This is a genomic window from Xanthomonas arboricola pv. juglandis, from assembly GCF_001013475.1.
Lineage (GTDB): Bacteria > Pseudomonadota > Gammaproteobacteria > Xanthomonadales > Xanthomonadaceae > Xanthomonas > Xanthomonas arboricola.
Genome location: NZ_JZEF01000001.1, coordinates 1 through 57671, shown reverse-complemented (window position 1 = coordinate 57671; position 57671 = coordinate 1). Strand labels below are relative to the sequence as shown.

Annotated in this window: 46 protein-coding genes and 2 pseudogenes (1 of these 48 running past the window's edge); 18 read left to right on the top strand and 30 right to left on the bottom strand. The window is 64.1% G+C overall.

The genetic code is table 11. The features are described 5' to 3' along the window. On the bottom strand, positions 1–738 hold the 5' portion of the coding sequence (locus tag XARJCFBP2528_RS00225; RefSeq protein WP_047124158.1) for a FadR/GntR family transcriptional regulator. It extends 6 nt beyond the left edge of the window; the window shows 738 of its 744 coding nt (coding positions 1–738); the start codon lies at positions 736–738; the stop codon falls past the left edge of the window. 84 nt (positions 739–822) lie between these two features. After that, positions 823–3699 (bottom strand): TonB-dependent receptor, encoded by a 2877-nt coding sequence (locus tag XARJCFBP2528_RS00220; protein WP_080959803.1) that lies wholly within the window; start codon positions 3697–3699, stop codon positions 823–825. A 271-nt stretch (positions 3700–3970) separates the two neighbouring features. Here XARJCFBP2528_RS00220 and XARJCFBP2528_RS00215 point away from each other — a divergent pair, with 271 nt between their 5' ends. From XARJCFBP2528_RS00215 to XARJCFBP2528_RS00195, 5 genes are read left to right on the top strand one after another with little or no spacing between them, the layout of a single operon-like run. Continuing rightward, positions 3971–6163 carry a polysaccharide lyase 6 family protein gene (locus XARJCFBP2528_RS00215; protein ID WP_047124157.1) on the top strand — a complete coding sequence of 731 codons (2193 nt, stop codon included), beginning with the start codon at positions 3971–3973 and terminating at the stop codon, positions 6161–6163. Next, complete coding sequence (locus XARJCFBP2528_RS00210; protein ID WP_047124156.1) at positions 6160–8403, top strand: oligoalginate lyase; 2244 nt, start codon at positions 6160–6162, stop codon at positions 8401–8403. The genes XARJCFBP2528_RS00215 and XARJCFBP2528_RS00210 overlap by 4 nt, the downstream gene beginning before the upstream one ends. Then, a complete protein-coding gene (locus XARJCFBP2528_RS00205; protein ID WP_016904662.1) occupies positions 8400–9701 on the top strand; it encodes an MFS transporter in 1302 nt (433 codons plus the stop codon). Before XARJCFBP2528_RS00210 ends, XARJCFBP2528_RS00205 begins: the two co-directional genes overlap by 4 nt. Positions 9702–9751: 50 nt before the next feature. Further along, entirely contained in the window at positions 9752–10504 is a 753-nt protein-coding gene (locus XARJCFBP2528_RS00200; RefSeq protein WP_047124155.1) for an SDR family NAD(P)-dependent oxidoreductase, read from the top strand. 35 nt (positions 10505–10539) lie between these two features. Next, on the top strand, positions 10540–11700 hold the full coding sequence (locus XARJCFBP2528_RS00195; RefSeq protein WP_080959802.1) for an SGNH/GDSL hydrolase family protein: 1161 nt from the start codon (positions 10540–10542) through the stop codon (positions 11698–11700). A gap of 94 nt (positions 11701–11794) precedes the next feature. On the opposite strand, the gene XARJCFBP2528_RS00190 is transcribed toward XARJCFBP2528_RS00195, so the two are convergent. Next, positions 11795–12295 carry a DUF421 domain-containing protein gene (locus tag XARJCFBP2528_RS00190; RefSeq protein WP_047124153.1) on the bottom strand — a complete coding sequence of 167 codons (501 nt, stop codon included), beginning with the start codon at positions 12293–12295 and terminating at the stop codon, positions 11795–11797. A gap of 173 nt (positions 12296–12468) precedes the next feature. On the opposite strand from XARJCFBP2528_RS00190, the gene XARJCFBP2528_RS00185 reads away from it, so the two are divergent. Continuing rightward, positions 12469–14751 (top strand): glycoside hydrolase family 3 N-terminal domain-containing protein, encoded by a 2283-nt coding sequence (locus XARJCFBP2528_RS00185; RefSeq protein ID WP_047124434.1) that lies wholly within the window; start codon positions 12469–12471, stop codon positions 14749–14751. A 524-nt stretch (positions 14752–15275) separates the two neighbouring features. On the opposite strand, the gene XARJCFBP2528_RS00180 is transcribed toward XARJCFBP2528_RS00185, so the two are convergent. After that, positions 15276–17813: an excinuclease ABC subunit UvrA gene (locus XARJCFBP2528_RS00180; protein ID WP_016904209.1), complete on the bottom strand. Its 2538-nt coding sequence runs from the start codon at positions 17811–17813 to the stop codon at positions 15276–15278. A 645-nt stretch (positions 17814–18458) separates the two neighbouring features. Beyond that, positions 18459–19097: an HD domain-containing protein gene (locus XARJCFBP2528_RS00175; protein WP_016904210.1), complete on the bottom strand. Its 639-nt coding sequence runs from the start codon at positions 19095–19097 to the stop codon at positions 18459–18461. A gap of 148 nt (positions 19098–19245) precedes the next feature. Between XARJCFBP2528_RS00175 and XARJCFBP2528_RS00170 the strand changes: the two genes are divergently transcribed. Further along, positions 19246–19992, top strand: coding sequence for an EAL domain-containing protein (locus tag XARJCFBP2528_RS00170; RefSeq protein WP_047124152.1), 747 nt, complete (start codon positions 19246–19248; stop codon positions 19990–19992). Positions 19993–20153: 161 nt separating this feature from the next. On the opposite strand, the gene XARJCFBP2528_RS00165 is transcribed toward XARJCFBP2528_RS00170, so the two are convergent. Beyond that, positions 20154–21848 carry an FAD-dependent oxidoreductase gene (locus XARJCFBP2528_RS00165; RefSeq protein ID WP_047124151.1) on the bottom strand — a complete coding sequence of 565 codons (1695 nt, stop codon included), beginning with the start codon at positions 21846–21848 and terminating at the stop codon, positions 20154–20156. Positions 21849–22232: 384 nt separating this feature from the next. Beyond that, positions 22233–22862 carry an alpha-ketoglutarate-dependent dioxygenase AlkB family protein gene (locus tag XARJCFBP2528_RS00160; protein ID WP_016904214.1) on the bottom strand — a complete coding sequence of 210 codons (630 nt, stop codon included), beginning with the start codon at positions 22860–22862 and terminating at the stop codon, positions 22233–22235. Positions 22863–23172: 310 nt separating this feature from the next. Here XARJCFBP2528_RS00160 and XARJCFBP2528_RS00155 point away from each other — a divergent pair, with 310 nt between their 5' ends. Then, the gene (locus XARJCFBP2528_RS00155; protein ID WP_016904215.1) at positions 23173–25527 is read left to right on the top strand and encodes a GH92 family glycosyl hydrolase; all 2355 of its coding nucleotides are present in this window, start codon (positions 23173–23175) and stop codon (positions 25525–25527) included. A 1-nt stretch (position 25528) separates the two neighbouring features. Here XARJCFBP2528_RS00155 and XARJCFBP2528_RS00150 read toward each other — a convergent pair whose 3' ends face one another. Beyond that, positions 25529–26236 (bottom strand): DUF429 domain-containing protein, encoded by a 708-nt coding sequence (locus tag XARJCFBP2528_RS00150; RefSeq protein WP_047124150.1) that lies wholly within the window; start codon positions 26234–26236, stop codon positions 25529–25531. Positions 26237–26419: 183 nt separating this feature from the next. Between XARJCFBP2528_RS00150 and XARJCFBP2528_RS00145 the strand changes: the two genes are divergently transcribed. Then, positions 26420–27322, top strand: coding sequence for an SDR family oxidoreductase (locus XARJCFBP2528_RS00145; RefSeq protein WP_016903338.1), 903 nt, complete (start codon positions 26420–26422; stop codon positions 27320–27322). A 318-nt stretch (positions 27323–27640) separates the two neighbouring features. On the opposite strand, the gene XARJCFBP2528_RS00140 is transcribed toward XARJCFBP2528_RS00145, so the two are convergent. The 3 genes from XARJCFBP2528_RS00140 to XARJCFBP2528_RS00130 form a co-directional block, all read right to left on the bottom strand. Continuing rightward, the gene (locus tag XARJCFBP2528_RS00140) at positions 27641–28957 is read right to left on the bottom strand and encodes a glycoside hydrolase family 30 protein (protein ID WP_016903339.1); all 1317 of its coding nucleotides are present in this window, start codon (positions 28955–28957) and stop codon (positions 27641–27643) included. Positions 28958–29550: 593 nt separating this feature from the next. Next, the gene (locus tag XARJCFBP2528_RS00135) at positions 29551–30420 is read right to left on the bottom strand and encodes an NAD(P)H-hydrate dehydratase (RefSeq protein WP_026064524.1); all 870 of its coding nucleotides are present in this window, start codon (positions 30418–30420) and stop codon (positions 29551–29553) included. Next, complete coding sequence (locus tag XARJCFBP2528_RS00130; protein ID WP_026064525.1) at positions 30420–31208, bottom strand: histidine phosphatase family protein; 789 nt, start codon at positions 31206–31208, stop codon at positions 30420–30422. The genes XARJCFBP2528_RS00135 and XARJCFBP2528_RS00130 overlap by 1 nt, the downstream gene beginning before the upstream one ends. A 172-nt stretch (positions 31209–31380) precedes the next feature. On the opposite strand from XARJCFBP2528_RS00130, the gene XARJCFBP2528_RS00125 reads away from it, so the two are divergent. Continuing rightward, positions 31381–32010, top strand: coding sequence for a TetR/AcrR family transcriptional regulator (locus XARJCFBP2528_RS00125; protein ID WP_016903342.1), 630 nt, complete (start codon positions 31381–31383; stop codon positions 32008–32010). Between the two features lie 64 nt (positions 32011–32074). Here the strand turns inward: XARJCFBP2528_RS00125 and xopAV (XARJCFBP2528_RS00120) are convergent, their stop codons facing one another. After that, complete coding sequence (gene xopAV, locus XARJCFBP2528_RS00120) at positions 32075–32812, bottom strand: type III secretion system effector XopAV (protein WP_026064526.1); 738 nt, start codon at positions 32810–32812, stop codon at positions 32075–32077. 124 nt (positions 32813–32936) lie between these two features. After that, positions 32937–33686: a type III secretion system effector XopAV gene (gene xopAV, locus XARJCFBP2528_RS21730; RefSeq protein ID WP_080591365.1), complete on the bottom strand. Its 750-nt coding sequence runs from the start codon at positions 33684–33686 to the stop codon at positions 32937–32939. A 427-nt stretch (positions 33687–34113) separates the two neighbouring features. On the opposite strand from xopAV (XARJCFBP2528_RS21730), the gene xopQ reads away from it, so the two are divergent. From xopQ to xopG, 4 genes and pseudogenes are all read left to right on the top strand, one after another. Further along, the gene (gene xopQ, locus XARJCFBP2528_RS00115; protein WP_064506504.1) at positions 34114–35493 is read left to right on the top strand and encodes a type III secretion system effector XopQ; all 1380 of its coding nucleotides are present in this window, start codon (positions 34114–34116) and stop codon (positions 35491–35493) included. A 56-nt stretch (positions 35494–35549) separates the two neighbouring features. Beyond that, positions 35550–35921, top strand: a pseudogene (locus XARJCFBP2528_RS00110) (transposase); the annotation flags it as partial. Positions 35922–36232: 311 nt separating this feature from the next. Next, the gene (locus XARJCFBP2528_RS00105; protein WP_016903346.1) at positions 36233–37006 is read left to right on the top strand and encodes a C1 family peptidase; all 774 of its coding nucleotides are present in this window, start codon (positions 36233–36235) and stop codon (positions 37004–37006) included. Positions 37007–37560: 554 nt separating this feature from the next. Next, entirely contained in the window at positions 37561–38259 is a 699-nt protein-coding gene (xopG, locus tag XARJCFBP2528_RS21725) for a XopG/HopH/AvrPtoH family type III secretion system effector (RefSeq protein WP_308633145.1), read from the top strand. 193 nt (positions 38260–38452) lie between these two features. Here xopG and XARJCFBP2528_RS00100 read toward each other — a convergent pair whose 3' ends face one another. The 14 genes from XARJCFBP2528_RS00100 to XARJCFBP2528_RS24390 all read right to left on the bottom strand — a co-directional run bounded on the left by XARJCFBP2528_RS00100 (position 38453) and on the right by XARJCFBP2528_RS24390 (position 51037). Further along, positions 38453–38668, bottom strand: a complete 216-nt coding sequence (locus XARJCFBP2528_RS00100; protein ID WP_016903347.1) for a hypothetical protein — start codon at positions 38666–38668, stop codon at positions 38453–38455. A 50-nt stretch (positions 38669–38718) separates the two neighbouring features. Continuing rightward, a complete protein-coding gene (locus XARJCFBP2528_RS00095; protein WP_016903348.1) occupies positions 38719–39015 on the bottom strand; it encodes an XAC0095 family protein in 297 nt (98 codons plus the stop codon). 276 nt (positions 39016–39291) lie between these two features. Continuing rightward, positions 39292–42471: a type I restriction endonuclease subunit R gene (locus XARJCFBP2528_RS00090; protein WP_026064530.1), complete on the bottom strand. Its 3180-nt coding sequence runs from the start codon at positions 42469–42471 to the stop codon at positions 39292–39294. After that, positions 42471–43145 carry a hypothetical protein gene (locus XARJCFBP2528_RS00085; RefSeq protein ID WP_016903350.1) on the bottom strand — a complete coding sequence of 225 codons (675 nt, stop codon included), beginning with the start codon at positions 43143–43145 and terminating at the stop codon, positions 42471–42473. Before XARJCFBP2528_RS00085 ends, XARJCFBP2528_RS00090 begins: the two co-directional genes overlap by 1 nt. Then, positions 43145–43891, bottom strand: a complete 747-nt coding sequence (locus XARJCFBP2528_RS00080) for an abortive infection family protein (RefSeq protein WP_016903351.1) — start codon at positions 43889–43891, stop codon at positions 43145–43147. The genes XARJCFBP2528_RS00085 and XARJCFBP2528_RS00080 overlap by 1 nt, the downstream gene beginning before the upstream one ends. Next, positions 43888–45375, bottom strand: coding sequence for a restriction endonuclease subunit S (locus XARJCFBP2528_RS00075; protein ID WP_016903352.1), 1488 nt, complete (start codon positions 45373–45375; stop codon positions 43888–43890). Before XARJCFBP2528_RS00075 ends, XARJCFBP2528_RS00080 begins: the two co-directional genes overlap by 4 nt. Further along, positions 45368–45799, bottom strand: coding sequence for a nucleotidyltransferase substrate binding protein (locus XARJCFBP2528_RS00070; RefSeq protein ID WP_016903353.1), 432 nt, complete (start codon positions 45797–45799; stop codon positions 45368–45370). Before XARJCFBP2528_RS00070 ends, XARJCFBP2528_RS00075 begins: the two co-directional genes overlap by 8 nt. A 13-nt stretch (positions 45800–45812) precedes the next feature. After that, positions 45813–47342, bottom strand: a complete 1530-nt coding sequence (locus XARJCFBP2528_RS00065; protein WP_016903354.1) for a class I SAM-dependent DNA methyltransferase — start codon at positions 47340–47342, stop codon at positions 45813–45815. Positions 47343–47641: 299 nt separating this feature from the next. Beyond that, on the bottom strand, positions 47642–48634 hold the full coding sequence (locus XARJCFBP2528_RS00060) for a restriction endonuclease (RefSeq protein ID WP_026064532.1): 993 nt from the start codon (positions 48632–48634) through the stop codon (positions 47642–47644). A gap of 53 nt (positions 48635–48687) precedes the next feature. Then, positions 48688–48996: a type II toxin-antitoxin system RelE/ParE family toxin gene (locus tag XARJCFBP2528_RS00055; protein ID WP_016903357.1), complete on the bottom strand. Its 309-nt coding sequence runs from the start codon at positions 48994–48996 to the stop codon at positions 48688–48690. A 6-nt stretch (positions 48997–49002) separates the two neighbouring features. Continuing rightward, positions 49003–49266: a YlcI/YnfO family protein gene (locus XARJCFBP2528_RS00050; RefSeq protein WP_026064533.1), complete on the bottom strand. Its 264-nt coding sequence runs from the start codon at positions 49264–49266 to the stop codon at positions 49003–49005. A 95-nt stretch (positions 49267–49361) separates the two neighbouring features. Beyond that, positions 49362–50048 (bottom strand): hypothetical protein, encoded by a 687-nt coding sequence (locus XARJCFBP2528_RS00045; protein ID WP_039814535.1) that lies wholly within the window; start codon positions 50046–50048, stop codon positions 49362–49364. Continuing rightward, positions 50038–50568, bottom strand: coding sequence for a hypothetical protein (locus XARJCFBP2528_RS00040; protein ID WP_016904660.1), 531 nt, complete (start codon positions 50566–50568; stop codon positions 50038–50040). The genes XARJCFBP2528_RS00045 and XARJCFBP2528_RS00040 overlap by 11 nt, the downstream gene beginning before the upstream one ends. 130 nt (positions 50569–50698) lie before the next feature. Further along, positions 50699–51037: an XVIPCD domain-containing protein gene (locus tag XARJCFBP2528_RS24390; protein ID WP_369920264.1), complete on the bottom strand. Its 339-nt coding sequence runs from the start codon at positions 51035–51037 to the stop codon at positions 50699–50701. A 1092-nt stretch (positions 51038–52129) separates the two neighbouring features. Here XARJCFBP2528_RS24390 and XARJCFBP2528_RS21585 point away from each other — a divergent pair. Continuing rightward, the gene (locus tag XARJCFBP2528_RS21585; protein WP_026064851.1) at positions 52130–52348 is read left to right on the top strand and encodes a hypothetical protein; all 219 of its coding nucleotides are present in this window, start codon (positions 52130–52132) and stop codon (positions 52346–52348) included. A 41-nt stretch (positions 52349–52389) separates the two neighbouring features. Here XARJCFBP2528_RS21585 and XARJCFBP2528_RS23650 read toward each other — a convergent pair whose 3' ends face one another. Both XARJCFBP2528_RS23650 and XARJCFBP2528_RS00025 read right to left on the bottom strand, forming a co-directional pair. After that, positions 52390–53025, bottom strand: coding sequence for a hypothetical protein (locus tag XARJCFBP2528_RS23650; protein ID WP_016904658.1), 636 nt, complete (start codon positions 53023–53025; stop codon positions 52390–52392). Positions 53026–53799: 774 nt separating this feature from the next. After that, positions 53800–54396 (bottom strand): TetR/AcrR family transcriptional regulator, encoded by a 597-nt coding sequence (locus XARJCFBP2528_RS00025; RefSeq protein WP_026064850.1) that lies wholly within the window; start codon positions 54394–54396, stop codon positions 53800–53802. Here XARJCFBP2528_RS00025 and XARJCFBP2528_RS00020 point away from each other — a divergent pair. The 3 genes and pseudogenes from XARJCFBP2528_RS00020 to XARJCFBP2528_RS00010 all read left to right on the top strand — a co-directional run. Continuing rightward, positions 54383–54697, top strand: a pseudogene (locus tag XARJCFBP2528_RS00020) (SDR family oxidoreductase); the annotation flags it as partial. The gene XARJCFBP2528_RS00025 and the pseudogene XARJCFBP2528_RS00020 overlap by 14 nt on opposite strands. Before the next feature lie 258 nt (positions 54698–54955). Beyond that, the gene (locus tag XARJCFBP2528_RS00015) at positions 54956–55819 is read left to right on the top strand and encodes a Smlt3025 familytype IV secretion system inhibitor (RefSeq protein WP_039814540.1); all 864 of its coding nucleotides are present in this window, start codon (positions 54956–54958) and stop codon (positions 55817–55819) included. Positions 55820–55844: 25 nt separating this feature from the next. Then, positions 55845–57170, top strand: a complete 1326-nt coding sequence (locus tag XARJCFBP2528_RS00010; protein WP_026064849.1) for a Smlt3024 family type IV secretion system effector — start codon at positions 55845–55847, stop codon at positions 57168–57170. 177 nt (positions 57171–57347) lie between these two features. On the opposite strand, the gene XARJCFBP2528_RS00005 is transcribed toward XARJCFBP2528_RS00010, so the two are convergent. After that, positions 57348–57671 (bottom strand): type II toxin-antitoxin system RelE/ParE family toxin (locus XARJCFBP2528_RS00005; protein ID WP_248802046.1); only part of this gene is annotated, 324 nt, incomplete at its 5' end.

Here is a 57671-nt window from a genome sequence, read left to right as displayed (position 1 = left end):
GCGCGTGGCCGCCAGGAAATGCGCGCGGTCCTGCTGGGTGCGGCGGCGGATCTCCGCCAGTGCGTCGTTCTCGGTCGCTTCCAGCATGGATTCGAACAGGCGCTGGAAATGGTTGCGCATGGCCGTGCGTGCCGCCACCGGGTCGCGTTGCTGCAGGGCCTGCAGGATGGCGGTGTGTTCGTCCACGCGGGTGGCGCCGTCGTCGTGGCAGACCCGCGCGTATACCTCGCGCACGCGCGGCAATTCGTTGCGCATGCGCCAGATCAACTGCACGCAGTACGCCACTACCGGGTTGCCGCTGATACGCGCGATCGCCAGGTGGAAGGCGCGGTCGTACTCGGCAGCGGCCGCATCGCTGAGCCCTGGTGCGGACAGCGCCTGGATCATGCCGCCCAGTTCGTCCAGTTCCGCATCGGTGATGTGGCTGGCCGCCAATGCGGCCGCCTCCGCCTCGATCACCGCGCGCGCGGATGTCAGCTCGAACGCGCTGACATCCGGCAATGCGCCCTCGTCCGAGGCCAGGCGAGGCTTGACGTACACGCCCGAGCCGATCTTGATCACGATGCGGCCCTGCGCCTCAAGCGCGATCTCGGCCTCGCGCACGGTCACGCGGCTGACGCCGAAGCGCTCGGCCAACTCGCGCTCGCCCGGCAGGCGCGAGCCGACCGGGAATTCGCCCGTGTCGATCAGCGCGCGGATCTTGGCGGCAACGGAGTGGTACAGGCGGTTTTCGGACATCGGCGACTCAAACCCTCAGGGTGATCGGCCCGGCACGCGGGTGCCGGACAGGTGGCGCAGCGGAAGCGGCGCCGGTGGGCGACGCTAGAAGCGGTAGCGCACCCCCAAATAATAGCGTCGCCCGTAAGTGTTGTACTCACGGAAGCTGCCGGGCACCGGCATGTCGGAGATCCGCGGCTCGTTGGTCAGGTTGGAAGCCTCCAGCGACACCGACAGCTGCGCATTGACGCGGTAACTGGCGCGCAGGTCCAGGGTGCCGCTGTCGCGCACGTAGCGGTTCTGCGCCGGGGCGCCGACGAACTTCTGGAAATACTCGGAGCGGTACTTGTAGATGGCCTGCAGGTCGACCGCGCCGATGGCGTAATACAGCTGGCCGGAGAACACGTGCCGCGACAGGCCGAAGATATTGGCCGGCGCGACGATGCCGCCGCTCACCAGGCCGGTGGCCGGGTCGACCTGGTCGCCCAGGCGCAGATCCTGGGTCTTGTAGTTGGAATCGGCGTAGTTGTAGCTCAGCTTGACGCCCAGGCCGTCGAACGGCGCAGGCAGGTAGGAGAAGCGGTGGGTGCCGGTCAGCTCCAGCCCGGTGAGGTCGCTCTTTTGCCGGGTGGTGACGTCCTGCACCACCGGCACCACCACCGCCGTGCCGTCGATGACGAAGCGCTCGTCCACCACCGTGGGCACCGCGCCACCGGTGAACTGCTTGTAATACACCGCGGCGCTGAGCAGGGAGTCGGCATTGGGATACCACTCCAGCGACACGTCCGCATTGGACGACAGCAGCGGCTGCGTGCGCGGGTTGCCGGTGGCGGTGATGCTGCCGATTGCCTCGCCGACACTATTGAATTCGGTCCCCGGTTCCAGGATGAAGGTGCGTCCGGCAGACAGCGCCACCAGATCCGGGCGCGCCATGGCCCGGTACAGCCCGACGCGCAGCTGGGTCTGCTCGGTGAGGCCGATGTTGGCGTTGAAGCTGGGCAGGAACACGCGGTTGGACGCGCGCACCGTCTTCGCGGCGAAGCGTCCGGTTTCTACCAGCTGGATGGTGCCGTCGGGGTTGTCGATCACGTCCAGCTCGCCGCGCAATCCCACCGAGCTGACGTCGGTGCGCACCCAGCGCACGCCCAGGTTGCCATCCAACGGCAGCCCGAACAGCGTGCTGGCGAACTCGCCCATCACATACAGCGCGCGGGTCTTCTCCTCCACGTCGGAGTCGGCGGTGCCGCGCGGGTCGGCATTGCGGCCGGTGTCGTCCACGCCGGTGATGGCGGCAAACAGACAGCGGCTGTCGAAGGTGGCCCACTGCCGGATGGTGTTGCCGCTGGCGCTGGAGAGGAAATCCTCCTGCGGAAACGGTTGCCGGCAGGCCAGGTTGGCGGCGCGGATCGTGGCCGGATCGGTGACATTGCGCTCGACGCGGTCGTCCAGGTCGCGGTAGGTCGCCTCGGACAGGCGCACGCCGCCCTTGATGGAGGTGAGCAGCCCGCTTTCCGGGGTGAAGCCGCCATCGAAACGCCAGGCCCGGATGGTGTGCTCGCGGCGCAACTCGTCGCGGCGCGCACGCGCGGCGGCGCTGAAGTTGTCCGGGTTGTTCAGGTCGAACGCGGGATCGACCACGATCCCCGGCACGTCGCCGGCATAGGTATAGGTGTAGTCCACGCGTTGCCCGTTGATCCCGGGTACGCGGTTGCCGTTGATGTCGGTGGCATTGGAGCGCAGCCGCATCAGGCGGTCGATCTCGCTGCGCTCGGTGCGCGAATACGACACGTCGGTAGACAGCATCCAGGCCGCGTTCGGGCGCCATTCCACGCGTAGCCCGCCACCGCGGTATTGCTCGTCGCGCACCTTGTAGTCGGTGGAGGATTCCACCGTGCTGCTGCCGGTGTGGCCGAGCAAGGCGCCGTTGTCGCCCACCTGGCGGTTGTTGAGGTTGCGCAGGGTCTCGGAGAAGTTGAGCTCGGCGCGGTCTTCGGTCACGGTGCGCTGCGAGTCCTGGTAATCCAGGGCCACATCCAGGCCGTCGAAGGGCCGCCATTGCAGCGCGGCGAAGGCCGCGTCGCGTTGATCGTGCTCGCTGATCTGGCGGTACACCCGGCTGCCGGGCGCCAGGTAATACGGCGTCCCCGCCTGCACCTGCGCCGGGGTCACGGCGGTGCAGTTGCGGCTGGCGCCCACCACCTCGTTGGCGTTGCAGGCCGTCCAGGTGGAGCTGCTGCTCATCACCTCTTCCGGGTTGGTGCCTTCCAGCCGCTGCAGGCCGAGCGAGACCCCCAGCTTGCCGGCCCCGCGCAGATCGAACTGGTCCAGGTAGCTGACGGTGCCGCGCCAACCCACCCCATCGGCGTCGCGCAACTTGCTATCGCCATCGGCATAGGTCGCCCGCCCGTCCAGTTGTACGCGGCGCTTGCCGAATTCCAGCGGCCGCACGGTCTGCATGTTGACCGTGCCGGCGATGCCGCCTTCGACGAAGTCGGCGCGCTGGGTCTTGTAGATCGCCACGGTGTTGATGAGTTCGGAGGGAAACTGGTTGAAGTTCACCGAGCGGTCGCCGCTGCCGTTGCTGGCCTCGCGCCCGTTGAAGGTGGCCGAGCCCAGGAACGGGCCCAGGCCACGGATGGAAATCTCCGACGCGCCGCCTTTTTCGCGGTGCGTGGCCGCACCGGTGATGGTCTCGATCGCTTCGCCGATCGACAGCGCCGGCAGGTCGCCGATGTCTTCTGCCGACAGCACGTCGGCCACCACCGTCTGCTCGCGCTTGCTGTCGATGGACGACTGGATCGAGCTGCGGATGCCGGTGACCTTGACCTGGTCCAGCGTGGTGGGCGCTTGCTCCGGTGCCTGCTGGGCAGCATCGCTTTGCTGAGCCAGGGCTGCCTGCGCGCTTGCCAGTGCAACGGCAGTCAGCAGCGCCTGGGCCAGGGTGTTTCGAATAATTGGTCTACGTGATTGGACTAGTTTCAAATACCGCACAATTCCTCCTCCCAAAGGACGCTCGAGACCGAGCGTGGTGGAGACTCCACGCGGATCAATGCCAAGTCAATCATTTTTACAATTTATCCAACGAACCACCTGACTAGGCCAGTTATGTAGATTATCTTGTGCAATTGCAGCATGACATCGAGCTGATCGCGGGCTTCAATACAGACCAACTGGACTATCGTTTTGGTTGACGAACCAGTTTGCACTGTTACCCTCGGCCATCACCGACGCGCCAGCGTCCAGGAGCATCCCGATGCGATCCCCCGTCTCCCTTGCCTGCCTGTTGCTGCTGTGTGCGCCCGCCTGGGTCGGCTCGGCCCAGGCCACCTCGTACCTGGTGCACGACCAGAGCGAGTACGCGGTGGCGGCGGCCGCGCTGCGTGCCGGCGATCGCATCGTGCTGGCCGATGGGCAGTGGCGGGATTTCGCCATCGTGCTGCGCGGGCAAGGCACTGCCGAGCAGCCGATCACCCTCACCGCGCAAACGCCGGGCAAGGTGATCATCAGCGGCACCTCCGACCTGCACATGGCCGGCACCTACCTGGTGGTGTCGGACCTGGTGTTCCGCGACGGCCATAGCCCGGGCGATGCGGTGCTGTCGTACCGCATCTCCAGCAAGGAACGCGCGCGCCACAGCCGCATCACCGGCGTGGTGGTGGACGGCTTCAGCAAGCCCACCCGTAGCGACTCGGACAACTGGGTGGCGCTGTACGACAGCGACAACCGTTTCGACCACAACCAGCTGGTCGGCAAGACCAATGCCGGCCCCACCCTGGTGGTGGTGCGCGACGCCACCCAGGGCCTGGACAACCGCCATCGCATCGACCACAACTGGTTCGGGCCACGCCCCAACCTGGGCGCCAATGGCGGCGAGACGCTACGCATCGGCACCAGCAGCGATGCCGACAGCGCCTCCAACTCGGTGGTGGACAACAACTGGTTCGAAGGCTGCGACGGCGAGGTGGAGGTGGTCTCCAACAAGTCCGGCGGCAACACCTACCGTGGCAATGTGTTCAAGCAATCGCGCGGCGCGCTGGTGCTGCGGCATGGCGATGGCAACCTGGTCGAGCGCAACGTGTTCTTCGGCGACGGCAAGGCCAACACCGGCGGCATCCGCGTGATCAACCGCAAGCAGACCGTGCGCCACAACTACCTGGAAAACCTGGCCGGCGATGGCTATTCGTCGGCGCTGAGCATCATGTACGGGGTGCCCAACTCGCCCGCCAACCGCTACGTGCAGGTGGACCAGGCGCGCATCGAGCGCAACACCTTCGTGACTGTCAACCAGCTGTACTTCGGTGCCGGCATGGATGCCGAGCGCACCGCCGCGCCGATCAACAGCCGCTTTGCCGGCAACCTGATCGTGGCCGCCAGCGACCCGGTGCGCGTGCTGGGCGATCTGTCCGGGATTGCCTTCACCAGCAACCTGCAAAGCCCGCTGGCCTCCACCCGCCTGCCCGGCGGCGTCAACAGCCGCCAGGTGACGATGACCCGCGCCAGCACCGGCTTGCTGGTCGCCGACAATGCCACTGGCGTCGGCGCCGACCCGGCGCTGAGTTACATCGCGCGCGCACAGGTGGGCGTGAGCTGGTACCCCAAGCAGGCGGCGCAGGCAGTCACCGACAGCGGCCGCCGCACCCGCGTCAGGCCGGGGCAGTCCAGCCTGACCGACGCCGTGGCGCAGGCCGGCCCCGGCGATCGCCTGCAACTGGACGCAGGGCGCTACCAGGTCGATGACATCCTCGACGTTGACCGGCCGCTGACGCTGGAGGGCCCGCAACGTGGCCGCGCGCGCATCCGCTTTTCGCAGCCGGCGCTGTTCCAGATCGCGCCCGGCGGCTCGCTCAACCTGGCCCGGCTCGAGATCGATGGCCGCGCCGCACCCGCGCAGCCGGGCAATGCGGTGATCCGTACCGCACCCGGCAGCGCGGTGGCGCAGTACCAGCTCACCTTGCGCGACACGCACCTGCATCATCTGGACGCGCAACCCGGCTTCGATGTGATCGCACTCGGCAAGGGCAGCCTGGCCGACAACATCCTGCTGGACCGGCTGCTGGTCGAGGACGTCTCCGGCAGCGTGCTGTCCGCGCACGCCGAAACCGACGACCGTGGCACCTACAACGTCGAACAGGTGACGGTGCAGCAGTCGCAGTTCCACCGCGTCGCCGGGCCGGTGCTGGACCTGTATCGCGGCGGCCGCGACGAAAGCACCTTCGGCCCGGTGCTGCAGCTGAGCGACTCGCACTTCACGCAGGTCGGCCGCAACGCAGGTGCGTCGCTGCGCCTGCACGGCGTGCAGCGCATTGCGCTGCGCAATAACCGCTTCGTCGACAGCGCCGCGATCCTGGCGCAGCACACCACCGGCACACCCCACCTCATCGCCAGCGGCAACCAGTTCGTCGGCACCCCGGCCTTGCACGCCGACGCAGCGGAGCCCCTGCTATGACCCGTTCCACCCGCCTGTTGCTGTTGGTCCTGGTCGGCGCCGGCAGTGCCCTGCCCTGCAGCGCCGCCCCGTCACCCGCGGCCGAACAAGCAGCGCAGCCGCAACCGCGCGCCACCGACGCCGCGCCGGTACTGGTCACCGCCCAGCAATGGCGCGAGATGGCCAGTGCTGGCGCCAGGCTTCCGGTGTTCGCCCGCGAACAGGCACGCGCAGAAGCCAGCGTGCGCGCGGCGATGCGCGCCGGGGTGGACGTGCCGGTGCCCAGCGATCCCGGCGGCGGCGCCAGCCACGAGCAGCACAAACGCAACTACCAGGCCATCCAGGCCGCCGGCGCGCTGTACCGGCTCACCGGCGATCGCGCCTATGCCGACTATGCGCGCGACGTGCTGCTGGCCTACGCACGCCTGTATCCCACGCTGGGCGCACACCCGGCCGGGCGCGGCCAGGTGCCGGGGCGGCTGTTCTGGCAGTCCTTGAACGACTCGGTGTGGCTGGTCTACGCAAGCCAGGGCTACGACGCCATCCGCGACACGCTCAGCGCGCAGGACCGCGCCACCATCGACCGCGACGTGTTCGCACGCATGGCGCAGTTTCTGTGCGACGAAAGCGCCGACAACTTCGACAAGATCCACAACCACGCCACCTGGGCGGTGGCCGCGGTCGGCATGACCGGCTATGCGCTGCGCGATCAGGCGCTGGTGGAAAAGGCACTGCGCGGCAGCAGGCGCGATGGCAAGGCCGGCTTCCTGGCGCAGGTGGACCAGCTGTTCTCGCCGGACGGCTACTACGCCGAAGGCCCGTACTACCAACGCTATGCCCTGGCGCCGTTCGTGCTGTTTGCCAACGCGATCGAGCGCAATCAGCCGCAGCAGCACATCTTCCAGCGCCGCGACGGCGTGCTGCTCAAGGCCGTAAACAGCCTGGTGCAGAGCAGCTACGGCGGTTATTTCTTCCCGATCAACGACGCCATCCTCGACAAGGGCCTGGACACCGAAGAACTGGTGGCCGGCATCGGCATCGCCTACGCGCAGACCCACGACGCGCAGCTGCTGTCCATCGCGCAACGCCAGCGCCGCGTGCTGCTCACCCCCGAAGGCCTGGCCGTGGCCACCGCACTCGCGCAGGACCGCGCCCAGCCGTTCGCCTTCGGCAGCGTGTTGCTGCGCGATGGCGCACAGGGCGACCAGGGCGCGCTGGCGATCCTGCGCAGCGGCGGCGAAGACGGCCAGACGCTGGTGATGAAGAACACCTCGCAAGGCATGGGCCACGGGCATTTCGACAAGTTGAACTGGCTGTTCTACGACAACGGCCAGCGCGTGGTCACCGACTACGGCGCGGCGCGTTTCCTGAATGTGGAAGCCAAGGCCGGCGGCATCTATCTGCCGGAAAACACCAGCTGGGCCAAGCAGACCGTTGCGCACAACACGCTGGTGGTGAACGAGACCAGCCACTTCAACGGCGACTGGAAGGTGGGCGAGCAACACGCGCCGACGCAGCTGCTGTTCGCCAGCACTGCCGACACCCAGATCGTGTCGGCGCGCATGCAGCAGGCCTACGACGGGGTCAGCTTCACCCGCACCCAGGCGCTGCTGTCGCACCCGCAGCTGCCCCTGCCGGTGGTGGTCGACCTGCTGCGCGTCAACGCCAGCGCTCCGGCACGTTACGACCTGCCGCTGCACTTCAACGGGCAGATCATGCAGGTCGGCTTCACCGCAGAGCGCGCACTGACGCAACGCCCGGTGCTGGGCAAGGCCAATGGCTATCAGCACCTGTGGGTGGACGCCTCCAGCGACGCCAGCACCGACACGCGCAGCCTGAGCTGGCTGCTCGCCGGCCGCTTCTACAGCTACCGCTTCGGCAGCAGCGCGCCGGCGCGTGCACTGCTGGTGGAGAGCGGAGCCAACGACCCGAACTTCAACCTGCGCCGCGAACCGGCGCTGATCCAGCGCGTCGATGGGCAGGCCGATGTCAGCTTCTTCGGCGTGCTGGAACCGCATGGCGAATACAACGGCACCGCCGAATACGTGCGCGGCGCCAACAGCCGCATCCGCGCCATCGAGCGCGTGCGCGGCGACGATGCCGAGGTGATCGTGCTCACCCTGATCGGCGGCCAGCGCATCGCGCTGGCGGTGGCCGACGACGCCGATGCACAACGCAGCCACCAGGTGCGGGCCGCCGGTCAACGCTACAACTGGCGCGGCGGCTACGCGCGCTTCGATCGCACGGCAGGTGCGCAATGAGCACCGCCTCCACCCGCATGCGCCCCGCAGGCAAGCGCTCGGCGGTGCGCTGGCTGATCGTGGCGCTGATCGCGGTGGCCACGGTGATCAACTACATCGACCGCAACGCGCTGGCGGTGATGTGGCCGGCGATCTCGCGCGACATCGGCGCCACCAAGGAAGACTACGCGCTGCTGGTCACCATCTTCATGCTGTTCTATGCCGCCGGGCAGTTCGTGTTCGGGCGGCTGTTCGACATCATCGGCACCCGGCTCGGCTTTGCCTTGTCCATCGCGGTGTGGTCGATCTCCATCGCGCTGCATGCGGTCACCCACTCCATCATGGCGTTCTCGGTGGTGCGCGCGCTGCTGGGCATCAGCGAAGCCGGCGCCTGGCCGGGCGCGGTCAAGGCCAATGCGGAATGGTTTCCCGCGCGCGAGCGTGCGTTGGCGCAGGGCATCTTCAATGCCGGCGCCTCCATCGGCGCGATCGTCTCGGCACCGCTGATCGCGCTGCTGTTCCTGTCGTTCGGCTGGAAGGGCACATTCGTGCTGATCGGCGCGCTGGGCATGCTGTGGTTGCTGCCGTGGCTGGTGATCTACCGCGCCGGGCCGGACCGGCATCCCTGGGTCGACGCGGCCGAACGTGCGTTGATCCTGGATGCGCCCGACGCCGGCAGCGCGCCGCCGCCGGCCTACCTGCCCACGCTGCGCCAGCTGATGTCGCACCGGCAAAGCTGGGGGATCGTGCTGGCGCGCTTCTTCCTGGACCCGATCTGGTGGCTGTTCGTGTCGTGGCTGCCGATCTACCTGGCCGAGACCTTCCACTTCGACATCAAGCAGATCGGCGCATTCGCCTGGGTGCCGTTCGTCGGCGCGATGCTGGGCAGCCTGTGCGGCGGCTGGCTGTCCGGGCGCCTGATCGCGACCGGCTGGAGCGTGGACCGCGCGCGCAAATGGACCATCACCCTGGGCGGGGCCATCATGGCGCCGGCGCTGCTGGGCGCCGTGCAGGCCGCCGACCCGCGCATGGCGGTGCTGACGATTGCCGCCGTGCTGTTCGGCTTCCAGATCGCCATCGGCAACATCCAGACCCTGCCCGGCGATCTGTTCGCCGGTAAGTCGGTCGGCTCGCTGGCCGGCATCGGCGGCATGGCCGCGGTGGCCGGCACCTTGATCACCACCTGGCTGGTCCCGGTGATGACCGCAACCTCGTACGCACCGATGTTCATTCTGGTCGCCGCGCTGGTACCGGCCTCGCTGGCCGCGCTGTGGCTGGTCACCGGCCGCATCCACCGACTCGACGCAGCGGGCACCTGAGCGTGCCCGCTGCCTATCCCGCTTTCCCCACACCAACAGGACACACCCGCATGCACTTCCACGACAAGGTCGCCATCGTCACCGGCGGTGGCCGCGATATCGGCCGCGCCATCTCGCTCAAGCTGGCTGCGGCCGGCGCCAAGGTCTGCATCAACTACGCCAACGACGACGCCAGCGCGCGCGACACGCTGGCACAGCTGCAGGCCGCCGGCGGCCTGGGCATCCTGCACCGCGCCGACGTCACCGATGCCACCGCCGTGGCCGGCCTGCTGACCGCCACGCGCACCGCCTTCGGCCAGCACATCGACGTGCTGATCAACGTGGCCGGCGGCATGCTGGCGCGCAAGCCGCTGGCCGACATCGACGAGGCCTTCTTCCACCAGGTGATGGACCTCAATCTCAAATCGGTCTACCTGACCACCCAGGCGGTGGCGCCGCATATGCGCGAAGGCGGCGCGATCGTCAATTTCGCCTCGCTTGCCGGGCGCGATGGCGGCGGGCCGGGCGCGGCCATCTATGCCACCGCCAAGGCGGCGGTGATGACCTTCTCGCGTGCGATGGCCAAGGAACTGGGCCCGCGCGGCATCCGCGTCAACGCATTGTGCTGCGGCATGATCTCCACCCGCTTCCACGACGACTTCACCAAGCCGGAAGTGCGTGCCTTCGTCGCCAATGCCACCCCGCTGCGGCGCGAAGGCCGCCCGGAGGAAGCCGCCGATGCGGCGTTGTACCTGGCATCGGATGCGGCCAGCTTCATCAATGGCGCCAACCTGGACGTCAACGGCGGCGTGTTCTTTTCCTGATCGACAAAGGAGTCCTGCGCATGCGCTGGCGATGGATGATGACTGCGACACTGAGTGTGGTGCTGGCAGGCCCGGCCACGGCGCACCCGGCACCACGCTGGGTGCCGGCCTGGATCGCTTCGGCAACCCCGGACCGGCTCGACGGCGGTGCCGACACGCCGCTGCAATTTGCCGATGAAACGGTGCGCCAGGACATGCGCCTGGGCAGTGCGGCAGTGGCCCTGCGCGTGCGCATCAGCAACGAGCTGGGCACCGCACCGCTGACCATCGCTGCGGGCACCGCGCGCCTGCTTGGCGGCGGCGGCGCGCAACCGCTGCGCTTTGACGGGCGCGCCAGCGTGACCGTGCCACCCGGTGGCGTGCTGCTCAGCGACCCGGTGCCATTGCGTGCACCGGCATTGGGCGAGGTAGCGGTCAGCCTGTATTTCCCCACGCCGGCGCGCCCGGCGGTACGCCGCACGGCCGTGCGGGTGGTCAAGGGCCAGGCCGAGGTGCCGGACAGCAAGGCGTTGGCGTATCGCCAGAACGTCATCTCCGCCCTTTACGTGCAAGCGCCGCACCCACGCCAGACGGTGGTGGTGGCGCTGGGCGATTCGATCACCGAAGGCGCCACCGCCACGCGCGGTGCCAATGGCGATTGGCCGGCCCTGCTGGCCAGGCGGCTGGAGCAGCGTTGCCCCGGCAGCGTGGTGGTGCTCAACGCCGGCATCAGCGGCAACAAGCTGCTCGACGACGGCCGCAGCCCCAGCGCGCTGGCGCGGCTGGATCGCGACGTGCTGGCACTGCCCGGCGTGGACCAGGTGATCCTGTTCGAAGGCATCAACGACATCCGCCACAGCGGTCCGCCGGATGCGATTGCCGGCCGCAATGCCGCCGACATGGTGCTGGGGTATCGCCAGATCGTGACCCGGCTGCAGCAACACGGCATCGCCGTGATCGGCGCCACGCTGACCCCGTTCGGCAACTCCGACCGCTACGAACCGGTGGCGGCAGCCACGCGCCAGACGCTCAACGGCTTCATCCGTGACGGGCAGGCATTCGATGCGGTGATCGACTTCGACGCCGCGCTGCGCGACCCGGCCAGGCCGGAGTGGCTACCCGCCGCGCTGACCCGCGACTTCCTGCATCCCAACGATGCCGGTTACCAGCGCATGGCCGAGTCGGTGGACCTGTCGTTGTTCTGCAAGGCCCGCTGAGCCGCCGGTCGCCACGCCGTGGCGCGCATGCGCCAGGCGGGCTGCCGCGGTGGTGCGGCGGCACCGCCGGCATGCACGCCGGCCTGCCGGCGCGCTAGCGCTTTTTCAGGATGCTGATCTCCCCGGAGGTCTCCAGGATCGCCATGTCGATATCGGCATCGTCGCGGCAATCGGCCTTGCGTTTTGCCACTTCGAAATCGGCGTAGCTGACGTTGTGGCGGACCAGTTCCCTCCAGTAGATCTCACCGCCACGCGCCAGCAGCGCCGGGGTGCCCTGCACCCAGGTATCGATCCGCCGGCTGCGCGCGGTGGCCATGCCCACCAGCCAGTTCAACACCAGCAAGGTGGCCGCCAGGATCATGCCGCCCAGCAGCGAGACGTCCTTGCCGATCAACGAGTTCTGCACCGCGGTTCCCAGCAGCACGATGAGCAGCACGTCGAACGGCGTGGATTGGCCCAGCGCGCGCTTGCCGGTCATGCGCGTCAGCAGCAGGACCACGGTATAGACCGCTACCGCACGCAGCACGAACTCCCACCACGGCATGTCCAGGTGCATCATTTCGTAAAAGCGCACGCGTGTTTCCACGTCCAGCATCGTGTGTCCTGACCGCCGTTGATCGATGGCGCACGCTAGTGCGGAAACGGTGAAGGCGCCGTGCTGTCGCCATCGTTGCCGAGACCGCCCGCCCGGCACCCATCGTGCAGCGCATCACGGCTTTTCGCTGGCGATCCGTTAGCGTCTGGCCTGGACAGACCGGGATGGCGGGCATGCGAAAAGGGATCACGCGTCGCGGGTTGCTGCTGGGCACCGCTTCGGCAGCAGTGTTGGCACAGGTACCGGTGGGAGTTGCGCTGCCGCGCCGTGCGGCCGCGGCGCCGGCCTTTATCGATGCGTTGATCGCGCGCATGAGCGTGGAGGAAAAAGCCGGCCAGCTGACGCTGTCCGGTTCGGCGCAGCAGACCGATGCGGCCGCAGCGGCCAACCCGATCAATACCGGGCCCACGGCCGAGGGCCAGCTTGCCGCCGCGCGTGCCGGGCGGGTGGGCGGCATCTTCAATGGCTCCAATGTGCTGTGGCATCAGCAACTGCAACAGGCCGCGCTGCAGAGCCGCCTGCAGATTCCGCTGCTGTTTGCCGCCGATGTGATTCACGGGTTCACCACGGTGTTTCCGGTGCCGCTGGCCGAGGCCGACAGCTTCGAGCCGGCGCTGGCGCAACGCACCGCGCGTGCGGCCGCACTGGAGGCCAGTGCGGTCGGCATCGACTGGACCTTCGCGCCGATGGTGGATATCGCGCGCGATGCGCGCTGGGGGCGCGGCGTGGAAGGCAGCGGCGAAGACGTGCTGCTCGGCCGGCGTTTTGCGCAGGCCCGCGTGCGTGGCTTCCAGGGCGAGGGCCTGGATCATGCCGATGCACTTGCGGCCTGCCCCAAGCATTTCGCGGCCTACGGCGCCGCCGAGGCGGGGCTGGACTACAACACCGTCGACATCTCCGAGCGCAGCCTGCGCGAGGTCTATTTCCCACCGTTCCAGGCTGCCTTCGATGCCGGCGCAGTGACCACGATGGTGGCCTTCAACGAGATCGCCGGCATCCCTGCCACCGCCAATCGCTGGTTGCTGGGCGAGGTATTGCGCGGCGAGTGGGACTACCGTGGCCTGGTGGTGTCCGACTACACCGGCGACCTGGAACTGATCGGGCACGGGTTTGCCAGCGATGCGCGCGAGGCGACCAGGCTGGCGTTCCTGGCCGGTGTGGACATCAGCATGCAGAGCGGGCTGTACCTGCAGCATCTGCCGGCGCTGGTGGCCGCCGGCGAGGTGACGATGGCGCAGCTGGATGCCTCGGTGCGGCGCGTGCTGCAGTTCAAGGCCGAGCTTGGATTGTTCGACAATCCGTTTCTGCGCATCGTGCCGGCACGCGCGCAGGCGCGGCAGCGGCGCCCGGACAGCCTGGCTCTGGCGCGCGAGGTGGCGCGCAAATCCATCGTGCTGCTCAAGAACGATGGCGAGCTGCTGCCACTGAAGACGCAGGGGCAACGCATCGCGCTGATCGGGCCGATGGCACGCAACTGGACCGACAGCGCCGGCCCGTGGACGCTGTTCGGCGGCGACGACAGCGGCAACGACCTGGCCACCGCAGTGCGCGCGCGGCTGGGCAACCCCAGCAGCCTGCAGGTGGTGGAAGGCTGCGACTTCGAACACGGCCTGCCCGGCGGCGTGCAGGCGGCCGTCACCGCAGCGGCGTCCGCGGATGTGGCGGTGCTGGCGATCGGCGAGCCGATGCGCTACTCCGGCGAAGCGCAATCGCGCAGCGAGATCGTCATCCCCGCCGTGCAGCAAGCGCTGCTGGCTGCAGTGGCAGCCACCGGCACGCCGGTGGTGGTGGTGCTCAGCAACGGCCGTGCGCTGGTGATCGATGGCCCGGTGCTCAAGGCGCCGGCGATCCTGGTTGGCTGGTTCCTGGGCTCGGCATCGGGCGCCGCGCTGGCGGACATCCTGTTTGGCGCGCACGGTCCGTCCGGGCGCCTGCCGGTGAGTTTTCCGCACACCGCCGGGCAGGTGCCCTATAGCTATGCGCACAAGCCCAGCGGCCGTGCCGACCCGCGCCCGGATGCCTTGCAACCATTCAAGACCCGCTACCGCACCGCGCCCAATGCCGCGTTGTTTCCGTTCGGACACGGCCTGACCTATGGCCGCATCGAATACGGCGAGCTGCGCTTGAGCGATGCACGCATGGCGGCGACCGGCAGCCTGCGCATCAGCGCGCGCATCCACAACCGCGGCACGCGCGATGCCGAGGAAGTGGCGCAGCTCTACATCCGCGACCGAAGCGCCAGCATCACCCGCCCGGTGCGCGAGCTGAAGGACTTCCGCAAGCTGGCGGTGCCGGCGGGCGGCAGCGCGGTGGTGGAGTTCGTGCTGCGCCGTGAGGACCTGCTGTTTATCGGCCAGGCATTGAAGCCGACGGTAGAGCCTGGCGTATTCGATCTCTGGGTGGCGCCATCTGCAGAGGCCGAGGGCGTGTCTGCAAGTTTTGAATTGATGGGATGAGCGCCAGCGGCAATCGGAATGGCCAGCTCAGGGGATGGATACGGGCGTGTCTCGCTAACGCAGAGGGCCCAGGTTGGCTAGGGACAGCCACATTGCGCTGAGGCTCACGCTCTCGGTCGTTTTGAGAGGGGACTGGGTCTTGAGAGATTGGACGGTGCGTCTGCCTCGGTTTACAGCGGACGATCTGCGGGTTTGCTGCAGGGTCCTTGCCCACCCACCATCGCGGGACACGCCGCAAGTACGTCCCTGTAGGCTCTTACGCGGCATCCATGCCGCGTAAGGTCCCGCGACGGTGGGCGGGCAAGGACCCGTCGAGTTGGTCGGTGTGCATGGTTAGGGGCAGTGATGCCGTGCCGTGCCCTGCAATGCGATGCGATGCGATGGAGACGCAGTGCGGTCTGATTAGCGTTCTTCGACGCTAGCAACTCGCTGCCATGCCGACATCGATTCACTCGTCATCGAAGGCGCGTCTGGCCAACATGCTGACGCCATCGCTACACCTTCAAAAGGGTTGTCAGCCACGCTTAGTTCCCGCGCAACACCTCTGCAAGGAACGGCGCAGTGCGGCTGCCACGCTGCCGCGCAACCGCCTCCGGCGCACCAGCCACCACGACAGCGCCACCCGCACCGCCCGCGCCCGGCCCCATGTCCAGCACCCAGTCGCTGCTGGCGGCCACGCGCATGTCGTGTTCGACCACGATCACCGTGTTGCCGGCTTCCACCAGGCCTTGCAGCTGACGCATCAAGGTATCCACGTCGGCCGGATGCAGGCCGGTGGTGGGCTCGTCCAGCACGTACACGGTGTCGCGTCGCTGCGCGCGTTGCAGCTCGGTCGCCAGCTTGATGCGTTGCGCCTCGCCACCGGACAGTTCGGTGGCCGGCTGGCCGAGCCGCAGATAGCCCAGCCCCACTTCGCGCAACACCTGCAGCGGGCGCAACACGCTGGCATCGTCGGCAAAGAAGCTGGCGGCCTGGTCCACCGTCATCTCCAGCACCTGCGCAATGTTGTGGCCACGCAGCGCGATCTCCAGGGTCTTGGCGTTGTAGCGCGCGCCGTGGCAGGTGGGGCATGGCGCGTACACGCTGGGCATGAACAGCAATTCCACGTGCACCGAGCCCTCGCCCTCGCAGGTGGCGCAGCGCCCCTTGGCGACATTGAACGAAAACTGCCCCGGGTCGTAACGGCGGCGGCGCGCGGCCGGTGTGGCGGCAAACAACTTGCGCACCGGATCGAACAGGCCGGTGTAGGTAGCCAAGTTCGAACGTGGCGTGCGGCCGATCGGTTTCTGGTCCACACGCACCAGACGCCGCACCTGGTCGAGCCCGCCGACGATCGCGCCACCCAGCGGCACCTGCGTGCCGCGCTCCAGCGGATCCAGCGCTTCGTCTTCCTCTGCCTGGGTTTGTCCAAGATGCGCGGCCAGCAATTCCACCAATGCCTGACTCACCAGCGACGACTTGCCCGAGCCGGACACACCGGTCACGGTGGTGAACACACCCAGCGGCAGGTCCACATCCAGGTCGCGCACATTGTTGCGGGTGATGCCGCGCAGCTGCAGCCAACCGGTGGCTGCACGCGCATGGCTGTGCACCTGCGGCGGGGTGCCGAACAGGTAGCGGCGCGTGGACGAGGCTTCCACCTGCTCCAGTCCCGCGGGCGGGCCGCTGTACAGCACCTGCCCGCCGTGCACGCCAGCAGCCGGGCCGACGTCGACGATCCAGTCGGCGTGGCGGATCACATCCACCTCGTGTTCGACCACGAATACCGAATTGCCGGCGGCCTTGAGCTGATCCAGCGCGCCCAGCAAGGCCTGCGCATCGGCCGGGTGCAGGCCCGCCGATGGCTCGTCCATCACATACACCACGCCGAACAACTGCGAGCGGATCTGCGTGGCCAACCGCAGCCGTTGCAGCTCGCCCGGCGACAGCGTCGGCGTGCTGCGCTCCAGGCTGAGATAACCCAGGCCCAGCGCCTGCACCACCTCGATCCGCGCGCGCAGGTCGGCGGCGATGCGTTGCGCGGCAATCGCCTGCTCGGGATGCGTGTCGGCCTGCTTGCGCCTGTCGTTGCGCTTGCCACCGGCACCTTCCGCAGCCGGGCGCAGCAGGTCGGCCACCTCATCCAGCGGCCGCCGCGACAGCTCGCCGATATCCAGGCCGGCGAAGGTCACCGACAGCGCCTCGCGCCGCAGCCGCTTGCCGTCGCACTGCGGGCACTGCGTGCTGATCAGGTACTGCGCCACGCGCTTTTTCATCTGCGCGCTCTGCGTGGTGGCAAAGGTGTGCAGCACATAGCGCCGCGCACTGGTAAAGGTGCCCATGTAGCTGGGCTCCTCCTTGCGGCGCAGCGCGCGCCTGGCTTCGTCCAGGCTGTAGCCGGCGTACACCGGCACCACCGGTTGCTCGTCGGTGTAGAGGATCCAGTCGCGGGTCTTCTTCGGCAGCTTGTGCCACGGCAGGTCGACGTCGTGGCCCAGCGTGGTGAGGATGTCGCGCTGGTTCTGGCCATGCCAGGCACCGGGCCAGGCGGCAACCGCGCGATCGCGGATGCTCAGCGTGGGATCCAGCACCATAGTCGCCTCGGTCGCATCGTAGATACGCCCCAGGCCATGGCAGGTAGGGCAGGCGCCGGCCGGTGTATTGGGCGAAAAGCCGTCGGCATAGATGATGTCCTGCCCCGGCGGGTAGCTGCCCGCACGCGAATACAGCATGCGCAGGGAGTTGGAGATGGTAGTGACGCTGCCCACCGACGAGCGCGCACTTGGCGCGCCGCGCGCCTGCTGCAAGGCCACCGCCGGCGGCAGGCCTTCGATGGAATCCACTTCCGGCACGCCGACCTGGTCGATCAGGCGCCGCGCATACGGCGAGATCGAATCCAGGTAACGCCGCTGCGCTTCGGCAAACACGGTACCGAACGCCAGCGACGACTTGCCCGAGCCGGACACCCCGGTGAACACCACCAGCGCATCGCGCGGGATGTCCACGTCCACGTTCTTGAGGTTGTGCTCGCGCGCACCGCGCACGCGCACCAGGCCGGAGGAAGACGACGCTGCGCTGGACATGAGTGACACACCGACATTCGACAATGCGCCAGCCTACCGCGTGCCGCATACAGCCGGTGTCAGTGTTGACGGCGAGTCCTGCGGTGCTTCAATCAAGCAACTCGCTGATCGTCCTGGATGCATCGGTCGAAGGCGCGGTGCCTTCACCGCTCGCGGGCTATGCCGTAAACCCGTTCGTGGGGGCTAGATGGCGGCATCCATGCCACCACACGGTCCCGCAAGCGGCGAGGACACCGCACAAGACAGTTGCCGGCTGCTTTGTTGAAAACCATGCGCGCCGGCCAACTCAACTGGTCCTTGTCCGCCCACCGTCGCGGGACCTTACGCGGCATGGATGCCGCGTAAGCGCCTACACGGAGGTACTTGCGGCGTGTCCTGCGAGGGTGGGCGGGCAAGGGCCCTGCAGCAAACCCACAGCGTCAAGAGCGCGGCGAGAACACCTCACCAGAAAGTCAGTCAGTTGCCTTATCGAAAACCACACACACCGGCCATCTCGACAGGTCCTTGCCCGCCCACCGTCGCGGGACCTTACGCGGCATGGATTCCGCGTAAGAGCCTACACGGAGGTACTTGCGGCGTGTCCTGCGATGGTGGGCGGGCAAGGGCCCCGCAGCCAACTCACAAACCAGCCGCTCTACAACACAATCACCCCAGCGCGTGCGCCGGCACCGGCTGCTCGCCGGTCTCCGCCAGCGCCTGCATGCGCGCCACCACGCCACTGAACAGCCGTGCAGTCGCCGCGCCACGCGTGCGGAAGATCTCCTCAAGCTCGCCGTAGTACCACAACGTGCCGGCGCGCCCTGCGGTGAATACGTTGAAGATGTCCTGGCCCACGTCCGGGTTTTCCAGGTCCTGCACGATGGTGCGCGCGTTATAGAGCTTGTCGCAGCCGGACACCAGCAAGGCGCGCTCGGGCGTGTTGCGCAGGTGCTCCAGGTAGGCCAGCTTGCGCTCGCGCCAGTCGCGTTTGCGCGCGCTGGCGGTGTTGTCCACCTCGGCCTTGTCTTCGGCGGTGGCATCGGTGCACGCCATCACGATATCGGCCACCGCATCGCCGAACTGCGCGCGGATCGAGGCCTCGTGACCGCCGCCGCAGTCTTCCACCACATCGTGCAGCAGCCCGGCGATGGCCTGTTCTTCGTCGCCGCCGCATTCCAGCACCAGCGTGGACACGCCCAGCAAGTGGCTCAAATACGGAATCTGCGTGCCCTTGCGCACCTGCCCGGCATGGGCGATGCGCGCGTAATCCACGGCCAGGGCGTAACGTTCGGTGAGAGCGGTCATGGGGCGTCCGATGCGGGGAATGGCGCATTATCGCCGAGCCCGGTGACGCCCCAGGTGAGGATGGCGCGAGGATGCGTGTGCAGACTCAATGACGCGCTGTTGCGGCCGATACCGCTAGGCTACCTCCACGCCGCACGATTGCTCAGCCATGCCCACGCTCCCCGTTTGCAACGCCTGCCGCGACGGCCAGGACTTTCCCACCGCCATCACCATGGCGTTCCAGCCGATCGTGGACGTGTCCACCCGCAGCGTCTACGCCGGCGAGGCGCTGGTGCGCGGCGTCAACGGCGAATCGGCCGGCAGCATCCTGGCCGCCGTGGATGAGCGCAACCGCTACGCCTTCGACCAGGCCTGCCGCATCAAGGCGATCGAATGTGCCGCGCAGATCGCGCTGCCGGCCTTATTGTCGATCAACTTCATGCCCAATGCGGTCTACAACCCCGAGCACTGCCTGCGCGCCACGCTCTCGGCCACCGCGCAGTACGGCTGGCCGCTGGACGCGATCATTTTCGAGGTCAGCGAACAGGAACACCTGGCCGAGCCGGCGCATCTGCTCGACATCATGCGCACCTACCAGGCGCGCGGCCTGAAGACCGCCATCGATGACTTCGGCGCCGGCTATTCCGGCCTCGGCCTGCTGGCCGACTTCCAGCCGGACCTGCTCAAGCTGGACATTGCCCTGGTGCGCGGCATCGACGCCGACCGCAGCCGCCAGGCCATCGTCCGCCACGCCACCCGCATGTGCGAAGAACTCGGTATCGCCGTCATCGCCGAAGGCATCGAGCACCCCGACGAATACCGCACCCTGCGCGACATGGGCATCCACCTGCAGCAAGGCTATCTGTTCGCCCGCCCACAGATCGGCGTGCTGCCGCAGGTGCACTGGCCGGACTGAGAAGGCGCGTGCGCAAGAAGCAGGCAAACCGCACCCTCTTCAGCAGATGCGCAATCGCCCAACACACATAACCCGCACCCGAAGAAATCAAACAGCGCGCAAACCGCTTTTCCGATTCCCGATTCCCGATTCCCGATTCCCGATTCCCGATTCCCTATTCCCTATTCCCCAGCACTGGCAAGTTCCGATGCCGGCACCGGGTTGGCCTGATGTGCCAGGTATTGATGGATCTGCGCGACGACCGCCGCGCCCTCGCCCACCGCTGCGGCCACGCGCTTGACCGAGCCGGCCCGCACATCGCCGATGGCGAACACGCCGGGGCGGTTGGTTTCCAGCGGCAGACAGGCCGGCACGCCATCGCCGCGCGTATTGCCGGTGACGACGAAGCCGCGCGCATCGGTCTGCACGCACTGCTGCAGCCAGCCGGTGTTGGGGTCGGCGCCGACGAACAGGAACAGATGCCGCAATTCCACCCGCGTGGTCTGCCCATCGGTGCGCGTGCGCAACACCGCCGCCTGCAGGCCGCGCTCCGGGTCGCCGTCCAGTGCAGCCACTTCGGTGCCGGTATGCAGCTGCACATTCGGCAGCACGGCGATGCGGTCGATCAGATATTGCGACATCGACGCTTCCAGCCCTTCGCCGCGAATGATCAGGTGCAGTTGCTTCACCCGCGGTGCCAGAAACGCCACCGCCTGGCCGGCGGAATTGCCACCGCCCACCAGCGCCACCACGCCGCCCTCGCACAGCCGCGCTTCCACCGGCGAGGCCCAGTACGACACCCCATGGCCTTCGAAACGCTCCAGCCCGTCGATCTCCGGACGCCGGTAACGCGCCCCCGAGGCAACCACCACGGTGCTGGCCAGCAGCTGCTTGCCGTCGGCCAGATCCAGCTTCAGCGCACCATCGTCGCGCCCGCATTCCAGCGTGCCGGCCTCGATCGGAATCGCCAGCTCGGCGCCGAACTTCAGCGCCTGGTTGTAGGCGCGCCCGGCCAGCGCCTGGCCGGAAATGCCGGTCGGAAAGCCCAGGTAGTTCTCGATCCGTGCCGAGGCGCCGGCCTGGCCGCCGATGGCGCGCTGGTCCAGCACCAGCACCGACAGGCCTTCGGACGCCGCATACACCGCCGTCGCCAGGCCGGCCGGGCCGGCGCCGACGATGGCCACGTCGTAGCGCTTGTCCGGGTCGATGTCCGGCGTCATGCCCAGGCAATGCGCCGCTTCGGCATCGCTGGGCTGGCGCAGCACCCGCCCGCTCGGGCACACCATCACCGGCAGTTCCTGCTCCTGGATGCCGAAGCGCTGCACCAACGCGCGGCCTTCCTCGTCGGAGGCATCGATCACCGTGTTCGGGTAACCGTTGCGGGTGAGAAAGCCCTGCAAACGGGTCAGATGCGGATCATCCGGCTCACCGATCAATACCGAGCCGGAGGCATCGCCTTCGATCAGGCCGACGCGGCGCAGGATCAACGCACGCATCACCACCTCGCCCACTTCGGCCGAGCTGATCATCAGCGCGCGCAGGTGTGCGGTGTCGAACGGCAGTGCCAGGCAGCCCTGCGGCCCGGCACGCCCGCCGGCCAACGACGCGCGCCCGGCCAGCTGGCTGACCTCGCCGGTGAACTGGCCGGGCGTCTGCAAGGTGATCGGCTTTTCGTTGCCCAGCCCGTCGCGCCGCACCACTTCGATGGCGCCTTCCAGCACCACCCACACCGGCGCATGCGCATCGCCCACGTCGAAGACGATCTCGCCCGCATCGAAACGCTGCGCCGGCCCGCTGGCAAACCGCCGCGTGATCGCCAATTGGCCCGAGTCCAGCTCGGGAAACATCTGATGGTGGCGGGTATCGGCCAGGGACATGGAATGGCGACGCTGAGGGGGGAGTACATGCAAGCATGGCCAGCCGTGAGGGTGATGGCAATCACCCGAACGGGCCATGCCGTGCGCGACAGAGCGCATGCACGAGCAGCACCGGCGCGCGCACCAGTGCGGTGTTTGCACAGGCAAAACACCTCACGCGGCTGCCAGCGGTACCGCACGCTCACCAGCGGTGATCGGCACAATCAGCCGCAACCGTACGCGCAGAAGGTGGCCGACGTAGCTGCTGCGCTGGCGGCCAAGCGAACACGGCACTGGGCCCGCAGCTGGTACGCGGCACTCGTGTGATTCCGTCGCTCCTGTTGCCCGGGAGACTCCGGCTTGCTCCGCACCGTGCCGACAAACGTGCATGCCTTATCAGCCACGCTACGGTTGTACCGGCTCCCAGTGCGGCCCGTGCTGGCCGGCGGCCATGCGCTCGGCCGGGCGCACCCGAAACACCGCGCTGATGCGCTCGCCCACCGCACGCGCGGTCTTGGCGATGCCGTGCTCGTGGCTCAGTTGCGAGGCATGGCTCATCGCCAGCAGGCTGCCAGACGCCAGCTCCACACCGATCGCACGCGTATTGCCGTCCTTTGCGCGCAGCTGCATCCGCCGCGTCGCGCCCAGCGACACCAATGCGATCGGATACGGCGCCAGCAACGTCTGCAGCTTGTCGTGATGCATCGCCACGCTGTCGCGGCCATCGCGATACAGATTCAGGCCCACCGCGTTGTACGGCGCAGGCAACACCGCCTGCACCGCATCGAGCAGCGCCTGCAGCGGCAGCCCGGGCGGTAGCGGTGCATCCAGCCGATACGAGGCCAGCAGGCGCGGCACCTCCACCACACGGTCGTACATCTCGCGGCGCTGGCTGCGCCAGTCGGTCGCCTGGCGCAACGCGGCAAAGCACTGCTGCGCCATAGCAGGCGCCAGCAGCTGCGGCCAATAGCGCACGCCGCCCTGCGTATCGTGCAGCAGCTGCACGGGCGCGGTGGGAGTATCGAACAGATCCATCCGGGTGATATGCGGACGGTTTGCGCGATTTCAGCAGCCTGCCGTTGCGATTGCCCGCTGCCGAAGCCCCGCATTCGCATGCTCTCTCGCAGTTGCTGGCATTGCGCTCGTTCCGTGCAGAAAGGCGACCGACCTGCGCATCCGCTGTCTCCTGCGCGCAACGCCGGCAACCTCTCAAAGACAGGCACACGCATCACCGCGGCCAACCGCGCACGGGTTAGCGAGCTCAACGATGCAGGCATGGACGTCATGCGATCAGGCCCGACAGCTGTGCTACGGTCCGGCGCTGCATCCGCCTGGAACCGTTCGCATGCAGCATCGCTCAATCGCCTTCTCTCCCCTGCGTTGGCTGGCGCTGCTTGCCGCCTGCATCAGCTTTGCCGGCAATGCGGCGCCACGTGGGGACGACGCGGGTTTCAGCGCGGTCGACCCGTTGATCGGCACCGGTGGCGAAGGCCACACCTATCCCGGCGCCACGCTGCCGTTCGGCATGGTGCAGCTGAGCCCGGATACGCAGATCAAGCCACGCAAGGAAGCCTATGGCTGGGCCGCCGGTTACCGGCATGGCGACACCACGATTGTCGGATTTTCGCACACGCACTTTTCCGGCTCCGGGCATTCGGACCTGGGCGATGTGCTGCTGATGCCGCAGACCGGCCAGATCAAACTCGAACGCGGCGACGCCGCCACGCCCGGTAGCGGCTACACCGCGCAGTTCGACCATGCCAGCGAGCAGGCGCAACCCGGCTATTACGCGGTGACCTTGAAGGACCGCAACATCCGCGCCGAACTCACCGCCAGTGCGCGCGTGGGTGTGCATCGCTACACCTTCCCCAAGGGCACGCCGGCGCATGTACTGGTGGACCTGCGCACCAGCCTGTACGACTACCCCGGCAAGGTGCAGTGGTCGCGGCTGCGCGTGCGCGGCGATGGCACCGTGACCGGCTTTCGCGAAACCCGCGGCTGGGCACCCGGCCGCCAGCTGTACTTCGCCATGCGCTTCTCCCGCCCGCTCACCGCCACGCAGTTGCACGACACCGAGCAGGACGTCCCGTACAAGGGCTTTCCACCGCCAGGCGAGAAGAACCCCGCGCAGCGCGCACAGATCGAAGGCCGGCAGCTGGTCGGCGTGTTCGACGTCGCCAACGATGGCACACCGCTGGTGGTCAAGGTCGCGCTCTCGCCAGTGAGCGAAGCCGGCGCCATCGCCAATTTGGATGCCGAGGTGCCCGGTTTCGATTTCGACCGCGTACGTGCCGATGCGCGTGCGCAGTGGACACAGGCGCTGTCGGCGATCGATGCGCAAGGTACGCCGCAACAACGCACCCAGCTCTACACCGCGCTGTATCACACCCTGCTCGGCCCCACCCTGTTCATGGACAGCGATGGCCAGTACCGCGGGCCGGACAACGCCGTGCATCAGGCGCGTGGCTGGACCAACTACTCCACCTTCTCGCTCTGGGACACCTACCGCGCCCTGCATCCACTGCTGACCCTGGTGCAGCCGCCGCAACGCAGCAGCGACATGGTCAATTCCTTACTCGCCTCACGCCGCGAGAGCGCCTACGGCATCCTGCCCGTCTGGGCGTTCCACGGCCTGGAAACCTGGTGCATGATCGGCTACCACGCCGTGCCGGTCATCGCCGACGCCTACATGAAAGGCATCGGCGGCTTCGATGCCAACGAAGCGCTCGATGCCATGGTCGCCAGCGCCAACTACGGCCCCTACGACGGTATCGCGCAGTACCGCGAGCTGGGCTACGTGCCCATCGACGAAGAAGGCGAAGCCGCCTCCAAGACGCTGGAATACGCCTTCGACGACTGGACCATCGCGCGCATGGCCGACAAGCTCGGCAAGCCCGCCATCGCCGCAGAGTTCAGCAAGCGCGCCGGCAACTGGAAGCACGCCTTCGACCCCGCTACAGGCTACATGCGTGCACGCACCCGTGCCGGCAACTTCCGCGAACCATTCGATCCATCCACTAGCGGCTACGGCAGCGACTACACCGAAGGCAATGCCTGGCAATATTCCTGGTATGTGCCGCAGGACGTCGCAGGGCTTGCCGCCGCACATGGCGGCGACGACAAACTGCTGGCGCGCCTGGATGCGGTGTTCGATGCCAAGGTCGACCCCAAGGTATTCGAACACATGGAAGACATCACCGGCTTGATCGGCTGGTACGCGCACGGCAACGAGCCCAGCCACCATGTCGCCTATCTGTACGCCTACGCCGGCCAGTCCTGGCGCACCCAGGCGCGGCTGACCCAGATCATGGACACCCAGTACCACGCCGGCCCCGAGGGCCTGGCCGGCAACGACGATCTCGGCCAGATGTCGGCCTGGTACGTGTTCACCACACTGGGTTTCTATCCGGTGGCACCGGGCAGCAACCAGTACATCATCGGCCGGCCGTTCCTGCCGCGCGCCACGCTCAAGCTGCCCAATGGCAAGCGCTTCAGCGTGATCGCCGATGGCCTGAGCAAGGCGCGCAGCTACGTCGGCAGCGTCACCCTCAACGGCCAGCCGCTGACCCGCGCCTACCTCACGCACGAGGAAATCCAGGCCGGCGGCGAACTGCGCTTCCGCATGCAGGCCACGCCGAACACGCAATGGGCCACCGATCCGGCGCAGCGGCCGTATTCGATGTCGACGCAGACGCGCTGAGTCAGTAGTGGATGCCCATGCGTAGCCCGCAGGCATCACGCTCCACCACCGCCGGCAGGCTGCCGGCGGTACCTGCGGCAATGCGCTGCGCGCTCCAGCAGGCCACCAGGGCATCCAGCACATCGTCCGGCTTGGCCAGCACACGCGGCACGCGCTCCAGCAACGCGGCCACCTGCCTGGCGCCATAGCACTGGCCCAGCAAGGCGGCGCGCTGTTGGTGGCCCGCACTGCTCTTCTTGCCCGCCGCCAGGCCGTGCCCGCCGGCGAGCACGGCGAACGACACTTCCGGGTGCACCTCGAACACGCGCTCCGCCCACGGCGGATCGGCGCGCAAGGCATCGTCCCAGGCGCGAATCTTCGACAGCAGCGCAAACGACTGCACGCCAAAGCCACGCTGCCCGTCGTGATCCAGCACCCGATGCAACGCGGACGCTTCCACCTGCGTGGGTGCATGCAGCATGCCGCGCAATGGCGCAGCAAAGATGCTGCATGCGCGGCGCCCACCCACAAAGCGCCGCGCCTGCACATCCGCAGCGCGGGGCGCGTGCTCGCTCAGACCGATCGGGATATCCACGCCCAGCACAGCGACGTCCCCCAATGCGCTCGCCACCGCGGCCACCGTGGGGTAGGCGGCAAACTGCAATCCATCGCCGGCCTGCCACACCGCCAGCCAGCCGCTGCCGGCGCCATCGATTCCTACACACTGCATTGCGGTCCTCCCCGGTCGTGGCCTGCGTGCACGGCGCAGCAGCACCGCAAGCGCCATCTGCGTGGCGCGTTCACATCATGCACAACATTCGTTCACCCGCACGCATCGCCGTGGTTTCCAGACTGCACTGCATCGGCCGCAGCATGCTGCGGCCCTGCCATCCCCCACTGCAGGAGCCAGCGCATGTCCAGCACCAAGAACCAGTACGAAATGCAGAACCCGCTCACCCAGTTTCCGCAGCCCAAGTTCCCCGAGCAGACCCAGGAAGCGCCGGGCACCATCCATGCGCTGGAGCCCAAGGCTGACCACGGCGAGCAGAGCTACCAGGGCTTCGGTCGCCTGAAGGGCCGCAAGGCGCTGATCACCGGCGCCGACTCGGGCATCGGCCGCGCCACTGCAATCGCCTACGCACGCGAGGGCGCCGACATCGTGTTGAACTACCTGCCGGAAGAAGAGCAGGACGCTGCGGAAGTGGTGAAGTTGATCGAGGCCGAAGGCCGCAAGGCGATCAGCATCCCCGGCGATCTCAAGGATGAGGCTTTCTGCAACCAGTTGGTCGCACGCGCGGTCAAGGAGCTTGGCGGGCTGGATCTGCTGGTCAATATCGCCGGCAAGCAGACCGCGATGAAAGACATCGCCGACATCACCACCGAGCAGTTCGACGCCACCTACAAGACCAACGTGTACGCGATGTTCTGGCTGTGCAAGGCGGCCATCCCGCACCTGCCGCCGGGCGCATCCATCATCAACACCGGCTCGATCCAGTCCTACCAGCCCTCGCCGACGCTGCTGGACTACGCGTCCACCAAGGCGGCCATCGTCAACTTCACCAAGGGCCTGGCTCAGCAGGTCGCCGAGAAGGGCATCCGCGTCAACGCCGTCGCCCCCGGCCCGGTGTGGACCCCGTTGCAACCCAGCGGTGGCCAGCCGCCGGAAAAGATTCCCGAGTTCGGGTCGGAAACCCCGCTCAAGCGTGCCGGCCAGCCGGTGGAGATGGCGCCGCTGTATGTGATCCTGGCCTCGCAGGAATCCAGCTATGTCACCGGCGAAGTGTTTGGTGCCACCGGTGGCTTGTTGCTGTCCTGAGCCAGCTGAAAGCGTGTCCTGAGCCAGCTGAAAGCGCGTTTACAGCGTAACGCCACCAGAACCCTGCCGACCGCTGCGTGCGCAGCGATCGGCAAGTGTTTCTTCGGTGGCGTTTTTGGTACTGGCGGTGGCGTCTTGGGTACTGGCGACAATATCGACAGCTGATGCATCCATAAGACGGATACGCAAGGGAGTTCGACCGACTACGCAAAGATGGCTTCGATCATGCAAAAGCCCCCCTTCTCCCACCGGGAGAAGGTGCCCGAAGGGCGGATGAGGGCCCGCAACCCCCACCAACGCTCCGCCCACTGTCCGCGCTTACTGCATCACCACCGTCTGGATTGCATGCGCGGGAATCTCCAGCACGCTTGATGACTCGCCCACATACAGGTTGTAACGGATCGCCACGTCGCTGGCATTCATCACCACCGTCGCCAGGCTGCCATCGGTATTGAGAAACGACGTCGTTGCCAGATTGCTGCGGCTGCTGGCCGCACTCACCCGCCGCGCACCGGGGCGGATGAACTTGGAAAAGTGGCCGATATACCAATAGCTCGGCGTATAGATCACCTCACCTGTGCGCGTATCGGCATGCACTGGCGCAAAGCAGTAATTGCCCACGTGGTTCGGCCCGCCATGTTCGTCGAGCAGGATGTTCCAGTCCGTCCAGCCCACCGCGCCGTGATTGAGATCGTTGATGATCGCGGTGCCATAGCGCTCGCCATTGGGCCAGTGCTGCAACTTTGCCGGGTCGAACTTCTCCACCGCCGCTTCGGTCAGCAACAGAGGCTTGTCCGGGTACGCCTGCGCCACCGCCGCCACGTTCTCCACCATCGGCGCGAACCCGGCCCAGGTCTCGTACCAGTGGAAGCCCATGCCCCACGCGTATTTCGCCGCTGCCGGATCGTCGAAGATCACATGCGCGCGGTGCAGCATCATGTCGCGGTTGTGGTCCCACACGATGATCTTACGGTCGCCATAGCCGGCCTGCTCCATCGTCGGGCCGAGGTGGTTCTTCAAAAAGTCGCGCTCTTCCTCGGCGGAAAACACCATCGACTCCCAGGTCTGCACCGCCATCGGCTCGTTCTGCAGGCTAATGCCCCAGATCGGGATGCCGGCCTTTTCGTAGGCCGCAATAAAGCGCGTGTAGTAGGTGGCCCAGGCCTGCGCATACGCGGGCAACAACTTGCCGCCCTTGAGCATGCTGTGGCTGTCTTTCATGAAGGCCGGCGCGCTCCACGGGCTGGCGAATGTCGTCAACGTGCCGCCGGCCGCCGCAATGGCCTGGCGCAGCATCGGGATGCGATAACGTTGATCGTGCCTGACCGAAAAGCTCTTCAGCGCCGCATCGCCGTCCTTGATGTAGGTATAGCTGCCGCTGCTGAAATCCGAGCTGTGGATGGTGGTGCGCGCCAGCGTATAGCCGATGCCTTTTTGCGGGTCGTAGTAGGCAGTGAGCAAGGCGCGCTGCGCAGGCTTGGGCAGCCTGGCAAAGGTCTCCGCACTGGCATCGGTGATCGCCCCGCCAATGCCCAGCACCTGCTGAAAGCGGCGCTGCGGATTGACGAAGATGGAGTTCTCCTTCTCGGTCAACGCATGCCCGGTCTTGGGCGCCTCGGCAGTGCTGGCGCGCATCTGCTGCGTTGCACCTTGGGCAGAGGTATAGACGCGTAGTGCGCCGCCGGGTGCTGCTGGCGGAGCAGCAGCATCCGCAACTGCAGCTTCTACCGCCTTCGATGCGGGCGTGGATGCAGGCGATGCCGTCGATGCCGTCGATGCGGGCACCGGAATCGGCGTTGCTGCTGTTCCTGTCGCTGTTCCAATCGCTGTCGCTGTTGCAGAGGCCAACACCGTCTCAGTCGCAGCACCCCAAACCCCCAGAACCCCCACCATCGACCACGCAATCGTTCGCTTCACCGTGCACCCTCCCAGGTTGGTGACCAAGCCTAACCGACCAACGCGGCGCAACATCGCGCAACAAACGAGCGCAACCATGCACCCTTTCACCAATGGACACTCCCTTCTCCCCTCGGGAGAAGGTGGCCCGAAGGGCCGGATGAGGGTACGCCTGCCATGAGTGCGACCCGCCCCCTGCAATCAAGGAAACAACATAAGCCCCGTCTGGAAAGACAGCCCCACGACTCCAGCAAACGCACCTTCACCCCAGCCCCTCTCCCGCTGGAGAAGGGCTTTGGATCTGCGCGCGGCCTCAACGCGACGAGCGTCGATCAGCGGCGCGCCAACCGATCCAGAATCCCAGGCACTTCCAACCCAAGTTCGCGCGCCAGAAACCCCACCGGCCCAATCCGCCTCGCCAACTGCCTGCCTGCCGCCGCATGCACAAACACGCCCCATAACGCAGCGGTCAACGCATCGCAGCCGCGCGCGGCAAAGCCGGCAATCAATCCTGCCAGCACATCGCCAGACCCGGACGTGCCCAACCCGGACGCGCCCCCGCGATGCATCCACACCACTCCATCCGGGCCGGCAATAAAGCTGTCCGCGCCCTTGACGATCACCACGCTGCGCAGCTTCTGCGCAAACTTCAACGCGTACGCGCCCGGTGCCGCTTCCACCGCCGCCTTGTCGTCGCCGGCCAGGGTCGCCATCTCGCCCGCATGCGGCGTCAATACGAATGGCCGCCCGATCGGCGCCCGCAGGCCACGCGACAACGCGCCGGCATCCAGCACCAAGGTGCACACCGCCTGCTCGGCGGCGCGCCTGACCATCGCCGTGGTGGTGGCCGACGACGCCATGCCTGGCCCGATCACTGCCGCATCGCAGGCCGCCATTGCCCCGTCCAGCGCGCGATGCCCCCGCACAATTTCGCCCTGCCCGTTCTGCGCCAACCCCAGTACCAGCGCCTCCGGTACCGCCAAGGCCATGCCCGGCGCCACACTGGCCGCGGTGGCGATCTGCAGTTTGCCCGCACCGGTGCGCAGCGCCGCCTCGCCGGCCAGCAGCACCGCACCAGGCACGCGCATCGAGCCACCCACGATCAACACGCGCCCGCGCTGCTCCTTGTCGCCACCCGGGGCCGGCAACGGCATCGACCGCAAGGCGGCGGCGGTGAGCATGCGCATGCGCGGGGCGGCCATCAGCGCGCCCCGGCCGGGCGGTCGGACTCGGTGGTCACCGGCTCGTCGGCCAGCTCCGGCGGCACGAACTTGGTGCGCAGCAATTCCAGCGATTGCCCATCGGCCGCAGCCGCGTATTCGGTGACGCCGCAATTGGGCACATCGCCCTCGCGGTCGATGCCCAGGATGGTGGCCTCGTCCATCCGCTCGATCAGGTAGCGGAAGCAATTGACAATCACCTGATGCCCCACGATCAGCACGCGCGCGCCCACATGGTTGCGCTGCAGATCGCCCACCACCCCGCGCAGGCGAAAGATCACATCGCACCAGCTCTCGCCACCGGGCGGGCGAAAGTAGAACTTGCCCACCAGCTTGCGCTGCTCGGCCAGCTCCGGAAAGGTCGCAAGAATGCCGGCTGTGGTATAGCGGTCGAGCACGCCGAACTCCTTCTCGCGCAAACGCTCGTCCACGCTGACCGACTCGGCCGGCTGCCCCAGCGCACGCGCCACCGCAGCGGCGGTCTGGCGCGCCCGCACGTAGGTGGAACTCAGGATCAGGGTCGGGCGCTCGTGCTCGGGCAAACCGGCCATCCACGCCCCCAACGCCTCGGCCTGGCGCTCGCCCAGCGCCGACAACGGCACATCCGCATCGCGGTGCTCCAGGTCGATCAAGGCCGAGCCATTGGACTCGGCCACATCGCGCGCCACATTGCCCGCGCTTTGCCCATGCCGCACCACCCACAACCGCGCCGGCCACTGCGCCGAGACACCGGCTACCGCACTGTTCTCACTCACATGCTTCTCCTGCACAACGTCGGCCTCAGGTGTCGCACAGCCGCCGTGAAAACATGGTCGACCAGCGCGTCTGTGACCGGTGTTTCAATACGCACGCGCATCCATGACTGATGGCACGGCAACAAGCGAACGCAACGTATGGGTACGCCGCACCGGTATACTGCAGCCCCCCGACACCCTGCTGCCCATGTCCAACGTCCTGTTGCTGCGCACGGCAAAAGAGCGCGAAGAACTGCTGCTGGAAGAGGTGCTGGACGCCACCGAGCAGTGCATCGACGTCATCGGCCTGAGTGCCACCAGCTTCGAACTGATCGCCGAGCGCGCCAAGGTCAGCTGCGGCAGCCTGCTGCAACGTTTCGAAGACAAGGATGCGCTGGTGCGCGCCCTGCTGGAGCGCAACTACATGCGCGCCATCCGCCAGATGTGGCTGGTGGAGCGCCCGGCCAACGTGCACGTGGTGGATTTCATCGCCGGCCTGCTCGAGGAATGGCTGCTGCAGGAAACCAACATCAAGCGCACCCGCATCGACCTGGAACTGCACCTGGCTACCCTGCGCGACCCGGTGCTGGCCGCCTTCATGCGCCGGCAGAGCGCATCGCTGATCGAACACCTAAGCGCACTGCTCAAGCGGCTACTGCGCGGCCACGCCGACCCGGCCAGCAGCGAACAGGAATTCCAGGCCCGCGTCTTCGCCGTCGCCGCCATGTGCGGCGGCCTGCACAGCGTGATGACCAGCGGCATGGAACTCAACCGCATGCATCTGCAGCTGATCCTGCGGGAAAGTTTGTCGGGGATTTTGAAGTCTGCGCCGGTGTAGTTCGGAAAACCCGGCAGGGCATGCGTGGCCCACCACACCAACCAGCCACGCGTGGGGTCACCTTTCAACAGCCGTGCGATGCAGACGCGCGGGCTCTTGCGGCCAAGAGCAGTTGAGTGACCAATGCGCAGGCGTCGTCGCCAAGGCCGCTGGCAGCGCGCCAGAGCTCTGGCGGCAGCCGGGAACGGTCTGCGGTTGCCAGGTTTTGAAGATCTGCTGCCAGCGCAGCCGCCTCTTCTTCGGTCATCTCACCCCCGGGACCGGCTACCTCCCCGTTGTTCACCATGGCAACGGCCTCGTCCAGACATGCTTCTGTGACGCCCAACTCCTTCGCCCTGTCGGCCTTGCTGACATTCGTCTGCGGCTGCGCTTGCAGATACCGGTTCGCCAGATACTGCACGGCAGACAGCGTGCCCATCACCACGGCGTAGGCCAAGGCCGGCGCAAGCGTGAGACCCGCATTCTTTTTCCAGGACAGCTCCCCTTTTGCATATTCATATGCCGCCGCAGCGGGCGCATGAACCGCGTCCAGAACCGCGGCTTCGGCATGCCCTGCGACCGCAGAGGTGGCAAACCGCGCTGTCTGCAGCCCGGTGTTCGCAATGTGCACACCGATGGGCACGCGTGGGGCCTTGAGCCGCGCCGCACGCACGGGCGCACGCGACAGATCTTGCTTCAATTGTGGATTGGCCTGCGGGTCGCCGCGTTGCGAGGAATAACCCACCTCACGCGGGGCCTGCGCCTCGCGTTGATCGTGTCTTACCGCTCCGCGAGCCGCATAAGTCACTGGGATGGAACGCATGCCTCACCTCTTCTAACAGTTCACCAAAGTGGCTGCGTTCCACTGCGCTACGCGAGCGTCATTGCACTTGGACGCAAGACCGAAACAATAGACCATGTGGCGACGTACATGCGTCGCAAAGCGCTCAGACAGCAGACGATGCAAACGCTTCCGCAGATGCGCGGCTTCGCGCAGCCGCAAGTAAGTTACTGACCAATGTATAGGCATCGTCGCCGACGCCACTGGCAGCGCTCCAGATTTCAGGAAGCAATCGGGAACGGTCTGCCGTTGCCAGGTGCAGAAGATCCTTGGCCAGTGCAGTCCGCTCACCTTCGCTCATTTCAGGGGTGGGAGTCTCTGCGTCAGGCATGGTGACCATCTCGATGGCGGCATCCAGACACGCTTCAGTTGTTCCTAACTCGGCCGCCCTGGCTGATTTTGTAACAGATGCCTGAGCGTGTGCTTGCAGATACCAGGCCGTCACACGTTCAACTGAATATGCCGCACCCAACGCACTCAACGAGGCCATAACAGGGACACAGGCGGACATTGCATAGTTTTTCAAGTACGGATCATCTGTTGCGTAACCATAAGCTGCTGCAAAAGGCGCCTGTAATGCGATCAAGCCGCTAGGAATGACGGAGGCAGATGCCATTACGGTGCCAACACGCGCCGCTTGCCTTCCAACGTTCGCGACCTGTACGCCGATGGGCACGTTTGGCTCTCTGAGACGCGCCTCACGCACTGGTGGACGCCTTAGGTTTTCCGTCAATTGCGTGTTGTCATCTGGGTCTTTTCGCTGAGAGGAGGTACCCACGCCACGCTCGGCTGGCATGTCCTGTTGATCGTGTCTTGCCCCTCTACGTGTTGCTGATGTCAAATTCACTGGGCGCATGCTTCACCTCTCCACCAGGTTGTCCAAGTCGCTAATGTTCCATTCGGGCGTCAATGCGTACAGCGAATCACCGAAAGATCGAAGCTTCTGGCGAAACAGACAAATCTGCACCTTGCAGAGTCACAAGATATCGGCGTGAGCACCACGCAATTGCATGACTCTGCGGCCACTCGCCTGAAGGGAGCATCTGACAGCGGCGTAGAAGGCAATCGTCAGGCAGACGGCAACGGCATCGTGAGGCCGCGGGTGTCTACAGATCGCAACGCGCGCTCACCATGCTGATGGTCACGCTTTCAAACTCGAAGCAGTGCAACAGGCAACCTGCGCTTCGTGTCGTTGCAACCCCCTTCGCTGATCGACATTCCAGGGAATGGAGCCGCCTCCATCCTGATCGCCCCATTGGCCAGCATCGACGCGAGGACAGCAAATGGATTCCATCAGGCATCGCCCCACACTGCATGTGCCCGCAGGCGCTCATGCAACGTCCGGGTCTACGGGTGAGCGCACTGCAACCGTGTCGGCAGATCAACACCTGCCCTGCGCGCAGATCAGCGATGGGGCGCTGCAGGCATTGCCGCGGAAAAGACCACAAGGCGCTGCCGTCCTCAAACGCTCACTCAGTGCGCCTGCGCTGACGGCAACACAGCGCCGAATGCTTGCCGAACTCGGGGCCGAAGGCAGTACGTGCCTGACGCCCGACGAAGCAGCGGTGCTGCGGGAGCTCAGTTTCCACACCCCGGCGACACCGCGCGACACGGTACTGTTTACCGACCCCAACAAGGACCCCGACGATGTGGTCGCCTACACTATCGGCAAGCAACTGCAGGTAGCAGGCTTTGTACGCCTCACCGACGTTGCGGTGACCTTGGGCAATGCCAGCGTGCGCGAGGAGCGCGCCCGGCTCGCAAAGGGCGTGTTCAACCGCCTGCAATTACCCGATGTGCGTGTCTCACGCGGGCAGGATTACCCGATGAGTGCGAAACAGGCCAAGGACCATGCCAAATTCCTGCAGGAAGGCCAGGCGTTGCGTGCGGAATCGGCCGAAATTTGCGACAACAGCCTGCAAGCGCTGCACGAGCGCCTGATGCAGGCACCGCAGGGGCTGAGCATGGTGGTGATTGCCGGCATGACCGACGCCCATGCGCTGGTCGATGCGCATCCGGCGCTTGTGCGCGAGCGCGTCAAGAGCATCGCCATCATGGGGGGCGTCGAGCCGGCCAGGGACGCTGACGGCCATGTGCAGCCCGACGCACGCGCCTACAACAATGCGACAGACCTGGACGCGGCCCGTGGCCTGTACCGCAAGGCACAGCAACTGCAGATCCCGTTGCGCATCGTTACCAAGGAAGCTGCCTACAAGACAGCGGTGTCGCCCTCGTTCTACGAAGGCCTGGCGAAGAGTCGGCATTCGGTGGGCAGGTATCTCGAAGACGTGCAGAAAAACGCCTTGAACGGCTTGTGGGACGGAATTCAGGCGGGGCTGCTTCCGGGCCTGGATCAGGCGTGGTTCTTTCGCACGTTCACCGCAGACGCACTACCGCAGGCAAACAGCCCGCAGGACGGCGCAAACCAAGCCATGGCCTTCGATCAGGTCTGGCCGAGGGTCACCAAACTCAACTTGTACGACCCGTTGACGCTGCTGGCCTCGGTTCCCGGCGCGGCGGGCATGCTGTTCACGCCAAGGCAGATACAGACCGACGGACTCAGCGTTGTGGAGCAGGTGGGCGAACAGGAAGTCAAGCATCCAGAAAAGGCGAAGCTGTTGATGTCTGCCTTGGCAAAAGTGGCGCTTGCTTCTGAAAAATGAAGGGTAAATCAGTGCAGTAACACGTTGAGTCCGCGTTAGGAAAAATTGCCGAAGGCCGCCTCGGCGTGCCCTTGGCGGTGTGCCTCACCGGCGCCAATCGGCACGACTCGGTCGTGTTCGAGGAGTTGATCGACGCCTTGCCGCCAATTGGTGGCAAGCCAGGGCGCCCGCGACGCTGGCTAGGCAGATTGCACGCCGACAAGGCCTACGACATCGCCCGCTGTCGCGCCTTCCTCAAGCAGCGCGGCATCATTGCGCGGATCGCACGCAAGGGAATCGAGCGCAACAACCGGCTGGGCCGTCATCGCTGGGTCGTCGAGCGCACCCATGCCTGGTTCGCAGGCATGGGCAAATTGGGCATCCGCTTTGAACGCCGCATCGACGTCCACTTGGTGTTGCTCTCGCTTGCATGCTCCATCATCTGCTGACGGCTTCTTCCTGGGTGTTGTTAACCGCCCTGAAAATAGAGAGAAAGTCTCGCAAAACCCAGTTCGACTAAACATTCTTTATTGCGAAGAGTTCTTCGCATTGCGGTGAGCATGACCCCCATGCGGGCATCATATTGTGCTGCGGCTGGGGAGCCGCGAAAATCTAGTTTTCTACCTCTTCAACAACCAAACCGCCGTCACTCACACTGCGTGGTGCATGCCCACGCGGCTGCTCTGTGCGACTCACTCCTTAAGCGAACTAGAAACCAATGAAAAAATTATGCTCGATTTCCACTTGCCTCGTTGTACTGATGGGGTGCTCCACCATGTCCCTTGCGCAGGCTGCAACCCATGGCAAAGGCTTCAAGCAGTCTTTGATGGTCCAGCCAGTCACCCCCATCTTTGGCACCACGAGCACCGGTGCCGGCGACCTACCCGCCAGTGTAGATCTGCGCGGCTTTGCCATTGAGCCCGGTGACCAGGGGCAGGTTAATTCCTGCGCATCCTGGTCCACGGCTCACACATTGGGCGGCTGGTACGCCAACGCAGGGAAGCAGGCTGTTAAACGATTCGCCCCCATGTATCTTTATAGCCAAGTAAATAATGGTGTCGATGAAGGCAGCACCATTGAAGTGAACCTGGATACAGCGCTTTCACAAGGAATCGACACGGAGCAGCATTATTCCTGGGGCAACTACAACTGGAAGAACACACCAACCGCAGCCGACCGTGCCAGTGCGGCAAACCATCGAACGCCGTACAAGAAATACACTGTGATTTATTCGGGTAGCGGGAACGGAAAGGCCCCACTGATCGAACAGATAAAACGAGCGTTAGCTGCATCAACACCGGTGGTGATCGGCTTCAAAACCAGACAAGGCTTTGACGACCTAGGCGCCAACGAAGTAGACAACGACATTACCAGTCCTATCAATGGTGCGCATGCCGTCGTGGCACTTGGCTATAATCAAAGCGGGCTGATTATCGAGAACAGTTGGGGCGAGAACTGGGGCTCTCGGGGCTTTGGCACGCTGTCTTGGGAAGTAGTTGGCAAGGATGTCATTGCAGCGGTAGTAACTCATTAGAAGCCGCTAAAGGACACATAATGAGGGCCGTGTCCGCCGCAAGTGCGGGCGCGGCCAACTTCCGAACGAAGGGTGCCGCCTCTATGCATCTGACTCCACTGCCAGCGTCAAGCACTTGGAAATTCAATGCTCAGCCCTACAAACTAATAACCGTTAACAGAACCCGTTGAATATTGTTTCGCCAGCGGCAAAATTGCGGACACTCACCTACGGTAGCTGCATTCGGCACGATTGATGGCCCTAGACCATCTTTAGGGAACCTCTGAACAAAGCGCGGCGTTGCGGGCGAACTTGGGATTTCGCTTGCTCGCAACGGTCGCCCATGCTGAACATCAATCACTGGCACCTGATGAAGATTGCCTCAAGTGTTGAGGCTGCGGTGAGATCGCCAAGCGCGACTTGTGAGAGGTATGTATTATCAGCCCTAGGTGTATCTTATAGAAATTTCACTAGACCAGGGATTAATGGCCTGCTTCGCATCAGCTTATAGATTTGCGCACTTAAATAGCAGCAAGGCATAGGCAAAGGCATGGTGCGAGCCACATCCACTTGACATAAGAACTATATACATTATTCCAATCCAAACCAATTATAGTGGGATCTACTCACAAAGCATGTCCAATACGCCCCGCGACCAAGATCGGTTTAATGCGGAAGTGAATGTGCATCTCGATCATCTCAACTCTCGACCAATTGGCAACCAGTTACTGGACAAGCTACAGCAGCTTAGTGGAAAAAGAAGACACAAGGTCACTATTCATGAGATCGCTCCCCCCGAAAATCCAGGTGCAGAGCCCGTTCTCTCACGGCACCAATTAGACGCTCATCCTGAGCTAAGCAGATTCAAAGATATTCGCGAGAAAGCCGGCCGTTCATATGCTCTGAAGAAGCCGGGAGGCGAAAAAAACCAGGGCTCAAGTGTTGTTGTGTCATGGAGTGCCCGCCAGACGAGCCTTGAACTGGACGACGATGGGGACCCAACCAATAGGGCGACCTCCAGTCCCATCGAAAAAGTTTCAGTGTTGGGGCACGAATTGGTGCATGCAAGGCATATGATGGCTGGAACGTGGAAAGGCTCATATGAAGATGATCGTGACCCAGACACTCCCACCGGGAAGGAAGAGTTGCGTGCCGTCGGCTTAGGAAAATACAAATATTCTCAGTCAGGCGAACCATCGGAAAATTCTATTCGAGCCGAGCACGGTTTACCAAAACGGGTTAGCTACCATCACAGTGGCTATAGAAGCGAGTGAATCACACGACGGCGCGACCTTTCGCCCACGCCATTTTGACGATGGCGCATTGCGTGCTACCGGCTTCTGCAAAATGTAAGAATGCGCGACTTGATGGACCATGTTTAGCCGGTCCCGGATCTCTGCACGCCCAAAGTGCACAACCTGTGGCTGCATTCATCTTTCGCTAACGCTCAATGACCACAGCGGCCCATCAAAGCCGTTGAAGCGCCAACTGATCCAGGATGGTGCGCATGGCGCCGGCCGCATCGAAGATGGCGCTGCCCAACACGGGCAAGGTGCGGCGGTCCAGCCGATCGGCGTTGCCGGCAGCGATCACATCGCCATGGGCGGCGATGGTCAGCAACAACTGATCCAGCGTATCCACTTGCTCTACGGTGATGCCGAAGGCAAACGCATCACGCTGCATGTCATCTCCTGCCCGCCTGCGTGTGCGGGGCGACGCCATCGCTGGCCGGTTCATGCGACCTCCCCGGCGTCAGCAAGTTCGCTATCAGAGGCGTCGGGCTCCAGCCGCGCGGGCCACTGCACCTGCGCCAATGCCTTCGTTACCTGCTCGGCCAGCAGTTCAAGGCAGCACGCCAGTTCGTCCATGCAGATGGCCGGCTGCCGCGCCCGCTCTTCGGCCTGCGTGCGCGGCTGCGCCAAACGCGCCAGAAAGCGCATGTGGTCGCGCAGCTGCTGCAGGCGGTACTGCGCGCCTTCTGGCAGGTAGTAGCCCGGGTATGACTGCGCATCGCGTACAACGTCCGACATGGCCTGCTCCTCATTCCATGGAATCAGCCCGCCCGCCGCAAGGCGACGGACGGGAAGTCGGGAGGCTCGAAACCGCGAACAGCCGGCGGGCGTATTCCCCTTGCGGGTGTTGTATTAGCCGCCCTCCCGACGCAGAGCATCGCGTCGGTTGCACCAGCAAAGTTGCAGGCACAAAAAACCCACCGGTTTGTCGGAGGTGGGCACCGCTGTTCGGGGAGTTTCGAGGCTCCGTAGTCGAATCCTGCTACTGCAGCAGCCTGGCGTCAATAGCGCAACTCATGCAGACCAGGCAGCAGAGAGTGCTTCTGCCTGCTGCAATACCGTGCGAACCGCGGCATCCTGCAGATCAGGTGGATAGCCGTATTTGCGCAGGATGCGTTTCACCAGCACGCGCATGCGCGCACGCGCCGAATCGCGGCGCGCCCAATCCACCGAAGCGCTGCCCTTGAGGTTCACCAGCAGCTCGTGTGCGATGAGCTTGAGCGCATCGTCGCCCATCACCTGCACTGCAGAATCGTTCTCTGCCAACGCATCGTAGAACGCGACTTCATCCTCGCTCAATCCCTGCTCTTCGCCACGCGCACGTGCGGCGCGGATGTCCTTGGCGATGCGGATCAGTTCCTGCAAGACTTCGGCAGTGGTGATGGCATTGGCGTGGTAGCGCGCAATCGCATCTTCCAGCCGTTCCGTAAATGCCTTGGTCTCCACAATGTTGCGCTTGCTGCGCGAACGGATACCGTCGTTGATGAGCTTGCGCAGCGCTTCCAATGCCAGGTTCTTCTTGTCCATCCGCTGCACTTCGGCAAGGAATTCGTCAGACAGGATGGAAATATCCGGCGACTGGATGCCAGCAGCCTTGAGGATATCCACGATCTCGGTGGAGACCACCGCACGGCTCACGATCTGGCGGATGGCAAAATCGCGTTCCTGCGAGCTGATGCCTGAACCCGTGGCGCTTTTGACCAAGGCTTCGCGGATGGCCTGGAAGAAGCCCACCTCCTCACGCACCGCGAGCGCCTCATCCGAGGCGGAGGCCAGCGCATAGGCCGTGGATAAGGCCAGCACCGCATCCTGGTAACGCCGTTGCGCCGCCTTCTTGCCATCGTCGCTGCTTGACGCCGCCATCCATTGTTGCTGCTGATCGAGGATCCATTCGATCGCACCGGCCATCATCGCCAGACGCTGCTGCGGCGTGCCATTTAATGCCGTGAGGTAGTCAAAGCCGTGGTACATGTCCCGCACGACTTCGTACTTCTCCCGCATCACGGCGATCGCCTGCGCTTCGTCGATGCCAGTGTTCTGCTTGTCCTGCGGCGAATACTGCGCCAGTGCGGATTTCAGGTTCTGGGCGATACCGATGTAGTCGACGATCAAGCCGGCCGGCTTGTCCCGAAACACGCGGTTGACCCGCGCGATGGCCTGCATCAGGCCATGCCCCTTCATCGGCTTGTCCACATACATGGTGTGCATGGAAGGCGCGTCGAAACCGGTCAACCACATGTCGCGCACGATCACCAGTTTCAGCGGGTCGGCCGGGTCCTTGGCGCGGCGCGCCAAGGCATCGCGCCGGGCCTTGTTGCCGATATGCTGCTGCCATTGCTGCGGGTCGCTGGCCGCGCCGGTCATCACGATCTTGACCGCTCCCAGCGTGTCGTCGTCGCTGTGCCAGTGCGGGCGCAGCTTGACGATTTCGTTATAAAGGTCAACGCAGATCTCGCGGCTCATGCACACCGCCATCGCCTTGCCATCCAGCGCAGCCACACGCTCTTCGAAGTGCGTTACCAGGTCCTGCGCCACCAGGGCCAGCCGCTTCTGGCTGCCGACCAGCCGCTCCACCGCCGCTGCCCGCCCTTTCAGCTTTTCCTTTTCATCCGTGCCTTCCCCCTCGAACAGGGCCTCGACCTCTGCATCCAGATTAGGCTTTTCGTCTTCATCCAGTTCAATGCGCGCCAGCCGCGATTCGTAATAGATCGGCACCGTCGCGCCATCTTCCACCGCGCGGCTGATGTCGTAGACATCGATGTAATGGCCGAACAGCGCGGGGGTATTTACGTCGGTCGCTTCGATGGGCGTGCCGGTGAAGCCGATGAACGAGGCATTGGGCAACGCATCGCGCATGTATTTGGCAAAGCCATACGAGACCACGCCGGTCTTCGCGTCCAGTTTGGCTTTCAGGCCGTACTGGCTGCGGTGCGCTTCATCGGCAATGACCACCACGTTGCGGCGCGCGGTCAATGGCGCATCCACTTCGCCGAACTTCTGCAAGGTGGTGAAGATCACACCGCCGCTTGCGCGATCGAGCAGGCGCGCCAGATCCTCGCGGCTATCGGCCTGCACCGGTGTCTGCCGGAGCAGCGCCTTGCACATCGAAAACGTGCCGAACAACTGGTCGTCCAGGTCGTTGCGGTCGGTCAGCACCACCAGCGTCGGGTTGCGCATCTCCGGGTGCTGCACCAGCCGCCCGGCATAGAAGGCCATCAGCAGGCTCTTGCCGCTGCCCTGCGTATGCCAGATCACCCCCGCCCTGCGGTCGCCTGCCGGCTGCGTGTTGACGCTGGCCAAACCGTAATTGGCTGGATCTTCGGCAATGGCCGTGCGTGAGGCGCGAATCGTCGATTCCACCGCGTGGTTCACCGCGTGGAACTGGTGGTAACCGGCAATGATCTTGACCGGCCCGCCACCGGTTTCGCCAAAAGCGGTGAACCAGCGCAGCAGCTCAAGAAACCGCTGCGGCGCGAACACGCCTTCGATCAGCGTGGGCAGCTCCGGCTGTCCCTTGGGCAGCACCTGCCTGCCGTCGGTGGTGCGCCACGGCATGAAGCGCTCCAGGTCGGCGGACAGCGAGCCGGCACGCGCGGCAATGCCATCGGAAGTGACCAGCACCGCATTGGTATGGAACAACGCGGGGATCTGCTGTTTGTAGGTCTGCAACTGGTTGAATGCACCCACCAGGTTTGCACCCGCACTGCCGGGTGCTTTTAGTTCGATCACGGCCAGCGGCAGGCCGTTGACGAACAGCACCACGTCCGGCCGGCGTCTGGTCTGGCCGCTGATGACCACAAACTGTTGAACAGCCAGCCAGTCGTTGTTCTCCGGGCGGTCAAAGTCGAGTAGCCAAACCTTGCCCGCTGTCAGCACACCATCGTCTGCGTAGTACTCGACATCCACGCCTTCGGTCAGCAGCGTGTGGATGCGGCGGTTTTCTTCCAGCAAGTTCGGCAAGTCGTTTTGGGTGAGCTTGCGGATGGCGTCTTCCCTCGCCTCCGGCGGCAGCTGCGGGTTGAACCGGGTGACGGCATCGGCCAATCGCTGGTGCAGCACCACGACATCATGACTTTCGCGTTCCGGCGCGCTGCCGTCCGGGCCCGTTGTGTTGTCCGAGACGACGGAGTAGCCCAACCTGCGTAATTGTTCAAGCAGGGCTTGCTCGACTGCGGCTTCGGATAGAAAAGCCATTAGCTCTGCTCCTCATCGGAAAGTGGTTGTCGTACTGGAACGACTTTCCTTATGTGCTCCTCGATCGAGGTCGCATCCACTATTCGAATTCGTGCGTCAGCATTTTGCGCCAATGTTCCCATGTGCCTTTTGATGTCACCCAACGCATCGGCAATCTTGGCAATGGATGGCTTTTCGACAACCCCAGGCAGCCCGGCATATGCCGAGATATCCAAAAGATATTTTTCAGCGTTTAGCTTCTTTTCCCCTGCAGCACGCCAGCTAACGTTGACGTAAAAAGGCTTGAGCCTTCTGCTGACGTTCGCATCTTTGGGACTGAACAGGTTGAACCCGATAGCAAAAGTAAAGCTGAACTTTTCACCTTGCCCAATCATGGTCAATGCCGGGCGCTCTTCGGCGTGCTTGAACAAAATGTGATAGTTCTCGAAATCGCCCGCCTCACGCTCGAACGAATAGCAGACATCCAGGGCTGGACCTGTGCCTACGTTGGAGAACGCAAGTTGCAGGGCTCCGTTGCCATCAGGGTGCGGCTCGAAATGGGCAATCACATGGGGCGAGCGCCCTGCCTTGCGCAGCGCACGGTTCTCACGCAGCAGTGCATAAGTGAAGCCGGTGTATATCAGGGTGGAAAACCCACCAACAGCGGTTCCAATCACTGCCCAGTCCCAGGCCATCAGCGCTCCCCTCCTTCCACATCCTGCTCCGCTACAAGAGCAGGTGCATCACGCGCGGCGTTCAACGCTTCGATATAGGCAGCGCGGTCAAGCTGGTAGAGCAAACGGCTGACGGAAACATTGAGGGGGAAGGAGTCATTGCCAGGCAAAAGAACCCGAAACTCAGGATTGCCATCATTGTCCATTATCAACTCCAGCCCGACATAAGCGTCAATTAATTGGTTAAATTCCTCAAACCGCTCCCAAGGCTCGCGCGAATTGACCGGATCTCGCTGCGCCTCCAGGTAGGCTTGATGCAGAAACATCACCAGTGCATCCGCTGACAGGACCGCCGAGCGGCGATGGTGGATGGACAGTTTGGCAAGAAATCCATCACGCCCATGACTGACCGGTCCAGATTCGTTCCGTAGATCGCCCAATGCTGATGTCAACTTATGGTGTTGCGAAACCAGCTTGAGAAATTTGCTGTTTTGGTTTTCGCCGAGCTTAAGCACGCGCACAGCGGCACCGACCCACTCACCGAAGTCTGGGGCCGTAGCCTTCGGCCTCACGGGCAGAGTCGGCGAATCGAGTTCACCTACGATGATCCGGCAAAACACTTCAACAATGGATTTCGCGCAATCTATACACGCATCGTTGTCCTGATCCAGGGTGCGTTCCAGCGCCTCGAAGGTCTGCTGCAACATCGGGGCCTCGCGCCAATACAGGCACGCTTCACGGATGCCGGGGCACCAATCCAGGCTCACTTTGCTTTCTCCAGGAAGCACTTCACGTCCCTTACCCGAAACTCGCCTGAAATCAGCTTGGGGAGCAGGATTTCGCGCTGTTGGGCAAGGGTTCGAGATTGCAAAGCATTGTTGATGATCTGCTCGAACAGCGGCGCGATGGTGCGGTCAAATTCACCCATCGCATCGGTCGGCGGCACAGCGACTTTAGCGTCAGCAAGGTGCTTGCGCTGAATATGACCCATCGTGGTGGCCTTGCCTGCGGCGATGGTTCGGAAGTCAGGCAAGTGTTGGCGTGTGGCAAAGTAATAGAACCACTTGGGCACTTCTGTCGAAGTCACTTTGAACAGATGCTGGTTCAATGCTCCACGACCACCCGTCCACACGTCGACTTCCAGCGTGCCTGACCATGAAAACAATACATCACCGTCCTGCACGATATATTCTGACTTGAGCCGAGTACTTGCTTTGTCCGCATTTTTCGCATGACCAGCGCGCAGTTGCGCGATTTTTATGACAGGCAAGAACTCGGCCTCACTCTCTGGCGGAAATTTCTGCAATGCCAGACCATTAAGGTAGTGAGCAATCGAGTCGAGTGAGGCAGCCCGCCACCCCTTCGGAATCAAGCCCAGTTCCGATTCCTGCATGTCGTCTAGCGACACGCCGTCGAAGTCCACGAACCAGGACTTGAACAGGGCGTGGACCATCGCCTCCAGCGTTTGATTCATACGCCGGTTGAGTTCAATCTTGTCATCAAGCACGCCGAGCACATAAGAGATTTCGCCTTGCTCCTTGAGTGAAGGAACTGTCAGCTCTCGAACATAAACAGCCGCGCGCGTCGTTGATGGAATTGGTGAACCATCGTCGATCTCTCCGAGCTTATGATGCTTAATTGCGTAATACAGCCAACGCATGTCAAGTTTTTTTTTCGGCACAACGTAATACGCTGTATCAATAACCCAGAAAGGCTCACGCCAGAAGCGCACCCCCCGATACGCACCCTTCCTGCCAAGAATAACGCCGGGACCTTCGGCCAGCGCGTTTTCTGTCCAACCGATTGCACCGTTGGAGCCGAAGACACGATATTTGCCGCGGACTTCGTCGTAGCCGCGTATGGCCTTCCCATACTCCAGCGAAATTTCTTCGCCCCAAGTGGTATCGCGCCACTCACTTACCATACCGGGACCAGACCTTGATTTCTGCACCACCACCCTATCCCTTTCAATAATCTGCCGAAACGCCTCACTAGTAGCCGCCCAATCAACGATATCCACTTTCCACGGCAAATCCGATTCGGAAAAATCATCGGCCAGCGCCGCGCTGACCGCAAGCGACAAGGGCTGATCGGTGATGATGGCCAGGTCCAGATCGGAATACTGCTTGGCCAGCCATTTGGCGCGCGAGCCAAAGGCCCATACCTCGTAGTGCGGCACATGCTTGTGCAAAATGTCGCGCACGATCTGCCAATGATCTGGCCGGATGTCGATATTGGGCGTGTCAGACATTGCGTGCTTCCAGCTTTTGCAACAAGTCGCGCGCGTCGATGATGAAGTCGAGAGTGCCCTGGTACACCTTCTTCGCCTTTTCGTGGTCATAGGTGTGTGCGGTGATGTTGCGCATCTGCCGATACTTGAACCAGGCTTCTACGTCGGCAATCAAGCCCTTTTCGGCAGCCACGCGCAGCACTTCGCGAAAGTTGGTTTCATCCACTTCCTCCGGGCTGGCGGATTCGGCCTCGATCTGGCGCTTGAGCATCTTGATGCCGATTTCATAGACGAACTCGAAATTCTGGATGACGCCTGCCACCAGCGTGTTTTTCACCTGCTTCGATTGCTGGTCGAACCAGGTGCTGTCGCTGACCACGCCCAGGCTGTCTTCCAGAGAAGACACCGCATTGCGCAGTGCTGTGAGGTCGAGTTTCTCGTTCATCATGTCTCTCCTGTCAGAACCCCAGGTTCTTCAGATTCATCTCGATCGCTGCGTCAAGCTTCACCGCTTCCTGCTGCTGCTCCCGCCACAGCGTTGCCAGGCGCTGCATCTTCTGCGCAAACGGTTCGCCATCATCCTCTTGCGCCGCTGCGCCGACATAGCGGCCCGGCGTGAGTACATGGCCGTGCTTGCGCACCTCATCGAGCGGGGCGGACTTGCAGAACCCGGCGATATCAGCGTAGTCGCCTGCGTCCTGTTCTCCACGCCATGCGTGGTAGGTCGCCGCGATCCTGGCCACCTCGGCATCGCTCAATTCGCGCCGGGTACGGTCCACCAGTGTGCCCATGTTGCGCGCGTCGATGAACAGGATTTCGCCGCGGCGGTCGCGCAACTTTTTCTTTAGCACTAGTCCGTTGCTGCGATCCTTGGCCAGAATCCACAGGCAGGCAGGAATCTGCGTGGAATAGAACAATTGCCCAGGCAAGGCAACCATGCAATCGACCACGCCGGCTTCGATCATCGCCTTGCGGATGTCGCCTTCACCGCTTTGCTGGCTGCTCATCGAGCCATTCGCCAGGACAACGCCGGCAAAGCCGTGCGGGCTGAGGTGATGGACGATGTGCTGCAACCAGGCGTAGTTGGCATTGCCCACCGGTGGTGGGCCGAACGCCCAGCGCACGTCATCACGCAGCCGTTCGCCGCCCCAGTCGGAGATATTGAACGGTGGATTGGCCAGGATGAAGTCGGCCTTCAGGTCGCGCAGTTCGTCCTTGTGAAAGCTGCCCTCGTTGTTCCAGCGGATGTCGCTATCGATGCCGCGCACGGCGAGGTTCATCTTGCACAGGCGCCAGGTCGTGTAATTGCTTTCCTGCCCATAGATGGCGATGTCGCCAATGCGCCCGCCGTGCTCGTTGACGAACTTCTCGCTCTGCACGAACATGCCGCCGCTACCGCAGCAGGGGTCGTAGATGCGGCCCTTGTAAGGCTCAATCATCTCCACCAGGGTGTGCACCACGCTGCGCGGTGTGTAGAACTCGCCGCCGCGCTTGCCTTCGGCGCCGGCGAACTGGCCGAGAAAATATTCGTACACGCGGCCCAACACGTCCTTGGGCTTGCCGCCCTTATCGTTGAGTGCAATGCCAGAAATCAGGTCGATCAGTTCGCCCAGCATCACCTTGTTGAGCGCGGGGCGCGCGTAGTCCTTGGGCAGCACGCCTTTCAGCGATTCGTTGTCTTTCTCGATGGCGCGCAAGGCGTCATCGATCAGCGTGCCGATGCTCGATTGCTTGGCGTTTGCCTGCAGGTGCGACCAACGTGCCTGCTTGGGAACCCAGAAAATGTTCTCGGCGAGGTACTCGTCCTTGTCCTCTGCAGCCTGTGGATCTTCGGCCAGCAATGCTGCGTGCCGGGCTTCAAAGGCATCCGAGATGTATTTGAGAAAAATCAGGCCGAGCACAACGTGCTTATAGTCGCTGGGCTCCATGTTGCCGCGCAGCTTGTCGGCGGTTTTCCAGAGCTTGTCGGCGTAGTCGAGTTCGGACACAGATTCCCTCTTGAGCGGTGCAGCCGCGGGTTTGGCCCGTGCCGGCTTGGATTGGAGTGCTACGTCAGGCACAGCCGGCGCTTTTGTCGTCGCCAAGGCAACCGATCCACCTCGCCCCCGACCAGCGCGGATGCGGCCGTCGTCGATCAGTTGCTGCTTGATGCGTTGGTAGGTACTGTCCTGCCAGCCCAGTTCCTCACGCAGGCGTTGATTGCCCGCGCTGCCGCCAAGCGAAGTCAACGCGGCGATGAAGCGCTCGATCTTTTGTTCAGTAGATGTCACTTGTTCTTCCTCTGGCTTCAGGCGGGCCAGTAAAGCCGCTTCAGCGGCACAATGCGTTTTGTTTCGGTGTCGGTAGCCGCATAGTGCTCGATCAGCGCGCGCACCACATGGTCCAGCGTCCACAGCGCCAGTGGAATGGACGCGCGATCTGCTTCGTACTGCGCATCCTTGCTGAAGCCGCCAGTGCTGACATACAAACCGCGATCATCCTTGTGGCGCCCACCAAGAAAGCTGCGAATGTCCTGACTGCCCATCTGCCCCTTACGATGCTTGACCTCCACGACAATACGTGGATGTTCGAAGCCAAACCCGTCGGGCGATGCAACGATGTCTTTCCCACGGTCCGAGCCGGGAGGCGAGACCTGGGTCTTGTAGCCCATCGCTCGCAAAATGCCGGCCACAAGTTGTTGCATGTCACTCCAGCCAAGCTCGCTGACCAGATCCTTGATGCGCTCAAGCGCCTGGGATTCGATACCTGCGAGAGGGTCGGCAACGGCTTCGTCCAGCGCTTGTTCGATCTCCTGTACCGGCTTACCTTTGAGCACTGCCAATATCTCGTCGGCGGCACTGGGCGGCACCTCGAACAATGTCAGCGTGGAGCCAAGGCTATTCTTGGTTGAGATGCTCAGGTGATCGCGGGGAAGCTCCTGCTGCAGCCATTGCACCTTGCGCGCAAGCGCTATCCCTGATTCGGCCGACTCGGGAAGGTACTCCGCCTGCCCCGCCACAGTGCCAACTGCGTAGAGGCGATTCGCTGGCGAGTAAGTAACGACCCAATCGCCTTGCTGAATTTCATTTACGAAACGCCATACCTGCGAGGCTCCGGAAATGACGGTGCCAGGTCTGGCCAATGGCTCAGCAGCCTGATAAGTGGCGATCAATTGCTTGCGATCGACACCTGGTTTGGCCTCAGCAGCGAGCTGAGTCCACCCCACTGCAACCACGCCTTGTTCGCGAAATGCTTCGTACAAGCTCCCGCCCTCACCGCGCACCATCCACATCCATGCCATCACGACCTTCTTCTTAAATTCAAAATTTTCTATACATTCTTCGTCGCAAGACCTTAGCACCAGTCGTCTTCACGCTGATGCCTCACTGCGAGCGCAAGCACCGTCTGCTTGTCTTGGACTTCGAACAACAGCGCATAGCCACTTGGACCAAAGCCGATCACCAGTTCACGCTGGAAAGGGTCGCCTTGGCGAACTTTACGACAGCTCAGCGGTGCCACTTCAAGCACGGCGATGCCATCACCAATGAACTGCAAAGCGCGCTCGGCCACAGCGAAATCGGCTCCAGCCCGCTGCAACAGGCCGTCGTAGAGCCGCGCAAGATCATCACGCGCCTCCTCGGTAAAACGGACGTTGAAACGCACCCTGGATCAGCCCTTGCGTGTCTTGTCTAGCTGGGACTGCAAGCCGGTCATCACATCTTTGGTGTCGATGTAGCGGCCGGACGCCTTGGCGCTGTCACGTGACGCCAACCCGCGTGCGATAAAGGCCTCCTGCTGCTGGCGCTGCTGCACCTGGGCGCGCACGGAGTGCTCGACGAAGCTGGACAGCGTCTCACCCTCCTGCAACACGGCTTCAGCCGCTTCGCGCAACGCCGGGTCTACCCGGAGCGATGGAAGAGATGCGGATTTCATGGCAGGCCCGCTGCGTTGCAATTGCGATGCATCATCGCAAGCGGGCGCCGGTGCTTCAAGGTTTTCTTTGCAGACCTAAGTCGAAAATGTCTCAGCTACGCTGATGCGATGGCACGTAGACGCTGAAGCACAGTGCTTGCGCGTGCCGGTTCGGCGACTAATCCCGGCAACGCGTTCACAAACGCCGGGTTATCCACTAGCCCCTCAAACACGTCGGCAACCCAATGCCGAAGATCTGCATGCTCCATGGCGAGCTCTTCCACCAGCTCGGCCCGGCCATCGACGACATTGAGCACGTCCTCCAGGTCGTGACTGGAAAGAAAGTCGCTGTTGCCTCGGGTAACGAAGGCTTCGAGCTTGGTCGCCACGAATGCTGTCGCTGTCACCAAGCGGATGGACAGGCGATCGCTCAAGGCCGCCACTTGGGCCGTCTCTACAGCATGGGCATACCAGCGATTGGAGAAGCCAAGCACGCCTTCATCCACCGGCATCAGGTCGAAGAGGACGCCCGACGCTTGGTGTACCCAGCGGCAGACGACGCCGCTCTGCATCTCGCGCGCAAAGCCCTGCGATTCCACACGCGCCTCGATACCACGGAACCGGGACCAATCGAGATTGACCACCGCATCGACGTCATAGGTGGCGCGGACGCTTTCCGCCAATGGATCGGATACCAGCAGGCCAACGACTGCCCCGCCGAGGAAGACCACGTGGTCGCAAAGCTCGCCCAATGCATTCGCAATCACAAGCAGGTGCGGCAAATTAGGATCGTCAGAGCGCATCGCCAAGCCCCAGTAACTGCTTGAGATAGCGCGCTGCCAGCGTGCGCTCGCGGGCGCGCCCGCTACGCAGCGCGTCCTGCAGCGCCAGCAGCTCATGCAAGGCAGGGTCGGCCAGCGCAGCGTTGGGCGCACCTGCCGACAACGGCGACAAGCTGGGGCCTTTGGCCGTGCCCTGCGCGCTTGGCCACACCGGTGCATCCCCAGGGGAACTAGCAATGGCAATGGACAATGGCGGCGCCCCGAAGGCCGTAGGAATGCCACGCCTTAGCGGCCCGATGACGGCAGGAAAGGCGTAACGCACGCCGTGGACCGCAAACTCGTGCAGCGCCGTGCGCACCGTCTCCCACTCGCCGCGGCTTTTTTCCAGCGCCAAGCCGGATGCCACCGCGCGCTTGACGCTGCGATGCACCTGAGACGGGCTCATGCCCAGCGCTTCTCCAAGGGATGCATACGTCCAGACCTGGCCTGCCTGGGCGACCTGCTTGTACAGCACCACTAGATCCTGTGGCTTCAGTTCCACAGCCGAGCCCGCCTTATTCCATATTCCGGAATATGGAATATCCGTTGAGCGATTGATTTTTGCAAGCGGGCATTTTCGAAAGCGAACCCCGAGCCTTGGTCTACAGCCAAACAGTGAGAGCAGGACGACCTCACCCAATACTTCGCGGCTTGACAGCCTCTTCCTGCAGTACTCCTCTCTCCTGCGCCTGACTCTGCGCTTGCGCCAACGTACGCGCGTCGAGCTCTTGCAGCTTTGCCAGCGATTGCTCCGCCGGCGTAGTGACGGCCACGTCGGTGGACATGCTGGCGCGCAGATGGGCCGGGTTGCTGGGTTCGCCCTGTACCACGAACACGGTGGCACCGGCCGCTGCACGCGATGTTTGGTTGCTCAGCATTACGTGGTCGATGCGCTCGAGCCCGTGCTCCTTTGCCAGATGGGCCAGGCTGGCGCTCATCCGCTCGCTGTACGCATCGCTGGCGCGGCCCATGCTGGCGTCCAACCGGCCAACCAAGGTGCTGGCCTGTGCATGCAACGGATGAGGCGCGGGTTCGGCGTCTTCTGCGTCTGCCTGTCGTGGCCTCCCAGGCACAGGCGCTGCAGGCCCGCCGTTCTGCCGCTGCCGCTGGGCCGGCCGATGCCCCTGCTCCTCCTGCCCTGGCTGTACCCCTTCACGCCCTCGCCCTTGGTCCTGATGCTGCTCCCGCACCGGCCCGGGTGTGGTGCTGGTCAGCACGTATTGCCAGCGCGTCTGCGCGGGGTTGCCTTGAACCGCCGCGATGAACCCATCGTACTCGGTTGGATGAATTGTCTGGCAGCCAGCCGAATCGGTACTGCCGCTGGAACCGCGATGAATCTTGAAGGTGTCGTTGAGATTTTGCACACCGTTGAGATCGGCTTGATCAAACCAGCCGTCCGCATTGCTATCCCGCTGTACCCCGCCCCTCCCTGCATCGACTGCCGCCTGACTTGGGCGTAGTGCGTTGTCTTGGGTGCCTGGCCGGCTGGGATTTGGGTGCTGCCCCATCTGCATCTCGATGGTGCCTTCGCTCAGGCGACCGAGATCCCTGATGCCATCGGCATTGACATCCTCGCCTTCGATCTCCCTGGGCCTGGTGATGCTTTCAAAGCCTGGCGACGGTGCAAATGTCCTGTTCTCCATGCCGCCTTCCGCACGCGGGCGCCGCCCCGTGTTGCCTGCATGATGATCGTACTGCGCAGTCGGCTCGGTGTTTGCTTGCTGGGCGACCTGCGTATGACGCGTGCCATCGGCATCCTTCCACAGTACGACCAGGCGGTCGTTGTAGACGCCCGTGCCGCCCTGAGCTTCGTTGATGGCAGGGGTTGCCGGATCGTCGCTACGCAAGCTTCCGGCATGCGCGCGATCCTGCATGGCCGCAAGTGTTGAGTTTTCCTGGCGAAGGCCTAATACCACGCGCTCGTTGGGTCGCGAGAGTGCCTCGTGCGCGGCTTCGTTACCTCTCACCTGTACGATGCTGGCGTAGACGTCATAGCGCTGTGCGTCGCTCAAGGCAGCCATTTGCGCCTGCGGCGGAATTGCTGGCTGGTTTGACGCGGCTAGTTGCAAGCGTTGCAGCACACTGGCATCCGCAGCGGCGACCGGCCCTTGTTGTTGATTGGCGATTGCACCGGCGGACGCTGCGCCGACATAGCGATCCAGTGCGTCACGCACGACCTCTGCCTGGCCTTGTCTGCGCTCATCAAGCATGCGCAGCGCCTCGGCCTGTCGATTGGCGTTGAACAACGCAGAAATCTGGTCGGCAGTCGCACGGATGTCTAAATCATTGGATCTCGCCATTTCGATGCTCCTTGCAGAAGTGGTCACTCGCTGATGAAACGGTCCTCACCATCTGGATAATCCGCACATGCCGGTTCGCCTGTGCGCTGCTGGCGACACGGCCACTGCGCTCTAGCGACTCGTTCTACAAGCTCGAAGCGCTCGCCTGTCCACCGAAGAAAACCAAAATGGGCGTAAGACCCGACGCGCTTTGGGTCATCGGTGGCCAGCGGCTGGTCAGGATCGAATTCCATCAACCATCGCATTGTCGGCGCCAAAGGCAGCTTGTCATCGAACAGAAAAAGCTCCGAGCCGCCGTGGTCGTTTTGCCGGGCAACATCTTCTGCAGTCAGGCTAGGCGCTGGTGGAAACACCGCTGCACTGACATCGCGTGCGGTGCCGTCCTTGGTGACGCGATACGCCTTTCGTCCTTTGCCTGACTGGCACGCAAGACCTGCCTCGCCCTCGCCACAGTTCACCGGCCAGACCAAGTACACCGTTTTGTCAGGATCGGCACTTTCAAACGAACGGATCGTCAGATCACCCGCAACCATGGTGAAGTCCGCGCGCCGTCCCAAGCCGGGTGCGGCCACGTACACGGCATCGCGCAGGCGCGCTTCGCGCGCTTGCGGCGAGGCATCGACCGCATCTGCAGGCAGGGCAAGCAATGCAGCCGCCATCTGCGCAGGTGCCGGGCCTTTGCAAAACCCGTCCCCTAGCAAAGGCGCAGGCGAGGAGCCCTGTGATTGCGTACGGTCCACACAGACGGCGCCCATCTGCCGTTCCAGTTTGAAGGACACCCAAGGTGAAGGCGTCGCAGCTGGCGCCTGAGGAAAAGACGATGCTGCGTGTGCACCACTTGGGGGTTTTGCGGCAGCCTGTTCCATCGAAAGCCGTGCACACCCAAGCGTCATGATGGGCACCAGCGCGGCCGCCACGATGCAATGCGTCAGCTTCTTCACGGGCATCCTTGAACGAAGAGGGCGAACGTCCCGGACTGTGGCCGTATGAGGAGGCTCGGTCAAGTGACTGATCGCAGACGAAAACGGTTCAGCGGCACTCTCATTTCGGGACCGAAATAGACGCTGCATCCCGCAAAGATGCCATCTGGTATGGACTCAGCGCGACTGTCCGGGGTGAGCAGCAATTCGGATGGTTCGGAACGTTCAACCAACACGCTGCGTGCGGCTCCATGTGATCGCCAGCATTGCACAAAGAGGTCGAAGTGGCCTGTGTTAAAGCCAGCCCAGAACATGGATGGCCCACAGGCGCTACCCCGTCCCTTCCTGATTTGCCGCACCAGTCATCCGACAACGACTTCGCCTGAGCGACGGCCGATCACGACCATCTCGTACCACCTGCCAATTGACCGTACTGGGTAGCGGCAAGCGCACCTCGATTAGCGAGCAGGTGCGCTCACGCCATCGAAAACCCTCTGCCCGCTCGCACCCTGTTTATCCGCGCAACGCCACCCGAAGCGCCTCCCCCGCCAAGCGCGCACTCGCCAGCAGACGCTCCAGGCTCTGCCCATGCCGGGCGCTGGCGGACAGCCCGGCCATGGTGGTGCTGACGAAGTCCGCCAGCCGGTCTGCGTCGTGCGGGCACTGCTTGGCGATGTGGGAGCGGATCAACTCCTGGGCTGCGACATGAAAACCGCAGGCGGCCTCGCGCGCCTGCGCGTCGTTGCTGCGCGTGCCTTCCAGCACCAGACAGCCGGTGGCGGCAGGGTCTGCGGCGTAGCAGCGGGCGGCCTGCTCCAGCACGTCGGCCAGGGCGTCGGCCAGCGGGCGGGCGGTGTCCAGGAGTTGTGGCAGCGGGATGGCCCCGGTCTGCGCGTAGCGGTCGAGGATGCGCGCGTACAGGCCGGCCTTGCTGCCGAAGGCGGCGTAGAAACTGGGCGGGTTGATGCCCAGCGCCTTGGTGAGGTCGGCCACGCTCAGTGCGTCGTAGCCGCGCGCATGGAACAGCTGCTGCGCGGTGGCGACCGCTTGGTCCGGGTCGAACGCCCGCGGCCGGCCGCGGGCCCGGGAAACTTCCAACGGCGACCGCATGCCGCTGCCCGGCATGGCGTCCTACGCGCTGAGCAAATCCGCGCTGCAAGGGCTGGCGCGCGGGCTGGCCCGCGACTTCGGGCCGCGTGGCATCACCATCAACGTGGTGCAACCGGGCCCGATCGATACCGACGCCAACCCGGAAAACGGGCCGATGAAAGACCTGATGCACAGCTTCATGGCGATCAAACGCCACGGCCGCGCCGACGAAGTGGCCGGCATGGTGGCCTGGCTGGCAGGCCCGGAAGCGGGCTTTGTCACCGGGGCGATGCATACGATCGATGGTGCGTTTGGGGCATGACGCGGCGACGGCGGCGTTGACCAGGCTGCAGCTCGACACTTAGTGCGATCAAGGGCAGCAAACGCCCTTCTTCAGCACACGTGGCGAGCTGCCGTTGCACCGCACGCGTTTTGATCCACGCGCCTTTCCTTCCGGCAGAGCGTGATCGCATTCCCATGTCGTGCGGCGCATGGCACGGACAATCGCAGGCTTGGCCCTTGCTGTCGCGCTGATCCCAAGTTGCCTATAGTTGCGGCGAACCCTGCAATGGATTGACCAATGCACATGATGTCATCTGGCCGGTGCCTGGCTCTTGCACTCGCCGTCGCCGTGACCGGCAGTGCCTGTGCACGGACGCCATCACCCGAACAAAAAAGGACTTCCCCCATGTCAGGCACCGTTACCACAGGCCGCACCATCAACGGGCACACCTATTCGGACGCGCCGGTTGACGTAAAGCTGGGGCCGAACACCTTCCGCATCCCCGCCAACTACCTGGACAGCCAGATCGCACCATGGCCGGGCGAAGGCGTGACGCTGGTCATCGAGTGGCCAGATATGACCCCCACTCCGCCCGGGGCACGGGCCAACCCGCGTACGAATGATTTCCGCAAGGAGATCTCAGTTCGAATCAATTACATCGACCGGGCTCCTATCGAGACATCATTAGAGCGACATTCTTCCAATGATGCGATTACCGAGGCCAATTCAGTGGAACGTCGAGATCCGAGGCAGCGCCTCGATCTCCGCCTTGCCCAGCAAGACACGTTGGACCTAACGCCCTACGCAGTCGACGAAGCGAAAATGCTGGCGTATTCGAAAGAGTACGAAGACCGCTACGGGAAACCGCCGATTCGCAACCCTGCCTACGAAGATGACTGGTACGTCGCGCGCGACTCAAGCGGCGGCCTCACCACCTTCATCAAGTGCGACAGCACCAAATTTCGTGGAGACGGTGTGCGGCTGGAGGGAGCTGAAGTAGTACACGAAAAAGGCGCTGTTGCTGCAAGTTGTGTCCACTACTTCTCTGATATCGAGAACAAGCTTTCTATCACCCTGAACTATAAGCGCGCATTCTTGAAGGACTGGAAACGCATGGAAGACGCGGTAAAGACCGTACTGGCCCGCACCAAAGTCAGGTGATCGGCGCGACGATAAGGAGCAGGACATGAGCGGATTGAATGAGCAGGACCTCAAGATTCTTTCCAGCTATGCGGACGCGGGCAACCGCGAGCTGTACTGGAATTATCTTTCGCAGCTAGATGGTGCAGATGGCTACGGGACGCTGGCGCTGGGCGTGGTGCGTAACGATAGCTTGCCCGGTCAGGTTGCAAATAGTTACGCACAGAATTATGCCAGGACACAGCACGATAACGGCTCTCACTTTGCCAACGCGAACCTGAGCGAGAGGCAGTGGGAAGCGTTTGGGCAAACCCTCCTCAAAAAGGATCTTGAAGCCAGGCAATACTGGATGAGCGAACACCGTCCGGACCTAGCGCAGAATTTGCCTGGTGCTGATGTCATGCGGGCACACGATCAAGCCTTCCTGGACCATGAGCTCGACCCTAACTGCTGGACACCCCGCGTGCTCCTGCAAGCAGCATTGGAAAAAAGCGGCCCCCAGAAGCTGGAACAGATCTGGACCAACATGCTCGACAACGAGTACGCCGGCGCTGCCCGTATCAGGAACACGGGCTACGAGACCTTTGCGCAGATGGGACTGGCGGCCGGCAGCCAGTACCTTGCCAAGCTCGGCACCACCGAGGCGATCCAGATGCTGGAAGGCCGCTCAGCCGTCGACCCCAACGTCATCGGCAGCAACAGCTTCTACGCGATGTACTTTGAAAAAGAGCAGAAATGGATGAACGTCAGCGCAGGCGGCGGGCATCTTTCCATGCGCGAAGAAACACATCCCGGCCGTATCGCCGAACTCGACGATGCCCGCGCCGTGCGTCTGGAACGGCAGCAGAAAGCCACGCAGTTCCACGAAGACGATCCGCACCGCTCCATTACCCGCAGCCCGCTCACGGCATCGGTCGACGGGCAGCCCGATCGGATGCAGCCGCCCACCAAACTCGCCGATATCGGCCCTGAGCACCGGGACTACGCATTGCTGCAGCAGGTGCGCGCAGGCGTGAACGCGATCGATGCGCAAGCCGGGCGCACGCCGGACGAGAACAGCGAGCGCCTCATCGCCAGCGTGATGACCCTCGCCCGCCAGAACAACCTGGACCGGGCCGACCACGTGGTACTGAGCCAACAGACGACCGACAGCCCGGCCGGCCGCAATGTGTTTGTGGTGCAGGGCGAGTTGAACAACCCGGCGCACCTGCGCGCCCACATGCCGACCGACGTGGCCGTGCAGACGCCGGTGGAGCAGTCGCTGCAGCAGCTGGAAGTCGCCAGTGCCGATCGCCAGCAGGCGTTGGCGCAGAGCCAGCAGCAGGAGATGGATACCCGGCAGCGTGAGAGTGCGTCGATGCGCATGGGATAACCGCGCTAGGCGGGTGGCGAGGCATTGCGGCGACTTCTGGGCAATGGCGTGCAGGCGATACCGGTTGGCAACGTCGGCGTGGCGCGCGACGATCTCCAGCACCGGCTTGTGCGGGTCGGGTGGCAGTGCATCGAATAACAGGGACACCAGGCTACAGCGATCAGGGAACTGCAAACATCACGGCCCCGCAAAGCCCGCCTCACGTTGCGAGCGAACGGCCAGCACAAACACCGTGTCGATCTGCGCGACATGGCAGTACAGCGCCAGATTGCCGTGCGCGCCGTGACCGATCACCCGTTCGCACCTGTCGCCGCCGGCAGGCCGGCCGATCAGCGGATTGGTTTCCAGCACATCGATTGCCGCAATGATCTCGTGCAGGCGTGCTGCGACATGTGCGGCCTCATGGCGCTGGAGCTGGTCGAAGATCTGCTCAAGATCCTGTGCAACCTCCGGTGCCAGTGATACGCCCAGGGTTCCGTAGACACTCAAGACCCTCGTTGC

Bases quoted from the DNA above. Each gene is read 5' to 3' on its own strand.
- XARJCFBP2528_RS00010 (WP_026064849.1), top strand. From the start codon at position 55,845: ATGAGCGGATTGAATGAGCAGGACCTCAAGATTCTTTCCAGCTATGCG.
- XARJCFBP2528_RS00170 (WP_047124152.1), top strand. From the start codon at position 19,246: ATGCCCACGCTCCCCGTTTGCAACGCCTGCCGCGACGGCCAGGACTTT.
- XARJCFBP2528_RS00050 (WP_026064533.1), bottom strand. From the start codon at position 49,266: ATGAAATCCGCATCTCTTCCATCGCTCCGGGTAGACCCGGCGTTGCGC.
- XARJCFBP2528_RS00185 (WP_047124434.1), top strand. From the start codon at position 12,469: ATGCGAAAAGGGATCACGCGTCGCGGGTTGCTGCTGGGCACCGCTTCG.
- XARJCFBP2528_RS00210 (WP_047124156.1), top strand. From the start codon at position 6,160: ATGACCCGTTCCACCCGCCTGTTGCTGTTGGTCCTGGTCGGCGCCGGC.
- xopQ (WP_064506504.1), top strand. From the start codon at position 34,114: ATGGATTCCATCAGGCATCGCCCCACACTGCATGTGCCCGCAGGCGCT.
- XARJCFBP2528_RS00140 (WP_016903339.1), bottom strand. From the start codon at position 28,957: ATGCGCGCCAGCACTGCCGAGGCGCCCAAGACCGGGCATGCGTTGACC.
- XARJCFBP2528_RS00160 (WP_016904214.1), bottom strand. From the start codon at position 22,862: ATGGATCTGTTCGATACTCCCACCGCGCCCGTGCAGCTGCTGCACGAT.
- XARJCFBP2528_RS00150 (WP_047124150.1), bottom strand. From the start codon at position 26,236: ATGCAGTGTGTAGGAATCGATGGCGCCGGCAGCGGCTGGCTGGCGGTG.
- XARJCFBP2528_RS00175 (WP_016904210.1), bottom strand. From the start codon at position 19,097: ATGACCGCTCTCACCGAACGTTACGCCCTGGCCGTGGATTACGCGCGC.
- XARJCFBP2528_RS00125 (WP_016903342.1), top strand. From the start codon at position 31,381: ATGTCCAACGTCCTGTTGCTGCGCACGGCAAAAGAGCGCGAAGAACTG.
- XARJCFBP2528_RS00045 (WP_039814535.1), bottom strand. From the start codon at position 50,048: ATGCGCTCTGACGATCCTAATTTGCCGCACCTGCTTGTGATTGCGAAT.
- XARJCFBP2528_RS24390 (WP_369920264.1), bottom strand. From the start codon at position 51,037: ATGGGCCGCGCCAGCGATGCGTACAGCGAGCGGATGAGCGCCAGCCTG.
- XARJCFBP2528_RS00205 (WP_016904662.1), top strand. From the start codon at position 8,400: ATGAGCACCGCCTCCACCCGCATGCGCCCCGCAGGCAAGCGCTCGGCG.
- XARJCFBP2528_RS00180 (WP_016904209.1), bottom strand. From the start codon at position 17,813: ATGTCCAGCGCAGCGTCGTCTTCCTCCGGCCTGGTGCGCGTGCGCGGT.
- xopAV (WP_080591365.1), bottom strand. From the start codon at position 33,686: ATGCGCCCAGTGAATTTGACATCAGCAACACGTAGAGGGGCAAGACAC.
- XARJCFBP2528_RS00165 (WP_047124151.1), bottom strand. From the start codon at position 21,848: ATGTCCCTGGCCGATACCCGCCACCATCAGATGTTTCCCGAGCTGGAC.
- XARJCFBP2528_RS00085 (WP_016903350.1), bottom strand. From the start codon at position 43,145: ATGGCCTGGGACTGGGCAGTGATTGGAACCGCTGTTGGTGGGTTTTCC.
- XARJCFBP2528_RS00190 (WP_047124153.1), bottom strand. From the start codon at position 12,295: ATGCTGGACGTGGAAACACGCGTGCGCTTTTACGAAATGATGCACCTG.
- XARJCFBP2528_RS00105 (WP_016903346.1), top strand. From the start codon at position 36,233: ATGGGGTGCTCCACCATGTCCCTTGCGCAGGCTGCAACCCATGGCAAA.
- XARJCFBP2528_RS00200 (WP_047124155.1), top strand. From the start codon at position 9,752: ATGCACTTCCACGACAAGGTCGCCATCGTCACCGGCGGTGGCCGCGAT.
- XARJCFBP2528_RS00070 (WP_016903353.1), bottom strand. From the start codon at position 45,799: ATGAACGAGAAACTCGACCTCACAGCACTGCGCAATGCGGTGTCTTCT.
- XARJCFBP2528_RS00075 (WP_016903352.1), bottom strand. From the start codon at position 45,375: ATGTCTGACACGCCCAATATCGACATCCGGCCAGATCATTGGCAGATC.
- XARJCFBP2528_RS00195 (WP_080959802.1), top strand. From the start codon at position 10,540: ATGATGACTGCGACACTGAGTGTGGTGCTGGCAGGCCCGGCCACGGCG.
- XARJCFBP2528_RS00090 (WP_026064530.1), bottom strand. From the start codon at position 42,471: ATGGCTTTTCTATCCGAAGCCGCAGTCGAGCAAGCCCTGCTTGAACAA.
- XARJCFBP2528_RS00155 (WP_016904215.1), top strand. From the start codon at position 23,173: ATGCAGCATCGCTCAATCGCCTTCTCTCCCCTGCGTTGGCTGGCGCTG.
- xopAV (WP_026064526.1), bottom strand. From the start codon at position 32,812: ATGCGTTCCATCCCAGTGACTTATGCGGCTCGCGGAGCGGTAAGACAC.
- XARJCFBP2528_RS00215 (WP_047124157.1), top strand. From the start codon at position 3,971: ATGCGATCCCCCGTCTCCCTTGCCTGCCTGTTGCTGCTGTGTGCGCCC.
- XARJCFBP2528_RS00135 (WP_026064524.1), bottom strand. From the start codon at position 30,420: ATGGCCGCCCCGCGCATGCGCATGCTCACCGCCGCCGCCTTGCGGTCG.
- XARJCFBP2528_RS00095 (WP_016903348.1), bottom strand. From the start codon at position 39,015: ATGTCGGACGTTGTACGCGATGCGCAGTCATACCCGGGCTACTACCTG.
- XARJCFBP2528_RS00100 (WP_016903347.1), bottom strand. From the start codon at position 38,668: ATGCAGCGTGATGCGTTTGCCTTCGGCATCACCGTAGAGCAAGTGGAT.
- XARJCFBP2528_RS00060 (WP_026064532.1), bottom strand. From the start codon at position 48,634: ATGGCATGGATGTGGATGGTGCGCGGTGAGGGCGGGAGCTTGTACGAA.
- XARJCFBP2528_RS23650 (WP_016904658.1), bottom strand. From the start codon at position 53,025: ATGGCGGCTGCATTGCTTGCCCTGCCTGCAGATGCGGTCGATGCCTCG.
- XARJCFBP2528_RS00145 (WP_016903338.1), top strand. From the start codon at position 26,420: ATGTCCAGCACCAAGAACCAGTACGAAATGCAGAACCCGCTCACCCAG.
- XARJCFBP2528_RS00015 (WP_039814540.1), top strand. From the start codon at position 54,956: ATGCACATGATGTCATCTGGCCGGTGCCTGGCTCTTGCACTCGCCGTC.
- XARJCFBP2528_RS00025 (WP_026064850.1), bottom strand. From the start codon at position 54,396: ATGCGGTCGCCGTTGGAAGTTTCCCGGGCCCGCGGCCGGCCGCGGGCG.